Origin of the sequence: Brevibacterium moorei, assembly GCF_024580735.1 — a bacterium.
In the GTDB taxonomy this organism is placed as follows: Bacteria; Actinomycetota; Actinomycetes; order Actinomycetales; family Brevibacteriaceae; genus Brevibacterium; species Brevibacterium moorei.
The window spans coordinates 1-56062 of record NZ_JANIJX010000007.1; the positions used below are offsets into that span (position 1 = coordinate 1).

The following is a 56062-nucleotide window of genomic DNA, read 5'->3' on the forward strand; positions in this document are numbered from 1 at the left end:
ACCGCACCCGCCGCCTCGCGGCCGCCCCATCAATCCTCAACAGGCGAGTCACCAGGGCCGGAAGAGTCTTCGCACCATAATCAACAGTGGGCACCTCGTATTCGGCCCGCGCCAGAACAACAGCCTCCGTTGAGGCGGTCACGCGGGACAGGTGTTCGATTCCCTTGAGCACCAGGAGCAGGTCGGAAGCGTCGAGACTGGGATCCGTGCCCACACCGGCACCCAGACCAGCGAGTGACTCAGCCGCAACAGCGAGTTCCGGAGCGATCTCCTGTAGACGCTCCCAATCTTCAGAAGTCAAAAAGGGGTCCGCCGGGCGGGCGAAGACCCTGGCACCATCAGCCGAGTCCGGAAGATGGCCAGGACTGCCGCCTACAGAATCCTGACGGTTTCCGGACGAGCCTACGGGTTCATCCGGATCGGGGGAACCAGCACGTGGGAGGGTGGAATCGATGGTCATGACTTCTTCCCTCCTTCCGTATCCCAACCGAAACGCCGGCCGAACTGGCTACACGCGTGTTGTGACTGTGTCGGGGAAGACGAGCCGTAAAACCGAAGGGGACTTCACTGTCCGATTCGGGTTTCCTGACCTACTTCAAGTGTAGCGTGTGTCACTCATAATGGGAAGGGTTTATTCGAAACTGGTTTCCGATGTTTGCCGAGTAGCGCTCGTCTGTTTCGGTGGTAGCAGATGCGCTGGGTGGCAGGGTATGCGCGCGCATCTGACACGACAGACAAGGCGCGGGAACTCAACCCGACTAGCATCCAACTCGCGAGTACCACCGAAAGGCGCCGGCACCCCACCCGAGGAACACCCAACCCGCGAGTACCACCGAAAAGACGCGGGGACTCAACCTGAGCGGCCTAAGCGGTGCCCACCTCAAAGGACACCTGTTCGGGTGATGCCCGATAGACGATGCCCGATGGACGATCACCGATAGCCGGCGAACGAATCGGGGTATCCTGTCGGTCGGGTCCGGTGGACGCGTTAGTGTGAGGATATGACCGAAAACACCGTTCCCCGCCTCGGAGTCTCCGAACGCAGCGCAGTCAGCCCGTTCTTCGTCATGGACATCGTCGCCCGTGCTGCCAAGATGGCTGCCGAGGGCCGACATGTCATCTCCCTATGCGTGGGGGAGCCCAGTCAGGGCGCGCCCACCGATGTGCGCGAACGCGCCGCCAAGGTCTTCACCGATGGGACGAACCTGGGCTATTCCCCCGTCAACGGCATTCCCGCGCTGCGCCAGGCCATCGCCGGGCACTACAAGCGCTGGTACGGCCTCGAGCTGGACCCTGATCGGGTCTTCGTGACCACCGGATCGTCCGGTGCCTTCACCCTGGGGTTCCTGGCCGTGTTCGATGTGGGCCAGCGCGTTGCCCTGGCCCGGCCCGGTTATGCGGCGTACAAGAACATTCTGGCCGGCCTCGGCTTGGAGGTCGTGGAACTCGACTGCGGCCCGGCCGAACGCTACCAGCCCACGGTCGCCCAACTGGCGGCCGAACACGCGAAGTCGCCGCTGTCCGGCCTGGTCATCGCCAGCCCCGCGAATCCGACGGGCACGATGCTCGACCGAGCCCAGCTGACCGAGATCTCCGACTGGTGCACGGCCAACGGCGTCCGCCTGGTCTCCGATGAGATCTACCAGGGCCTGACCTTCGCCACCGACTTGTCCGCCCCCGATGCGCTGGGCGTGACGGCCGCCGAAATCAACCCCGACGCCATCGTCATCTCCAGTTTCTCCAAGTTCTGGGGTATGACCGGCTGGCGTCTGGGCTGGGCGATCGTGCCGGAGAACGTCGCCTCGGCCATGTCCGGCCTGGCAGGCAACTTCACGCTGTGCCCGCCCGTGCCCAGCCAGGTCGCAGCGGTCGAGGCCTTCACCGAGCGGTCCTACCAGGAGGGTTTCGAGGCCCTCAACGGTTTCGCCAAGGCCCGGCAGATGGTGCTCGACGCGATTCCGGAACTGGGCTGGTATGACGTGGCCCCGGCCGATGGCGCCTTCTACATGTACGCGAAGGTCGACAACATCCTGGGCCCCTATGCCAACGCCACCGAGTACTGCTCTGCGTTGATGGACCAGCAGGCTGTCGCGCTGTCACCGGGCACCGACTTCGACACGATCGAGGGCAATTCCGCCGTGCGCCTGTCCTTGGCGGCCGGACCCGAGGCCGTGGCCGAGGCCCTGGAGCGGATCAAGGCGTTCCAGCGGGGCTATCAGGGGGCCTGAGCGGCTGGGTCAGAGGATTTCGAACAGATCGCCCACCTGGCAGTCCAGCACTGTGCAGATCGCGGTGAGGGTGGTGAAGCGCACTGCCCTGGCCCGGTCGTTCTTCAATACTGACAGGTTCACCGGGCTCACCCCGACAAGGTGACTGAGTTCGGTAACCGTCATTCCCCGCTCGGCCAAGAGCGCATCGAGCCGGCAGTGCACCCGGTGTTCACCAGTGGGTTCGGCCGGGCTCAAATGAGCCCCTCGGTCTCGTGTTCGAGCCGTGTGCCATAGCGGAACGCGACCGACAGGGCTGCAAGTCCCAGCCCAGCGCCAATTGGCCAGAGGGGGATGCCGATTCCGCCACCGGCTTGGGGCCACATGTCCCCGAGCCAGTCGATCTTCCCACCGGTTTCGGGAACCTCGGCTCCGGTGTACTCCAACAGTTGCTGTGCGGCCAGGGAGCTGGCGGTATCCGCCAGGATCGCCATAGCGATGCCGCCGATGGCGATGACGAACGCTGCGATCAGAGTCAGACGGGATACGACGGGGGAGAAGGCCTGGCCGGCTAAGAGCTTGCGGCACATGACAGACACTAGGAAGGCCAGCGTGGCCGGCAGGAGCCAGGCGAGTCCCTGGCCGATCGCCCAGCAGATCTTGGTTGAGGCGGACAGGCCGGACAGCAGAACCTCTCCTGAGGTCAACCCTCCGTCCTCCAAATGAGCCGTTGGGCCCTCTATGTGCGCGCCTGCGGGAAGGGTGGGCCAGAAGGGCTCGACGGTGAGTGTGATCGCCGTCTGATCGTTCAGCAGTGCCACCGCGGTATTGGTGATCGCTCCGAGCAGCGTGAAGACTGTGACGATGGTGGCGCACCACAGAGTCAGGCGCACGATCACGGGTCCGCGGTCCGTCCGACCCGCTCCGGCGACCACTGCGAGGCTCGCGATGATCATGCCGATGACGGCCAGTACCGCGATGATCAACCACACTGGCCAAAGGCTCATATCCGGTGTCCTTATCGATTGTCGTTAACAACGTTTATCGATAAATATCAGGCAGGCGCAGAAGGTGTCAATGCGCGATGCGCAGGGTGGCCCCGCCCTACTCCTCCACGTGCGCCAGTGCGTCGATGATGACGTGGCTGACGTGGTCGTCGGCGAGGGAGTAGATGGCCTCGCGCCCCACGCGCTCCACCGTCACCAGGTGTAGGCCGCGCAGCAGCTTGAGGTGCTGGGATACCAACGGCTGGGACAAGCCGGTCTCGTCGACGATCTCGGACACCGAGGCGCTGCGGGCGGTCAGGGTCAGCAGGATGCGCAGTCGCGAGGTGGTGGACAGGGCCTTGAAGACCTCGGCCGCATGCTCCAGGGCGCCCGGGGCCACCTTTTCCGGCAGCTGGGCGTCGACTTGGTGCGTATGCGCTGAAGAGTTGTCCACGTCACCGGATTCTAGTCGAGGCCGCCGCGAATACAGCAGCCGCCCCCGAACCCGTCCCTGAGCAGCCCGAACCTGTCACCGGGGTCGTTGCCGCTGGGACTGTGAGAACTTGGGGCTGAACAGTGCGTTCAGATCGCAGGGGAGTCGCCGTACTTCGATAGGATGTCATAGGCGGTCTGCTCCCATTTGGCGTAGGCCTCGGGGTAGCCGGAGGCCTGCACGGTCTGGGCCGCGTCGTTCTTCTCCATGGTCTTCCAGCCCTTGACCTGTTTGAGTCCCACATTGGGGCACTGCGGGTTGATCCCGTAGAAGGCACGGGCGGAGTAGACCGGATCCTGCACCTGCTCGTCGGTGCCCCATTGCTGGCTGGGGCGCTGCTGGAACAGGCCCCTGGAATCTCTGTCGCCGTGGTCCAGGTTGTACAGAGTGCTCTCCTGGAGCGCAGTCATCAGCGCTACGACGATCCCGTCCTCGCCCACCTTGGCGGTCTTGCCCACGCCGATGATCGTCTGCGCGTTCGTCGACTGCGCAGACGTCAGATTATCGGCCGTCAGATGCAGGCTGCGCACCGTCTGCGGGGCATGCGGGGAGCTGAGGACATTGCCGGCCCAGACGATGCCGCCGACTGCGACCATGAGCACGACCATGACCGATGCCGCGATTGCGGTGGCCCTGTGCCCGGCCCTTCCCGATCGCTTCTGTCGGGCCGCTGCGCGCGAGGTTGCACGAGCGCCCGTCGCACCGGCGCCTCGGCGGCGCGCGGGACGCCTTCTAGTCGAGTTCGTCGAGAGCATGTCTCCCAGTGTAGGAGCCGAACCCGAACGGACGCTGTGACCAAATCGTAATGTTCGGCGTGAGCTTGGTCGCCCTGCACTGCCTGCGCGGCACTCACTGCTTGTGTAGCACGCACTGCCTGCGCGGCACGCACTGCTTGTGTAGCACCCACTGCCTGTGCGGCTTGCACCGCCAGTGCCGGGCGACCGGACTGCCTTGCTCAGCCCTCGAGTTCGGCGACCCGCTCGGCATTGGGGCCGTGGCCGCGGCGGTAGACCATGACGGTGCGCTCGAAGGCGCACACCACGTCCCCGTGCTGGTTGTAGCCCTCAGAGTGCACAGTCACGATCCCGATGTTCGGCCGGGACTTGGACTCCCTGGTGGCCGTCACCGTGGAACGCGAGCGCAGGGTGTCGCCCTCGAACAGGGGGTGGGGCAGGACGATCTTGTCCCAGGCCAGGTTTGCGAATACGTTCTGCGAGACATCGGTGACGCTCTGCCCGGTGATCAGGGCCACCGTCAGGGTCGAGTTCACCAGGGGCTTGCCGAATTCGGTGCGCTTGGCGTATTCGTGGTCGAAGTGCACGGGCGCGGTGTTCTGGGTCAGCAGCGTGAACCAGGTGTTGTCGGTGCTCGTGATGGTCCGGCCCAGGGGGTGTTCGAAGACGTCGCCGATGGTGAAGTCCTCGAAGTAGCGGCCCTGCCAGCCGAAGTGCGTGGTCATATTGGTCTCCTTCGGGTTGTCGTGCATCCGGATCGTGGTGCGTTCGGACGTGGTGCGTTCAGATCGTGTTGCGCTTGATGAGCTGGCCGGCGATGACGTTCTTCTGGATCTCGTTGGTGCCCTCGCCCACGATCATCAGCGGCGCGTCGCGGTAGTAGCGCTCCGGGCTGTACTCCGTGGAGTAACCGTACCCGCCGTGCACCCGGATCGCGTCGAGCGCCACCTCGGCGGCCACCTCGGAGGCGTAGAGCTTGGCCATCCCGGCCTCCATGTCCACCCGGCCGCCGGCGTCGTAGGTGCGCGCGGCGTGCAGCAGTAGCTGGCGGGCTGCCTCGGTCTTGGTGGCCATCGTCGCCAGCAGATTGCCCACCGCCTGGTGCTTCCAGATCGGTTTGCCCATGGACTCGCGTTCCTGGGCGTAGCGCACCGCGTCGTCCAGTGCGGCCTGGGCCACCCCGACCGAGCGCGCGGCGACGTTGAGCCGGCCGGTCTCCAGGCCCTTCATCATCTGCGCGAAGCCCTTGCCCTCGACCCCGCCCAGCAGGGCGTCGGCCGGCACGCGGGCGTCGGCGAAGGACAGTTCGCAGCTCTCGATGCCCTTGTAGCCCAGTTTGGGCAGATCGCGGGAGACCTCGAAGCCGGGGACCTTCTCCACCAGCAGGATCGAGATCCCCGAGTGGCGCGGCTGCGCGTTCGGGTCGGTCTTGAGCAGCAGGGCGGTGACGTCTGCCTTCCTGGCATTGGTGATCCAGGTCTTGGCGCCGTTGATGACGTATTCTCCGGCGGCCTCGTCGAAGTCGGCGTGGGTCGTCATGGCCTGCAGGTCGGATCCGCCGCCGGGTTCGGTCAGCGCCATGGTCGCGCGGATCTCACCGGTGGCCATCCCCGGCAGGTACTTGTCCTGCTGTTCGCGCGTGCCGTAGAGCTGGAGCAGCTTGGCCACGACGGTGTGCCCGCCCATGGCGCCGGCCAGGGTCATCCAGCCGCGGGCCAGCTCGGCGGCGATCATGGCGTAGGCCTCGCCGGAGACTCCGCCGTAGCCCCAGGGCTCGGCGATCGCCAGGCCGAAGATCCCCATCTCCTTCATCTGGTCGATCCAGTCGGTGGGGTACTGTCCCGACTTCTCGAATTCGCCCACGGTCGGTTTGACCTCGGCGTCGATCCAGGCCGCGACGGTGTCGACCATGGCCTGTTCTTCTTCGCTGATCACGGAACTCCTCCCAGGCGCACGACGGCGCGTATCTTCGTTGATATATTTTCTTAAGGATAATGCATGATATGCCGCGACGAACAAGGAGTCCCCGATGCAGACGAAACGCGACATCATCGCAGAGGCACTGCGCCGGCGAATCCTCTCCGGCGAGCTGGAACGCGGGGTGCGATTGCGCCAGGACCAGGTGGCACACTGGTTCGACGCCTCGATCACCCCCGTGCGCGAGGCCCTGCAACGCCTGGAGTCCGACGGCCTGGTGATTTCCGAGGCGCACCGTGGAGTACGGGTGGCCGGGGTGGACTTCGGCTGGGTGACCGGCCTCTACCAGATCCGGATGCTGCTCGAACCCTATGCGATGCGCAGGGCGGTGTTGCGGATCTCCCGGTTCGAACTCCAGGGCGCCCAGCGCATCCTGGCAGATCTGCGCGCGGCGGTGGCCGCCGGTGACGGACCCGGCCGTAACAAACTCACCCGGGACTTCCACTTCTTCTTCTACGAGCGCGCCGGTTCACCGGGCCTCGCCGCGGAGATCGCGAACAAATGGGACGCCTTCCCATGGGACCTGACCCTCGACGACGATGTGCGCACGGGCGAATCCACCGATGAACACGCCGAACTGCTGGACGCGGCCCATGCCGTCGACGCCGAGGGTGCCGGCGCACTGATGGCCGATCACATCCGCACCGGTTTCCTGGCAGCCGCCCGTGCCCTGGGCCGGTCGGATGTCACCGACCCCTTCGACATCGCCAACGACTGACGGGCACGCTCCACACCACAGACGACCACGGATGCCCCGGAAGCGGGGTGATGACCCGGTATACCTGGTCATCACCCCGCTTCCGGGGCATCCGTGTGGAACGGTGCAGGACTGCGCGTCAGTTGCCCGACAGGGCCCCGCGCAGGTTGTCCAATACGCCCGCGTCCTCGATCGTCGAGGGCACCACGACATTCGCCTTGCCGTCGGCGATCTCGCGCATCGTCTTGCGCAGAATCTTGCCCGAGCGGGTCTTGGGCAGGGCATCGACGATGTCGACCTGTTTCAGCGCCGCAACCGGGCCCACCTCGGTGCGCACCTGCTTGACCAGCGAATCCCGGATGTCCTGGGGCACACCGTCTGGCAGATTCTTCAACACCACGAATGCGCGCGGAACCTGGCCCTTGGTCTCGTCGTACACGCCGATCACGGCGCACTCGGCCACGGCCGGATGCGCGGCGATCGCGGCCTCGAGCACACCGGTGGACAGGCGGTGGCCGGCCACATTGATGACATCGTCGGTGCGGCCCATGACGTAGACGTAGCCGTCCTCGTCCAGATAGCCGCCGTCACCGGTCAGGTAGTAGCCGTCGAAGGCAGACAGATAGGAGGAGATGAACCGCTCGTCATCGCCCCACACCGTGGCCATGGTGCCCGGCGGCAGCGGCAGCTTGACGACCACCAGGCCGTCCTGGCCCGCCGGCACCCGGTTGCCCGCGGCGTCGAGGATCTCCACCTGGTAGCCGGGGGTCGGCAGGGTGGGGGAGCCGGCCTTGAGCGGGTACTTGTGTAGGCCGATCGGATTCGTCGCGATGGGCCAGCCGGTCTCCGTCTGCCACCAGTTGTCGATGACCGGGATATCGCGGCCCGTGGCCTCCTTGAGCTTCTCCGTGGTCCACTCGTAGGTGTCCGGGTCCAGGCGCTCGCCGGCCATGTACCAGGCGTGCAGCTGGTCCATGTCGTACTTCTTCATGAGTTCGCCCTCCGGGTCCTCCTTGCGGATGACGCGCATGGCGGTGGGCGCGGCGAAGAAGACATTGGCCTTGTGTTCGCTGACCACGCGGAAGAAGGTGCCGGCATCGGGCGTGCCGATCGGCTTGCCCTCGAACAGCACCGTGGTGACTCCGGCCAGCAGGGGAGCATAGACGATGTAGCTGTGGCCCACGACCCAGCCAACATCGGAGGCGGTGAACATCGTGTCGCCCGGGTGCAGGTCGAACAGGTTGGGCATCGACCAGGCCAGCGCGGTGGCATAGCCGCCGGAGTCGCGCACGATCCCCTTGGGCTTGCCCGTGGTGCCCGAGGTGTAGAGCACGTAGAGCTCGTCGGTGGCCTTCACCGGGGTGCACGGCGCCTGCTTCTGCGTGGCCTCCAGCAGCTCGTCGAAGTCCAGATCGCGGCCGGCGACGAGGTCGCCCGGCTGCTGCTCGCGCTGCTTGACGACGACGAACTCCGGCTTCGCGGCCGCCAGCTCGATCGCCTGGTCCAGCAGCGGTTTGTAGTCGACGATGCGCTTGGGCTCCACGCCGCAGCTGGCCGCCACGATCGCCTTGGGGGCGGTGTCGTCGATGCGCACGGCCAGTTCCGCCGCGGAGAAGCCCCCGAATACCACCGAGTGGATCGCTCCCAGCCGGGCGCAGGCCAGCATGGCGATGACCGCTTCGGGGATCATCGGCATGTAGATGACGACCCGGTCACCCTTGACCACGCCGTGATCGGCCAGGCCCTGGGCGAAGCGGGCGACCAAGTCCGTCAGTTCCGCATAGCTGTAGGTGCGCTTGGTGCCGGTGACCGGCGAGTCGTAGATCAGGGCCGCGTCGGCGCCGCGGCCGGCCTCGACGTGGCGGTCCAGTGCGTTGTAGGCGACATTGAGTTCGCCGTCGGGGAACCAGCGGTAGATGGGCGCACGGCTGTCGTCGACCGCTTTGGTGGGCTTCTTGGTCCACGAGATCAGGTCTGCGGCTTCGAGCCAGAAGGACTCCGGGTCGGTTGCGGCGCGCGCTGCGGCCACTTCATAGGGATTCGGTGTCGTTGACATGGGGTGCCGATCCTCCTCGATGGGCTGGGGATTGTCTGTAGCGCCCACAGTAGCCGACGTGCGTTGCATCACGGAAACTGGCGGTACCGCGTCCGAGCTGGTACGCCTGCGCGCACCGCCGGTCGGTTCAACGTGCCGGCCCGTGCGGGGAACGCAGACCCCCGCAAGACCCAGCCAGGTTTCAATTTCCGGCACTAGGGTTGCTCACGTGAGTGAGATGACCCCCGACATAACCCCGCGCGAACGCAAGGTCCTGAGCGAACTCGGCCGAATGCTGGGCCGCGCCCTGGACGGCGGTAGCGCGCCGGCCCTGACCGAAGACGGGCGGGAGGAACTGCGCGGTCGGTTCCAGGATCTCAAATCCGAGGTCACCCGGTTCCTGCTTCCCTATAAGTTCGGCATCGACACGGTCACGACCAAGTTGAACAATCTGGTCGAGGAATTCGAAGAACTGGGCGAGTACAACCCGATCGAGCACATCAGCTCCCGGTTGAAGTCCCCGGAATCCATCATGGACAAGATCAGGCGCCGTGGCCTGTCGGGGGACCTGGATGAACTGCGGGAGAATCTGACCGATATCGCCGGAGTGCGCGTGGTCTGCAGCTTCGTGACAGATGTCTACCATGTGTTCGAACTGCTCAGCGGGCAGGACGACATCCAGATTCTGCAGGTCAAGGACTACATCGCCCGGCCCAAGCCCAACGGCTACCGCAGCCTGCACCTTATCGTCAAGGTACCGGTCTTTCTGTCCACCGGCCAGGTCGACACCGTGGTCGAGATCCAGCTGCGCACCATCGCAATGGACTTCTGGGCGAGCCTGGAGCACAAGATCTACTACAAGTACGACCGCGAGGTTCCGGAAAACCTACTGGAGGGCCTGCGCGATGCTGCGGAGTCCGCCGGCCGGCTCGACGGGCAGATGGAGTGGCTGCACATTGCGATCCGCGGCGGGGACCGCGACACCAGGGTGCGCCGCAGCGCGGACTCGATGCGCGACTCGGTGCGCACCCAGCAGGCACAGCTGCTGCGCCGCGCCACCCGGGAATAGGGGCCCGGACGTCGGAACACGTCGTTTGCCCATGAACACGCCACTGTAGGGCCGTGTCGGCGGGGAAACGACGTGTTCCGGTTTCAGGCGTATGCCCGGGCCACCAGCTCCAGCCCCTGCTCGATCGACACCGCCGGCGTCCAGTCCAGGACCTCACGGGTGCGGCGCTGGTCGAACCAGTGCGCTGTCGACAGCTGTTCTGCCAGGAAGTGCGTCAGCGGCGGTTCGTCGTCGTGTTCGCTTAGGTTCCAGACCCGTTCCACCGCCGTTCCCGCGGCCCGTCCCACCGCGGCGGGCACCCGCAGGTGCGGTTCGGCCGCACCTCCGGCGATCGCGATGCGCCGCAGCAGTTCGCCGATCGGCCGGGGCTGCCCATTGGTCACCACCAGGGATTGACCGTGCGCCCGGTCCACCGCGGTCAGTCCGGCAACGATCGCGTCCACGGCGTTCGTGACGAACAGGGTGTCGACCAGCATCGCCCCGCTGCCCAGGATCGGCAGACTGCCCGCCTTGGCGCGGTCGATGATCCGCTCCGTCAACTGGGCATCGCCGGGACCCCACATCAGATGGGGCCGCAGCACCAGCACCCGGAAGTCATCTGCGTCGGCGCCCAGGGCGATGAGTTCGCCGGCGGCCTTGGTCCTGGCGTAGTCGCCGCGGGCCCGCTGCGGATCCGCCGGTCCCGCGCCCTCGCCCACGATCGAGGTCCCGGCATGGGCCACCGAGGGCGAGGAGATGTGCACGAAGCGCGGCACTCCGACTTCCCGCGCGGCTGTGACGACATTGCGGGTGCCGTCGATGTTGACCCGATCGAAATCGGCCGGGTCACCGGCCATGGACACCTTGGCCGCCAGGTGCACCACGGCGTCCTGGCCGGCACCCGGCACGTCGGCGGCGCTCTGCGCAGCACCGTCCTGGCCGGCCCTCGGGCCCGGAGCGGCGGCGCCGGCCATGGCTCTGGCCACCGCCTCGGAATCGGTGGTGGAGCCCAGCACATCGTGTGCGCCGTCCACCCCGGAAGGGCGCCGCTGCAGGGTGGTCACCGTGTGCCCGTCCGCGACCAGGGCGCGTGCCACCGAAGAGCCCAGCAGGCCCGAGGCCCCCGTCACCAGGACGCGCATCAGAACTTCCTCACCGGACCGCCGGCCAGCACTGTGGCGGCCCAGTCGGCCAGTGCCGAGCGGTCGATCTTGGAGTTGTGGCGGATGTCCGTGGGGAATTTCGGCGGGATCAGCACGGCTGCCACGTCCAGGCCCAGGACCCGCTGCACCGTGTAGCGGACCTGCTCGGTGATCTCCAGGGGAGCCTGACCCGGCTCCGGCATCTCGGCGGTGGGTTCGAGCACCACTACGATCGCCTGGGTGCCCACCGGCCCGACGCCCACCGCGGCACAACGGGTGACCCCGTGCAGTTCGTCGACCACTGCCTCGATCCCGCCGGGGCCCACGGGGCCCGCCGGCGCGGTGATGACGTGCTGGACGCGTCCTTCCAGCCAGACCCGCCCGGAGGTGTCGATATGGCCGATGTCATTGGTGCGGTGCCAGGTCAGCCCCAGGGCGGTATCGCGCTTGGACTGCTCATCGGTCTTCCACAGATTGTCGTAGCCGGCCTTGATGTGCGGGGCGCTGACGACGAATTCGCCCAGCTTGCCGTGGGCTTCCCGATCCAGGAGCAGCTCCTCGGCGGGCACGCCCTGAGAGTCCAGCGGTGCCAGGGCCAGGTGCACACCGGGGATCGGAGTGCCGACGCAGACCCCGTGATCGTCCTGGTCGGCGGCTGCGGCGGCCACTCCGTCGCGATCGATGTCGGTCAGCAGCAGGCCCTCGGTCATTCCGTAGGGCGAATGGATTTGCGCGCGTGGGAACCAGTGGGTCAGCTCGTCCATCAGCGATAGCGGTACGGGGGCGCCGGCGGAGAGCACCAGATCGATGCGCCCGAAGGCCTCGAGCTGTTCGGCGTCGAGTTCATCGGCGGTGGCCACGACGTTCGTCCAGGCGGCGGGGGACGCGAAGGCCATGGTGCAGTCGGCCGCGGAGATCGCATCGGCCAGGGCCGCGGCCCTCAGGGTGCGCGGCTTGGTCACCGACATGTCCGGGGTGACGCTGGTGGCGCCCAGACCGGGTCCGAACAGTGCGAAGGGCGCGAAGCCCGCCACCAGGCCGGATCCGCGTTCCACGTGGAACCGCGAGCCCAGCAGACGGATCAGTTCGCCGAGCCTGCGGTGCGTATAGCGCACGCCCTTGGCCGGGCCCGTGGAGCCGGAGGTGAAGAGGATCGCGGCGTCGTCGTCGAGTCCCGGAGCCTGCTCGCCCACCAGCGCGGCGGCACTGCGGCCCGGTGCCTTCATATCCTGGCGGGGTACCGGGGTACGGGACAGTTCGGTCAGGCTGGTCTCCACGCGCAGGCCCTTGCGGGCCAGCAGGCCCATGGGGCTCACGGAGATCCGGCGGCCCGGCCAATTGCCGCCGCGTGCCAGGGCCAGGCCGGGGGCCTCGCCGATGATCCACTGTGGGTCGGCGGACTTGATCGCCCTGGTCATCCCCGCCGGGCCCAGGCCGGCGTCGGCGACGACGGCCACGCCGCCGGCCTTGAGCACGGCATAGGCCGCGGCCGTCAGATTGTTGCCGGGGGTCACCAGCAGGCTGACCCGGTCGCCCTTCTGCAGGCCCAGCTGCCCCAGGCCCTTGGCGATGGCATCGACCACGCCGGCCAGGTGGGCCCAGCTGATCGCCTGGGCCGGCCGCTTGGTCATATCGACGCTGGCCACGGCGCGTTCGGCGCCGCGGGCGGCCAGCGCGTCGAAGATGAAGGGCGGATCGTCGGCCTCGGGGTCGGTATCGGCCGCAGCGGCCCCCGCCGGGGCCGAGGCCGCATCGGACCGGGCGCCTGTACCGTCCTGGTCCGGCGCCTCGGCTCCGGCTCCGGCCGCGGCGCCGGTACCGGATGCAGTGCCGGCAGGGGTGTCCGCGTGGGGGACGTGCTGTTCCAACCAGTCGAAGACGAGCCCGGCATAGGGGACGTCCTCGGTGAACAGGTGGTTGAACTTCTCGAAGCGGTGCAGGTCAGCCTGCGGCAGGCGCTGGCGCAAATCCCGCAGATAGCGTTCCAAGAAAACCGGGTCCTTCGGCCCCCACAGCAGCAGCGCGGGACCCTCATAGGCGGCGATGTCCGCACCGATCCGCTGGAGTTCGGCATCGGAGGGGTGCGAGGCGTCCACCGGGATGTCGGCGACGAAGGCGCCGATCCCACCGCGATCGCGCGGATGTCGATACGGCGAGCGGAAGGCCCTGCGAGTGGTCCGGTCCATGGATTCCGACAGCGACAGGCTCACCCGCAGGAAAGCGTCGGTCAGCACGGTCGAGGTGGGTAGCAGGCCGCCGGCCAGGGCCGCCTGCAGGGGAGCGGGCACCGGGGCCGACTCCGGCTGGTGCACTGCGGTATTGCAGCTGATGACCGCGTCGATCAGGTCCGTATTGCGGGTTGCCCAGCCCAGGCTGATGACCCCGCCCCAGTCGTGGCCGATCGTCACGAGCCGCTGGGTGGAGGGCGCTTCGGGCAGGATCGCGTGGACCACGGCGTCCAAGTCGCCCACCCGCTCGGCCAGCCGGCGGTAGCCCTCGCCCCGGGGAGAGGGCAGGGCGTCGTGTTCGAGGCGCTCGGAGTACCCCATCTCCAGCTGGTCCACCGCGACCACGCGCCAGGCGCCGGCGTTCGCCTCGGCACCGGTGCTGCCCGATGTCCCTGTGCCCGCACGGCGCAGGGACTCGGCGGCCAGCCGGCGCCACATATAGGACCAGGTCGGATTCCCGTGCACCGCCACGATGGTGCCGGTCGGTTCGATCCCGGCCTCGCGCAGCGCCGGCAGGGTGTCGAGCAGGTGGAAGGTGTGGGGGCCATCGGCCGTGCGCACCGTCAGGATCCGCGACCAGCGCGCGTCCCATTCGGGCAGGCCGTCGACTGTGGTGGCGGGCCGTGCGGGAAGCCTCACCAGATGATCTCCGTCATCGCGGTGTTCAGACCGGAGCCCACGCCCATGGCCAGCACCCGGTCGCCGGCGGACAGGGAGTCGACCTGTCGGGCCAGGGTGATGGGCAGGGAGGCCGGGCCCACATTGCCCAGCACGGGATAGGTCTTGGGCATCTTCGCCGGATCCAGGTCGACCGCGCGGGAAATGGCGTTGGAGTGGACGTTGGACACCTGGTGGGTGACGTAGCGGTCCATATCGGACCAGTCCCAGCCGTTGGCCTGGGCCTCGTGCCAGGCCGCGGTGACCAGTTCCATGCCATTGGACAGCAGGCCCTGGGTATCGGTGAACATGCCGTTGTGGTCGCCTACGCACAGTCCGTGGTTCCACGTGGCCGCCCGTGTCACCCCGCCTAGGATCCGGTGGCCCTCCGGGTGCCGGTCTGCCCGGCCCAGCACAGCGCCCGCGGCGCCCGAGCCCAGGGTCAGGGAGGCGAACTCGTTGAGGTACTCCTCGCGCGTGATGCCGTCGCGGGAGAGCCGGTTGATCGTGGCGCGCTGCACCCGGGAGGCGTCCTCGCCGGCCACGATGAGCGCATAGTCGATCTGTCCCGAATCGATCATCGTCGCGGCCAGCGTCATGCCGTTGACGAAGCCCAGGCAGGCATTGGCGATATCGAAGTTCATCGCCGAGGTGGGCAGCCCGATCCCGTGGTGGACCGATACCGCGACGGAGGGCTCCAGGGACTCGCGGGTCACCGAGGTGTTGATCATCAGGCCGATCGACTCGGCCGGGACCCCCGACCGGGCCAGCGCATCGCGGCCGGCCTGGGCGGCACCGGCGATGAAATCATGCGGATCGTCCCAGTTGCGGCGCGCGTTCACCCCGGCCACCCGCTGCAGCAGGCGCTTGGGCAGGTGCAGGTGTTCGAGCGTGGAGGCCAGCTCCTCGTCGAACGAATCGGATGTCACTTCATTGGGGGCCGTGACCTCCACGACCGAGAGAAGAGCCACGTTTGAGTGCCGGAATGTCGTGTTGCCGTTCAAAAGCATCCGTTCGTAATTTGTGAGCGCTGTGACCGGACAGCCTGAAAAAGTCTGTAAACAATCCTAGCGCGACACCCCTGAACGTCTGCTGATCCACCCCGTGAGGGCCGCTACATCCGAGGCGGTGACGTCCGCGGCCGTGCCGGTGGTTCTCCCCGTGGTGTCACCGGCGGGTCACACCTCGGCGTCGAGGAAGCGCAGCACCCTGCCCCACATGAGTTCGGCCAGGGCCGCATCGTAGTCGGGCGTCGTGGGGTCGGCGAACAGGTGCCCCGACCCTGGATAGACGAAGTGGGAGGCCTGCGCGCCCGCCCCCGCGACCGAGTCCACCAGGGTCGCCACCTGGCTCGATTCGACCCACGGATCGTCGACGCTGTGATGGATCTGGAGGGGGACCTCGGCCGGCCAAGAGGTGGCCTTGGGCGCCCCGCCGGCATGGAACAGCAGTGCGCCCGCGGCCTTCGGATTGCGCTTGCCCATCGACTGGGCCATCGCCGCCCCCAGGGAGAAGCCGCCGAACACCACGGAGCGTTCGGGGACATCGGCGAGCAGGGCTTCGACCTCGGCCGCGGCCCGGCGCGCTAATTCGGGGAAGGTCGCCTCGTCACGGTAGGCGATCCCGGCGGCGGTGTCGGTGAAGACATGGCCGGAGTAGTAATCGGGGGTGTGGACGGTGTGGCCGGCTGTGCGCAGGCGCTCGGCCATCTCGCGCAGACCCGGGTTCAGTCCCAGGGCGGAGTGGAACAGTACGACGGTGGACATGTGGCCCAGCCTACAGGTGCGGTCCCGGCCGGGGGAAGGACCCGGTGGGCTGATGTGAGCGCGCCGGGCTGATGTAAGAATGAGAAGGTCCAGGGTGGGACTGTTCCGCGGTCGGATGGACGATGCGGAGTCGGGGAGAAGGGGGAAGGCACGTGTCCTTTGTGCCGTTGCTGCCATTCATCATTGTGGCGGTGCTCATCGGGGTGATCCTGCAGCGGCTCTCGGGCACCGGAGTGGGACTGGTCGTCGCACCCGTGCTGACCCTGCTGCTGGGGCCCGCACTGGGCGTGTTCGTGACGAACACCGCGACCATCGTGTCAGGCTTCCTGATCATGTTGGCGGTCTTCCACGAGGTCGACTGGAAGCGCTACCTCATCATCGCGCCCGCCGCCCTGGTGGGCGCCTTTCCCGCCGCGGCGCTGGTGGGGCACACGGACCCCGCCTGGCTCGACATCATCATCGGCGTCATCGTGGTCATCGGCCTGCTGCTGACCTTCGGGGTACCCCGCCTGCCGCATCTGTCGTCCTCCGCACTCACCGGCGCGGCCGGGATCATCGGTGGCTTCCTCAACACCACGGCGGGAGTCGCGGCCCCTGCGATGGTGATCTACTCGAAGTTCGCCCGCTGGAACCAGCGGTCCTTCGCCGCGACCATGCAGCCGACCTTCATGACAATGGGCATCTTCTCCGTGACGGTCAAACTGCTCACCGGCACGGTGACCACCGCACAGCTGCCGCCCTGGTGGATCCTGCCGATCATCGTGGCCACCGTGCTGGTGGGGATGTGGATCGGCGGGGCCGTGGCGAAGGTCGTCACCATGGGTACTGCCCGCGGCACCGCCGTGGTCCTGGCCGGCCTGGGCGGGGTCGTGACGATCGTACGCGGCGTCTTCTTGCTGGCCTGAACCGCTTGAGCCGAATCCCTGGTGAGTCGACCCCCTGGCTGAACGCTTGTTAAGCTGTGGATGGTTCGGCCGCGCGGCTGCGCACGGCTGCGGACCCTGCAGCCGATTCAGTCCATGCAAAGGAGCATCATGAGCGAACAGTCCACCACGGCCACCCACGGCACCGTCGTGACCACCCTGCGCGAGGACGGGGTGGCCCATGTGCGGTTGAACAGGCCCGAGCGCCTCAATTCGCTGACCGCCGAGGTCTTCGCCGACCTGGTCGAGGCCGGCACCGCCCTGCGGGGCCGGGCCGAGGTGCGCGCCGTGGCGCTGACCGGCACCGGCCGCGGCTTCTGCTCCGGGCTGGACATGGGGGAGTTCTCCAAGATGGTCGACGGGACCGCTCACCTGGTGCAGGACCTCGCGCCCCTGGGACCGGTCAAGGCCCTGGCCCAGCAGGCCGTCTACGTCTGGCAGTTGTTGGAGGTCCCCGTGGTAGCTGGCATCGACACCGTGGCGATGGGTGGGGGCCTGCAGCTGGCACTGGCCGCGGACATCCGCGTGGCCCAGCCGAACGCCAAGCTGTCGATGATGGAGATCAACTGGGGTCTGGTCCCCGATATGTGCGGCACCCAGCTGCTCCCGCCGTTGGTGGGCCTGGGCCGGGCCAAGCACCTCATCATGACGGGGCGGACCGTGCTGGGCAGCGAGGCCCTGAGCCTGGGCCTGGTCGAAGAACTGGCCGAGCAGGCGGCCCAGCGGGCACTGGAGTTGGCGGGGGAACTGGCCGCCGGCTCACGTCCGGCGCTGGTCTACGCCAAGGAGCTGACGAATCTGGCGGTCGACCCCTCCGCGACCCTGGAGACCGGTTTCGCCAGGGAACAGGATGCCATCGGCGAGCTCATCGGCGGCGCCGAACAGGAACGGGTGGTGGCCCGCCGGATGGCCCAGCTGAAAGCCCGCAAGGGCTGAGAGCCCGCCGGTTAGACCTGGGGCCGGTCATTGCGCACCGGGACGATGGACCGGTGCGCGCTCGCAGCCCGCACCGCATCCCAGCCGCCCAGGTCCACCAGTTCTTCGAGCAGCGTGCGGGTCGGGCGCATGAGCAGCAGTTCGCCGGCACCCCCGCGCTCCAGCAGGACCGCCGCGGGCAGCCACTCCGAGCGCTTGGCCTCGGTCGTGGTGTTGCGCAGCAGCCCGGCGGCCGAGGCCGGGGCGACGTAGAAGTACGTGTCGAAGCGCCGCGGTGGTCCGGGCGGGGTGACCCAGTTGGCCCAGGGGAGCAGGCAGTCGCTCGGCAACAGGGAACCGGTCTCCTCCTCCACCTCGCGCCTGCCGCAGGCCAGCAGCACGGCAGGGTGCAGCGGCACAGCCGCCATATCGGTGGCGGCCCAGGCCCGCTCGTGCGCTGCGAACCGTGCGGAGTCGAACCCCTGCTCGGCGGCCCTGGCCTGGGCCCTGGCGTAGTCGACCGGATCAACGCGGCCGCCGGGGAAGACCACCGCGCCGGCGGCGAAGTCCATCGTCTGCACGCGGTGCTGGACGAAGACCTCGGGGCCGGAGGAACCGTCGCGCACGACCAGGACGCTGACGGCCGGACGGATCGGGACGGGTGTACCGGTCGGGACGTTCATGCTGCACTCCTCTTGGATGAGGCCTCGGCCGCGGCGGCCGTGAACTCCGCGTGGATCTCGGGATCGTGGCGATGGGTGCACATGCTGACGACCATACCCACTGCCGTGGCCAGGATGAAGGCCGGCAGCAGCTCGTAGAGCTCGAAGAGGGTCCCGGGCAGATAGTGCCAGACGAAGACAACCACGGTGCCGGTGAGCATCGCGGCCAGGGCGCCCCAGTTCGTCAGCTTCGGCCAGAACAGGCTGAGCAGGACGACCGGGCCGAAGGCCGCGCCGAAGCCCGCCCAGGCGAAGCTGACCAGGCCCAGGATCGTGTCATTGGGGCTGATCGACATGAGCATGGCGATCAGCGCGATCACCAGCACCCCGACACGACCCAGCACCACCAGTGTCCGGCCCGATGGCGGGGTCCGCCGGAAGGCCCGATAGATGTCCTCGACCAGGGCCGAGGAGCACACGATGAGCTGGCTGGACAGGGTCGACATGATGGCCGCGAGCACGGCCGCCAGCACCAGGCCCGCCACGAAGGGGTGCAGCAGCACCTGGCTGAGCAATAGGACGACGGTCTCCGGGTCGGCCGGGGCCGACCCGAACTTCTGGAAGTAGGCGATGCCGACGAAGCCCGCAACCACGGCGCCGGCCAGGGACAGGAATTGCCAGCCGGTGGCGATGCGGCGGGCCGAGGCGGCCTCGGCGGACGAGCGCAGCGCCATGAAGCGCACGACGATGTGCGGCTGGCCGAAGTAGCCCAGGCCCCAGGCCAGGCCCGATGCGATGGTGATGACGACGGTGGTGGCATCGAAGTGGCCGGCGCCCAACCAGGACAGGTTCGCCGGGCTGACCGTCTCCACGATCGTCGCGGTCTGGGAGAACCCGCCGATTGTCACAATGGCGACGATGGGCACCGCGACCAGGGCGACGACCATCATCAGCCCCTGGGCCACGTCCGTCATGGAGGCCCCCAGGAAGCCGCCGAAGAGCGTATAGGCCAGGGTGATGACGGTGACCAGCAGCATGCCGAACATGTAGTCCCCGCCGAAGGAGCTCTCGAAGAACTTGCCGCCGGCAACCATTCCGGAAGAGGCGTAGAGCGTGAAGAAGACCAGGATGATGATGCTGGAGACGGTGCGCAGCAGCCGGGACCTATCGCGCAGTCGGTTCTCGAAGAAGCTGGGCAGGGTGATCGAATTGTTCGCGATGTAGGTGTAGGAGCGCAGCCGGGGCGCGACGATCCGCCAGTTCAGGTACGAGCCGATGAGCAGACCGACGGCGATCCAGGCCTCGATCAGGCCGGTCGCGTAGATGGCGCCGGGCAGTCCCATGATGAGCCAGCCGGACATATCGGAGGCCCCGGCGGAGATCGCTGCGACCCACGGCGGCAGATTCCGCCCGCCCAGCATGTAGTCCTCGTGGTCGCTGGTCCTGCGCCAGCCGAGGTACCCGATGAACAGCATGGCGGCGAAGTACAGGCCCAGTGCCGTGTACAGGAAGATCTGGGAGGACAAGGGGACTCCTTCAAAGGGGATGGTCATTCCCCAGAGTGCCAGAAGTCGCCACCGGCCACATCTTGGAATCGTCTGGTGGGACTGGTTAGGATGATGTCGAGCGCTGAACGAACGCTCACTAGCGGGTCTTGGAACCCGCGGCAGGATCGACGCAATGGATCGATACGACGATCCGCACGATGATTCGACAATGATTCGCACGAGGACGAAGGAGACCATTATGGTGCGCGAGATCAAGGGCTATGACGGCCTGATGGAACTGGTCGGCCAGGAGCTGGGCAAGAGCGACTGGTTCGAGGTCACGCAGGAGCGTGTCAACATGTTCGCCGATGCCACCGGCGACCACCAGTGGATCCACATCGACCAGGAGAAGGCGAAGAACGGCCCCTTCGGCACGACGATCGCCCACGGTTTCCTGACCCTGTCCCTGCTGCCCGTCCTGGGTGCCCAGGTGCAGAAGGTCACCGGTATGAAGATGGCCATCAACTACGGCTGCAACAAGGTCCGCTTCCCCAGCCCCGTGCCGGTGGGCTCGCAGGTCCAGGACACGATCGTGCTCAAGGAGGTCAACCGGAAGCCCTCCGGCATCCAGGTGGTGATGGAACACACGATCGCCATCGAGGGCGCCGAACGTCCCGCCTGCGTGGCGGAATCGGTCACCGTCATGGTCGAGGAGTAACCGACTCCGCAGCACGGCCGGCGGCGCGGATGATGCCGCGCGCCAGCCGGTCGGCCGGCGTCCCGGCCGCCTCCCGGCGCACGGACACCCAGGCCTGTGGGGCCTCGGCGCCCCGGTCGATCCGGTGCAGGCGCAGCCGGGCGTCGGTGCGGTAACTGCCGGCGACCGGCCCCGGTACCAGGGATACGCCCAGCCCGTGTGCCACCATCTCGACGGCGGCGGCCCAGCTGGTCGTCTCGTGTTCGATCCGCGGCTCGAAGCCCGCGGCCCGGCAGATCCCCACCACGTGCTCGTAGTACAGGGGAGAGGCGCTGCGCCGGAAGATGACATAGGGCAGGCTAGCGGTCTGCGCGACGGTCGTGACCGTCTCGGTCGCCCCCGTGCACAGCCAGAATCCCTCCTGCGAGGCCTCACGGCAGTCGACCAGGGGCGAATCCAGCGGCATGTGCCCGCAGGCCACATCGATCTCGTGGCCCAGCAGCATATCGCTCTGCGCGGCCGAGGACGCCTCAACCGTCTTGACGACGATTCCCGGATTGTGCCGGGTGAAGTTCCTGATCGCCTCGGGCAGCCCGCGGTGGACGAAGGTCATCACGGTTCCGACGGTCAGGGTCGAAGCCGCCCCCGTGCGCAGCTGCAGTGCGCGCGCGTTGAAATCCTGGGCGGCGCCCACCGCCGCCTTAGCGTACGGCAGGAGTGCCGCACCTGCTGCGGTCAGTGCGGTCGCGGGCGCCCGATGGAACAGCGGCGTGCCGACGAAGTCCTCGAGCCGTTTGAGTTCGGCGCTGAGCGCCGGCTGCGAAATCCCCACCTCGTCGGCGGCCGCCTGGAACTTGCCGTATTCGGCCAGCGCCACGAAGTATCGGAGGCGTTTCAGGCTGGGCTCGACGATAGCCATTGCTTATATCCCATAGTCACAACCTCTTTGTTTCCGCGGTCTCCCGCGCGATAGCTTGATTTCAACCTATCAAAGGAGATTATGGTGGATACGACCGTGGCCGACGATACGTCGGTGGTGCCGGACAGCTTCGGGATCGACCGGTTCGCCGACGACACCTCGTTGCGCAGCCTGCTGCCCCTCTACATCGACGACCGGCTGCTGGAGCATCTGCGCCCGACCCTGACAGCGCTGGGCCCGCGGCTGGGCGGCGAGCTCGATGAGCTGGCCGGGATCGCCGACCGCAATCCGCCGGTGCTGCGCCCGCGCACCAGAACCGGCCAGGACCTCGAATCCGTCGAGGCCCACCCCGCCTACCGCGCCCTGCAGCAGGTGGCATACGGAGATCTGGGGATGGCGGCGATGAGCCACCGGCCCGGCGTTCTGGGCTGGCCCGAGGTGATGCCCCCGGTGGTCAAATACCTGTTCTTCTACCTCTTCGCACAGGCGGAGTTCGGACTGGAATGCCCTGTGTCCATGACCGATTCGCTGACCCGGGTGCTGCGGAAGTTCGGCTCGCAGCAGCTGCAGGAGCGCTATCTGCCAGGGCTGACCAGCACCGATCTGGACACCCTGCTCCAGGGCGCGATGTTCATGACCGAACAGGGTGCGGGCTCCGACACCGGCCGGATCGAGACGAGTGCCGTGGACAACGGTGACGGCACCTGGTCGCTGCACGGGCAGAAGTGGTTCTGCTCGAACGTCGACGCCGAACTCTCCATGGTCCTGGCCCGCCCGGCAGGGGCCGGCGAGGGCACCAAGGGCATCGGCTTGTTCCTGCTGCCGCGCCACCTGCCCGACGGCACGCAGAACGCCCAGCGGATCGTCAGGCTCAAGGACAAACTGGGGACCCGTTCGATGCCGTCGGGCGAGGTCAGCCTGGACGGTGCCACGGCCTATCTGGTGGGGGAGCTGGGCCAGGGCTTCAAACAGATGACCGATATGATCAACCCCTCGCGCCTGTCCAACGGGGTCCGCTCGGCCGGGCTGATGCGCCGCGCCTTCGCCGAGGCCCGTTATGTGTGCGCCAACCGCGAGGCCTTCGGTAGCACCCTGAACAAGCTGCCGCTGCAGCGCCGACAGCTGGCGAAGCTGCTGCTGCCGACCGAGCAGGGCCTGTCCATGGTCTTGCATACCGCCGACGTCTATGCGAAATCCGAGGCCGGGGACTCCCGTGCCACCGCGGTGCTGCGGATCCTCACACCCCTGCTGAAGTTCCGCACGACCCGCGACGCGCGCAAGGTCACCGCGGATGCGATGGAGGTGCGTGGGGGAGTGGGCTACATCGAGGAGTTCGGCGACGCCCGTGTCTTCCGCGATGCCCAGCTCGGCTCGATCTGGGAGGGCACTTCGAACATCGTGGCCCTGGACGTGATCAGGGCGGCCCACCGCTCGGAATCGCTCAAACCGCTGATCGGCCATCTGCAGGACCTGCTGGCCGAGGCCGCAGGCACCGGAGCAGCCGGTGACGGCGCGGCCACCGGCTGCGTGCCGGCGGTGCTGCACGGGCATCTGGAGGAGTTGACCGGGCGCATCATGCACCTGCTCGAACTGCTGCCCATGGGAACGGATCAGGAGCGGGTCCGGCAGGCGGCCTCGGCGACCTACCACCTGGTCAGCGCCATCGTCCTGACCTGGGAGGGCGCCCACGTCGGGCAGCGGTTCGGGGACTGGACGCGCCTGGTCCTGGCGGCCCTGGTGGTGCGCCACAAACTGCTGCCGCAGGATCCGCTGGAACCCGCCGCCGACGACGCCGAGGTGATCGACGACCTGGTCGCGGGCGTTCCGTTCGACCGGGAACGGGCCCGGGCGGCCGTCGAATCGATCCTGGCGGGGACCCGATGAGCGGGGCGCTTGAGGGCATTGTCGTCGTCGACCTCTCGCGGATCCTGGGTGGGCCCTACTGCACACAGATCCTGGCCGATCACGGCGCCACCGTGGTCAAGGTCGAGCCGCCGTCAGGCGATGACACCCGTAGCTGGGGCCCGCCGTTCATCAGAGAAGGGGTGTCGGCCTACTTCGCCGGGATCAACCGGAACAAGGACTGCATCACCCTCGATCTGCGCACGCCCGGCGGGATCGCACAGCTGGAGGAGCTGCTGGCCGGCGCGGATGTGTTGGTGGAGAACTTCAAGACCGGCACCCTGGCGAAGTGGGGGCTGGACCCGGTCACGGTGCTTCCCGAGCGGTTCCCGCGGCTGGTCCACTGCAGCATCACCGGCTTCGGTGACGACGGTCCATTGGGCGGACTGCCCGGCTACGATGCGATCATCCAGGCGATGTCCGGACTCATGTCGGTCAACGGCACGCAGGATTCGGGGCCGACGCGCATCGGGATGCCGGCCGTGGACATGGTGACCGGTATGAATGCCGCGCTGGGGATCCTCATGGCCCTGCAGGAAAGGCAGCGCAGCGGGTTGGGCCAGCGGGTCGAGGCCACGCTGTTCGACTCCGGGCTTTCCGTGATGCACCCGCATCTGCCCAATTACTTCGCTTCGGGGGCCGAACCCCGGTTGACGGGCAACGACCATCCGAACATCGCGCCCTACTCCGCATACCTCACGGGTACGGGCCCGGTCTACATCACGGCGGGCAATGACGGACAGTTCGCCCGGCTGGTCGAGTTCCTGGGGGCCGCTGACCTTGCCGCCGATCCGCGGTTCTGCGATAACGCGGCCCGACTGGGCCACCGGGCGGAACTGCGCGAGGCCCTCGAGGGGCTGCTGGCCGACCACGATGCGCAGGAGGTCGCGGCGGAACTCATGGCCATCGGCGTGCCCGCCGGTCCGATCCTGAACGCGGCCCAGGTGGTGCAGCACCCGCACACCGCGCACCGGGAGATGATCGTCGAGTTCGACGACGGGTCCCGCCAGGTGGCCTCGCCGATCAAACTGACGCGCACCCCGGCCGCCTACCGGCACCCGGCGACCGAACAGGCCCGCTGAGCACGCCGACCCGTCACATATGTGGGTTCTCCGGGTGGAGAACCGCACATCTGTGACGGGTCGGCGCTGTGGTTGGGGCTCAGCGCCCCAACAGTTGATCGCTGATGATGCGCATCTGGATTTCCGAGGAGCCCTCGAAGATCTTCGTCAGGCGGGCATCGCGCCAGTAGCGCTCCACCGGGAAGTCCTTCGTATAGCCGGCGCCGCCGTGGATCTGGAGCGCCTGGCTGGTGACGTATTCGCTCATCTCACCGGCCAGGTACTTCACCATGGCCGCTTCTTTGTCGCAGCGGTTGCCCGTGTCGATATCGCTGGCCACGGAGTACATGAGTTGGCGGCAGGCCGCGATCCTGGCGGCCATATCGGCGATCTTGAAGCGCAGGTGCTGGAAGTCGGCCAGTTCGTGGCCGAACTGGCTGCGCACGTGCACATAGTCGATCGCGGCGTCCAGGGCGGCCTGGGCCAGGCCGATGGAGCGCGCAGCGGTGTGGGCGCGGCCGACTTCCAAGCCGGAGACGGCCAGGTAGAAGCCGCGGTCCTCTTCGCCCAGCAGCGCATCGGCGGGCAGCCGGAAGTCATCGAAGGACAGCTCCCAGGTGTGCCAGCCGAAGTAGCCGATCTTCTTCACGGGGTTACCGCTGATGCCCGTGGGGAACTTCCCGCGCTCCTTCTCGACGAGGAAGCAGGAGATGCCGTGGTGGCGTTTGCTCGGGTCGGGGTCGACCGAGGTGCGGGCGAAGAGGACGAGGTAGTCGGCCATGTCCGCGTAGGTGCACCACATCTTGGTGCCGTTGATGACCCATTCGTCGCCGTCGCGTTCTGCCTTGCACTGGATGTTGGCGACGTCGGAGCCCGCTTCCGCCTCGGACAGGGCGTAGGCGCCCAGGTATTCGCCGGTGGCCACCTTCGGCAGGAGGCGGGCCTCCTGTGCGGGGGTGAACCCCCCGCCCATGCCATTGCCGCGGGCCAGCAGGCCGGCCACCGACATCCAGTTCCGGGAGAGTTCCTCGGCCACGAGGCAGTATTCGAAGACGCCCAGGCCGAGGCCCCCGTATTCTTCCGGGATCATGATGCCGAAGAATCCGAGCTCGCCCATCTGGGCGACGAGTTCTTCCGGGAACTGGCCCTCAACGGGGTCAAGTTCGTTGGCGATGGGCCGGACGACTTCGTCGGAGAACTGCCTGGCCATGGCCTGGAGTTCGACGCGGTCCTCGGTCATATAGTGCGGTGTTCCCGGACGGGGGCGTGGCTTGTGCGTCATGGTTGATCCCTTCTTCAGATGATCCCGCGGTCGCGCAGACCGGCGATCTCCTTGTCGTTCATGCCCAAATCCTCGGCCAGTACGCGCTGGGTGTCGGCGCCGAAGACTACGGGCCGGTCCGCCCGCGGCGCGTATCCGTCGACCCGGATGGCCGAGGTCCCGACCACCAGATCGCCGAGTGGGCCCCCAGCGGTCCGGTACAGTCCGGCGGCGGGCGCGGTGCCGACAGCCGCCGCCACCTGGGTCGGGGTGCGGTAGGCCGCTGCCAGGCCGCCGGCGGCGCGCAGGGCCGCGAGCGCCTCGTCAGTGGTGTGGGCTGCGAACCAGCCGGCGACCACTGCGACGATGAGCTCGCGCTGGGTGTAGCGCACGCCCTCGTCGGCGAAGTCCACGTCCAGGCTCTGCGCCAGGGCGGCGAACACCTCTTCGGTGCCCGTCACCTTCTGCAGTGCGGCCCACTGGCGCTTGGTGATGCCCACGACGATGATCCTGCCGTCGCGGGTGGCGAAATCCTGACCGAAGGTGCCGTAGACGTGGTTGCCCACCTTGGGGCGGCCGCCGGCTGCCCGCAGCGTCTCGGAGTACCAGCCCAGGTCGGCCACCGAGGTGCGGGCCACGTCCTCCAGCGAGATCTCCTCGAACACGCCGCGGCCCGTGGTGGCCCGCTGCAGCAGTCCGGTGACCACGGCGGTCGCGGCCATCTGCCCGCACAGCAGGTCCCAGGCCGGCAGGGCGTGGCTGGTGGGGCGGGGGTCCGCGGCCGGTCCCGTGATGGTGGGGATACCGGATTCCGCGTTGACCGTGTAGTCCACCGCGGGTCCGCCGTCGGTGGAACCCAACACCTTGACGTGGATCAGATCGGGTCGGTTCGCGCGCAGCACCGCATCGTCGAGGAAGGCGCGGCCCACGCTGTTCTCCACGAACACGCCGCGACCGTCGCCGGGGGCGGTGATGAGTGCCTGCGCCAATTCCTTGCCACGGGGGTCGCGCATATTGAGCGCGACCGATTCCTTGGCCCGGTTGGCCGTGTGCCAGAACAGGGAGTCCCCGCTATCGGCCAGCGGCCAGCGGCCGAAGTCGGGCCCACCGCCGAGTGGATCGATCCGGATCACCCTGGCGCCCAGCTTGGCCAGGTGCAGGCAGGCGGTGGGGGCGGCCACGAAGGAGGCGTTCTCCACGATGGTGGTCCCGGCCAGGGGCAGGGTCCCCTCCGGCGGCGTCCCGGCCGCGGTCCGGCCTTTCGGTGTCTGCGCTTCGCCCATGGTTCAGGCCTCCAGCCGCTCGAAGACCGCGGCGATGCCCTGGCCGCCGCCGATGCACATGGTCTCCAGGCCGTAGCGGGACCCGCGTCGGTCCATCTCGTGGAGCAGGGTCGCCAGGATCCGGCCGCCCGTGGCGCCCACGGGGTGGCCCAGGGAGATGCCGGAACCGTTGACGTTGAGGCGCTCGGCCATATCGGCCTCGCTCAGTTCCCATTCCCTGGTGCAGGCCAGCACCTGTGCGGCGAAGGCCTCGTTGAGTTCGATCAGGTCGATATCGCCCAGGCTCAGACCCGCGCGCTCCAGGGCGGCAGCGGTCGCCGGGACCGGTCCGATTCCCATGGTGCGCGGTGGCACGCCGGCCACGCCGAAGCCCACGACCTTGGCATAGGCCTTCAACCCCAGGGCCTCGGCACGGTCCCTGGTCGTCACGATGCAGGCCGAGGCGCCGTCGTTCTGGCCCGAGGCGTTGCCGGCGGTCACGGTGGCCTCCGGGTCGACCCCGCGCCGCAGCGGCTTCAGACGGGCGAGCTTCTCCTCGGTGGAGTCGGGGCGGATGTGCTCGTCGAGGACGACCCGCTGTTCCGGCTGTTTGCGGGTGGCCGGCAGGATGATAGGCACCATCTCATCGGCGAACCGACCCGCTGCGGTGGCGGCTGCGGCCTTGCGGTGGGAGGCGGCAGCGTAGCGGTCCTGTTCCTCGCGGTCGATCGAGTATTCGACGCGCAGGTTCTCGGCGGTTTCGATCATCCCGCCGGGCACCGGGTAGTCGGCGCCGCCCGCGGTCAGGCGTCCGCGCACCAGGCTGTCCTTCATCGTGACATTGCCCTGGCGGATGCCCCAGCGCATCTCCTCGTTGAAGAAGGGCGCGCGGCTCATGGATTCGGCTCCGCCGGCGATGACGACCTCGGCGAAGCCCGCATTGATCATCGCGTAGGCGTCGGCGACCGCCTGCAGGCCGGAACCGCAGCGGCGGTCCACCTGCCGGCCGGGGACCGTCACCGGCATGCCCGCGTCAAGGGCGACCACGCGGCCCAGGGCCGGGGCCTCCATCTGCGGATAGCAGTGGCCGAAGATCACATCGTCGACGACGGCAGGCGGCAGGCCGGTGCGCTCCAGCAGACCGGTGAGGACCTGCCGGCCGAGTTCTTGGACGGGGACGTCCTTGAACTGTCCGCCGAAGGCTCCGACGGGGGAGCGCAGGGGTTCGCAGATGACGATTTCCATGGACGCTGTTCCTTTCAGCGCAGGTAGAGGCGCACGGTGTCGATTTCGTCGCGCAGCAGGTGGACCTCGTGCGCGGTGGGCTCCTGGGTCCGGCTCAGGTTCTCGGCGACCCGCAGGTCCCAGCCGGTCTGGGCCAGGACCTCGTCGACGCTCACGCCGGGGTGGACGTGGGTGAGTTCGAGTTCCGCCATCCGGTCCGGCCGTTGCAGGATCCCCAGCGGGGTGATGACGGTGCTGACCCCGTAGCCCACCGGCGGGATGCCGTCGGGGTCCGCGGCCGCCGCCACCGGTGAGGGCGAGGTGACGAAGTCCAGCTGCGCGGGCAGGGCGGCCGGGTCGTGGCGGCGCATGATGACGAAGACCTCGCCGGCGTTGGCCATGATGTCGGCCGCCCCGCCGGAGCCGGGCAGGCGGACCGTCGGTTTGTCCCAGGAGCCGATGAAGGAGGTGTTCAACGAGCCGTGCCGGTCGATCTGGGCCGCGCCCAGGAAGCCCACGTCCACATTGCCGCCCTGCAGCACATAGCCGAACAGGCCCTGCATGCTCAGCACGGCCTCGGCGCCGGAAACGACCACGGAGTCCGCGATGCCCTCGGCCATGGCCTCCGGATGGGCACCGGATACACCGGATTCGTAGATCAGCTCGACATCGGGGTTGACGGTCCGGGCGGCCAGATCGACGGCCAGGGTGGGCAGTCCCACCCCGGCGAAGACGGTGTTGCGTCCGCGCAGCATCTTCGCCGCGGCGCAGACGATGAGTTCGGTCTGCGAGTAGTCGGCGGCCGGGGTGGTTTCGGGGGCGGTCATCTCAGGCGTCCTTTCGCTTCGAGGGTGCGGCGGTCATCCGGCGGCCGTAGTCGACGCTGCCCGAGGGGCGCGGCGCCATTCGCAGCCCGGCCAGGCGCTCGGCGCCGATCGCCGCCAGGTACTCCGCGTGGTCGCCGGTGCCGCGGACGTACCGGTCCAACCAGGCGTGCAGGGCCTCCGGGTCCTTGGAGATCGGAGTCCATTCGCGGTAGAAGGCGTTGTCGCGGTCATAGGAGCCCTGCACATACGAGGGGTGGGCGCCGGTGGGCACTTCGCATACGGCATCGACGGCGTGCGCGGGGATCAGCGTGCGGTTGGGGTCGGCGCGGATCACCTCGTCGTCGACGACCTCTTCGACGGTGACGATCGTCTTCCGGCCGGCGTAGGCGGCCTCCTGTTGGGCGCCGGTGATGCCCCAGATCTGGGCATTGCCGCGGCGGTCGGCACGCTGGGCGTGGATGATGGTGACGTCCGGGTTCAGGGGCGGCACGACGTAGGCGCGGCCGCCGGAGTACGGATCGGGCACCGAGCGGATCTCCGGGTTGATCTTCGGGATGTCCGAGCCGGTGAAGGAGCGGATCGGCACGAAGGGCAGGCCCGCGGCCCCGGCGTGGTAGCGCAGCACCATCGCGTGGTGGGAGTATTCGGATACCGGCAGCGGGGCCGGGTCGTGGTGTTCGATCCGGCGGCGCAGTTCGTACAGGCTGCCGGCCGAACCGGAGGCGAAGAACGAGCAGACCATCGAGGAGACCGCGCCCGCTGCGACCAGCATGTCGCTGAGCAGGTCGGGGGTCATCCGGCACAGTTCGAGGTCGGTGATGCCCTGGCGGATGATCTCGTGGCCGGCGGCGAAGGGGATCAGATGGCTGAACCCCTCGAGCGCGATGCTGGACCCCGGTTGGACATGGGTGCGGATGGCCGTAGTCAGATCGACTACTTTGTCGTCATGCATGGGTTTCCCTCGGATCGATTTTCAAGACCTCGTCGTCTTGGTACAGATTAAACCTATTTTTGGAAGTAAACAAAGGGGAATTCATTCCTAATATGCAATAATATGTGTCATGGAAGTTCAACAGGCCCGTGCCTTCCTGACTGTTGCCCAGGAACTGCACTTCGGCCGCGCCGCCGAACGACTGGGTATGGCGCAGCCCCTGCTATCGCGGACCATCCGGGCATTGGAGGAGGATCTGGGCTGCTCTCTGTTCGCCCGGACCACCCGCAGTGTCGCGCTGACCTCCACCGGATACGCTCTGCTGGACCCGGCCCGGCGCCTGCTGGACGATGAGCGGGAGGCCAGGGAGGTAGTGCGCAGGGCCACCAGCGGTCAGGCCGGGTTCGTCCGGTTCGGCTTCTCAAATGTCTCCTCGAAGTCCCTGGCCGCCCGCCTGGTGGCCCAGGTGCGGCTGCGGTATCCGGGGATCGAGTTCGAACTGCACTCCACGGTCTTCGCCGAGGAGGGGGTGGCCGAACTGATCTCCGGGGGGCTGGACCTGGCGCTGGTGCGCTGGGCCGCACAGCCGCCCGGCGTCTCCGGGCGCCCCGTGCTCGTCGAACACCCGGCGGTGGCCCTGCCCACCGGGCACAGGCTGGCGGGGCGGAAGAGTCTGCGCATCGCCGAGCTGGCCGATGAGGACTTCGTGATGCTCCCGGCCCATCCGAACTCGAGCCTGCGCGAAACCGCCCTGCGGCTGTGCCTGAAAGCCGGGTTCTCCCCGCACGTGGTGCAGGAGGCACCTGATTCCCAGACCGTCACCGCACTGGTCTCGGCGGGATTGGGGGTGACGATCACCTCGGATTCGGTGGTGACCGGCAGCCGTGAACCGGATATGGTCACGGTGCCCATCGACGATGAGTCCGAGGCGAATCTGCTCTACCTGGCGCATCCGCGCGAGCGGGTCGAGCCCGCCTTGGCCACGGTGCTCGACGTGGCCGCCGAGGTCCTGCCCACCCTGGCCCGGTAGACCGCTCCGCCCCGGCTCGATGGGGCCGGGGCGGGCAATTCGGGGAGGGGTCAGGAGGCCTGCAGCTCGGCCTCGTCGGCCAGCTCGGCCTTCGAGGACTCGGCTGCGTTCCAGCCGGTCAGGCGCAACAGGATGATCGTGCAGATCAGCGATACCAGCGCGTAGACGGCGGAGAGCACTGCCACCGGCACAATGCTGCCGGTGGAGGTGAAGAGCCACTGGGCGATCGCCGGGGTGCCGCCGCCGATCGTCATCGAGCACAGCTGGTAGGACAGCGAGATGGCCGAATAGCGCACCCGGGTGGGGAAGGCGCGGGCCACGATTCCGCCGATTGCCGCATAGAACAGCGAATGGGGGATCGTCGCCAGGCACATGCCCAGCAGGGCCAGTCCGAACTTGCCGGTCTCGATCGCGAAGAACATCAGCGGCATGAGGATGAATTCGGGGACGACCATCCAGAAGATCGCCTTGCGCATGTCCTTGACCCGGCTGACGATCACGGCGCCGAAGGGCTGGACCATGAACTGCACGATCAGGCCCAGGGTGACCACTCCGAGGAACGTCGACTTGTCGAAGGCCCAGCTGTGCGCGCTGCTCGTCGCCCAGGAGGTGGCGAAGGTGGTCTTGAGGTAGGTGACCTGGACCAGCGGCATGGCGCCGGCGCCCAGCAGAACCAGCACCCAGTGCTTGCGGATGACTTCGAACAGGGGGATCTTGACGGTATCGTCCTGTTCCTTGACCGCCTGCATGGTCTCCGACTCCTCCAGCTTGAGTCGGATCACCAGGCCCACGATGACCAGCACCACGGATGCCAGGAAGGCGTAGCGCCAGCCCATCATGACGAATTGCGGGGTGGGCAGGAAGGCCAGGAAGAAGAACACCGCCGAGGACAGCAGATTACCCGCCGGTGAGCCCTGCTGGGCGAATGCCGAGTACAGGATTCCCTTGCCCTTGGGCGCGTTCTCGCTGGCGATGAGGACGGCGCCGCCCCATTCGCCTCCCACTGCCACGCCCTGGATGACCCGCAGGCAGGTCAGCAGGATCGGGGCCAGGATGCCGATCTGCGCATAGCCGGGCAGTAGACCGACCACCGTCGAGGAGATGCCCATGATCATCAGGGTGACGATCAGTGTGGCCTTGCGGCCGTACTTGTCCCCGAAGTGCCCGAAGATGATCCCGCCCAGGGGGCGGGAGATGAAACCGGCCCACAGCGTGACGAAGGACAACAGGGTGCCGACGCCGTCGGGCAGGGAGTCGGGGAAGAAGAGCTTGCCGAACACCAGCGCGGAGGCGGTGCCGTAGATGTAGAAGTCGTACCATTCGATGGTAGTGCCGATGAAGGCCGCGATACCTGCGCGTCTGGCCTTCTTGGCCTGGTCGTTCTCCGGTATCGCCGGAGTTGATGGAGCCGTTGCCATGGAATCCTCTTTTCGGGCGGCAGTGCCCTTAATGCTTCATTGCGCGATTGCGTGGGGCGGTTCGTGACTGGCGCAACGTTAGGGGCGTCGTGTGGCGGGGGCAAATAACCACGATGACTGGTCGATAACCTGCTGTTATGACCTCGGAACGCACTGGTCGTACGATCGCAATCACGGTATGCTTACCGATAAAGCATAAATCACATCGCCACTTATGCGAACTGCACATGAAACGGTGGTGAGTCGAACCAGGGCCAACGACGGTCCAGGAGAGGGAGCCCAGATGGATGCAACAGAACTCGACGACGTCCTGGCCACGGTCCGCGCCTTCGTCCGTGAGAAGATCGTGCCACTGGAATTGCAGATCGAAGAAGACGATGCGTTCCCACAGGAGATCATCGACGAATCCGCCGAACTCGGCCTGTTCGGTTGGGCCCTGCCGGAGGAATACGGCGGCCTGGGGATGAACGCGGTCCAGGACGCGCAGCTGGCCTTCGAACTGGGCTACACGACGCCCTCCTTCCGCTCCCTGTTCGGCACCAACAACGGCATCGCAGGGCAGGTGCTGGTCAACTACGGCACCCCGGAACAGAAGGAGCAGTGGCTGCCCCGGCTGGCCTCGGGCGAGGTCGTGGCCAGCTTCGCGCTGACCGAACCGGAAGCCGGCTCCGACCCCTCGGGCCTGCGCACCGCCGCCGTTAAGCGCACCGCCACAGACGGCGGTTCCGAATACGTCATCAACGGTTCCAAGCGCTTCATCACGAACGCGGAATCCTCCGATGTGCTCATGGTCTTCGCCCGCACCGATCCGAACGCGGCCGGGTCCAAGGGCATTTCCGTGTTCCTCGTGCCCACCAAGACCCCCGGCGTGACTGTGGGCCCGCACGATCACAAGATGGGCCAGGCCGGAGCCTGGACCTCGGAGATCTTCTTCGACGACGTCGTCGTGCCGGAGGCCAATCTGATCGGCGGGGAAGAGGAGAAGGGCTTCTACGCGGCCATGGCCTCGCTGAACAAGGGCCGTTTGCACATCGGCGCGATCTGCGTGGGCCAGGCCCAGCGGATCCTCGACGAGACCGTCACCTACGCCCAGGACGCCAAGCAGGGCGGCAAGTCGATCGCCCGCTTCGAACTGGTCCAGGGGATGCTGGCCGATATGTACACCGACACCGCGGCCGCCCGTGCCCTGGTGCTCGCCGCAGCCCAACGCTGGGACGAGGAGACGGACCGCAAACTGGGCCCGTCCTCGGCCAAGCTGTTCGCCTCCGAGGCCCTGGGCCGAGTGGCGGATGCCGGCGTGCAGGTCCACGGCGGGATGGGCTATATGCGCGAGACCACGGTCGAGCGCTTCTACCGCCACGCCCGCCTGTTCCGCATCTACGAGGGCACCTCGGAGGTCCAGCGCACGGTGATCGCCCGGCAGCTGGGCAAGGGCGCGCACAAGCCCGTGCTCGGACTCTGACTCACCGAACCCCTGTGACACCCACCCCACGAACGAACCATTTGGAGGAGACAATATGAGCGCACCCATCGGAATCAAGGACCTGCTGGGCGGCAAGGTCGCCGTCATCACCGGCGGCGCACAGGGCCTGGGCCTGGCGATCGCCAAGACCCTGGTGAACTCCGGGGCCAAGGTGGTCCTCGGCGATATGAACGCCGAGGGCGTGGCGGCCGCCGCCACCGAACTGGGCGGGGACTCCGTCGCGGTCGGCGCGGTGTGCAATGTGGTCGACCTGGCCGCCGTGCAGGCCCTGGCCGACACCGCGCAGGAGGCCTTCGGCGGCATCGACATCTGGATCAACAACGCAGGCATCACCCGCGACGCCACGATCCGCAAGATGACCGAGGAGCAGTTCGACCAGGTCATCTCCGTGCACCTGCGCGGCACCTGGAACGGCCTCAAGGTCGCCACCGGCATCATGCGCGCCCAGGTCGACGCGGGCACCCACACCGGCGGAGCGATCGTCAACCTCAGCTCGATCTCCGGCAAGGTCGGTAATCTGGGCCAGTCGAACTACTCGGCCGCCAAGGCCGGCATCGTCGGCATGACCAAGGCCGTGGCCAAGGAAGTCGCGTTCAAGAACGTGCGCGTCAACGCGATCCAGCCCGGCTTCATCAACACCGCGATGACCGCCGCGATGCCAGAACATGTGATCGAGAAGAAGCTCGCGGAGATCCCGATGGGCCGCCCCGGCGAACCCGAAGAGGTCGCCTCGGTCGTGCTGTTCCTGGTCAGTGATCTGGCCAGCTACCTGACCGGTTCGGTCACGGAGATCACCGGCGGCCGCTACATGTGAGGCGTGTCCCGGCAGACGACCGCCCTGTGCGGCGGCCGTCTGCCGGGGCGACTGCATAGACTGGGTTCAGTATGGACATCTGGACCCTGTTGCCCTTCTCCCCGGAGTGGTCGCCGCTGGTGATCGCGACCCTGGTGCTGCCCGATCTGGTCATCCGCGTTGTGGCCCTGGCCTGGCTGCCCTACCGCCGTAAGCCCAGTGTGGCACTGGGATGGCTGATGGCGATCTTCCTCATCCCCTATATCGGCATTTTGACCTTCCTGTTCATGGGCTCGACCCATCTGCCGCACAAGCGGCGGGATCGGCAGCGCACCATCACCGAACTGACCCGTGCGCAGACCCAGGGCACCGCGATCATCGGCGAGCACGGGCTGCCCGAGCATCTGGCCACCGCCGCACAGCTGAATTACTCGCTGGGCGCCCTGCCGATGACCCACGGCAATGATTTCCGGCTGCTCACGGACAACAACGCGGCGATCGGCCGGATGGCCGAACTGGTCCGCGGGGCCACCGCCTATGTCCACTTCTGCTTCTACATCGTGGCCGAGGACTCGACCAGCGAGCCGTTGATCGACGAGCTGGTCGCCGCCCACCGCCGCGGCGTGCGGGTGCGGATGCTCATCGACCACATCGGCTCGCTGGGCTACCCGGGGTATCGGCGGCTGGTCCGCCGGCTCGACGCCGAGGGCATTCGCTGGCGCAGGGCACTGCCGGTGCGCCCCTGGCTGGGCGAATACCAACGCCCCGATCTGCGCAATCACCGCAAGATCCTGGTCGTCGACGACCGGGTGGCCGTCACCGGCAGTCAGAACATCATCGACCACACCTACAACCTGCGCAGGAACCTGCGGGCGGGCTTCGTGTGGAAGGACCTGATGATCGAGGCCACCGGTCCGGTGGTGGTGGAACTGGACACCGTGTTCGGCTCCGACTGGTATTCGGAGACCGGCGAGATCCTGACCGAGGACCTGCAACTGTCCGTGGTCGGTGGACAGCAGGGCCAGGGGGTGCTCGCCCAGGTGGTGCCCAGCGGGCCGGACTTCCCCCTGGAGAACAACCTGCGGCTGTTCAACCACTTGATCTACAACGCGAACCACCGGATCGTCATCTGCTCGCCCTATTTCGTGCCGGACGAATCGCTGCTGTCGGCACTCATCACCGAGGCCCATTCCGGCACGGACGTGCGCATCTACGTGGGGGAGTCGAGTAATCACGGGATCGTGCAGCGGGCCCAGGAATCCTATTACGAGGAACTGGCCGAGGCCGGCGTGCACATCATGCGCTACCCGGCGCCCACCGTGCTGCACGCGAAGTTCCTGCTGGTCGACGACGAGGTCACAGTGATCGGCTCGTCGAATATGGATCAGCGCTCCTTCGCCCTGTGCCTGGAGGTCTCCACCTTCGTCGTCAGCCACGATTTCACCGCCGAGCTCTACGCCTTCGAAGAGGCCGAGCTGCGCACGCGGTCCACGGAACTGGACCTGGCCCGATGGCGCAGGCGCTCGGTGTGGAAGAAGAGCCTGGAGAACGTGTCACGGTTGGCCAGTTCGCTGTTGTGAGGGGTGCGCCAGGGCCCTAGCGGTCGGGGCGCGGGCGCCGGTCGGCATCCCGGCCCCTGGCCCAGAAGTCGCGGATCCGGACCCGGCCGACCGAGGTGCCCGAACTGGCGCGCAGGGAGGCGCCCATGGTCGAGAACGTCGATTCGCGCTGATTGTGGTTCAGCTGCCGCTTCTGTGCCCGGGTTGAAACCCAGATCCGCGATTCGGCCGGGACCCCGCCCAGCAGCTGTTTGGCGCGCACCAGTTCCGCATCGTAAAGCGCCCCGAAGACCAGGCAGGAATTCGACAGCCAGACCCACATGAGCAGCACCATAATCGCAGCCAGGGACCCATAGGCGGTGGTGAACAGGTGGAATTCCACAATGGACACCAGCAGCCCGACGCTGATGATCAACCAGCCGACCATGGATATCAGGGTGCCGCCGGTGACCGGGATCAGCCGTGACTGGCGGACATTGGAACTGCCGGCGTAGAGCACCGCGATGATGATGAACATGCAGGCCGCGGCACCGGGGAAGCGCAGGATCTGCCAGGTCAGGACCAGTCCGGGCGTGACCCCGGCGCGTGCCAGGAAGTCGCCCTTGGCGATGATGAGGGTGATGACGGCGACCAACAGTGGCAGGATCACCAGGGTCAGGATGAAGCCCTGAGACCGCCGGGTCCAGAAGCCCCGGCCCTCGGTGATGCCGTAGGCCTGGTTGACGAAGGTGCCGAAGGCGGCGACGTATTTGCCCGCCGACCACAGGGACAGGACCAGGCCGACGATGAAGATTACCAGGTCGGCGTGGGAACGGGCCAGGGAGTTCACCGGCTCGGCCAGCCGCATCACCTCGGGGTTGCCGGTCACGCGCACCAGCCAGCTGAGCACATTGGCCACCGATGATTCGCCGCGGCCGAACAGGCTGAAGGTCGAGACGATGACGCCGCCGGTGGGGATGACGGCCAGGAGCAGGTAGAAGGACAGGGTGGCGGAGGAATCGACCCGGCGCTCGTCGATGAAGCGCTGACTGGTCCGGCCCAGGGCGTAGAACCTGGCCAGGGGAGTCAGCCGGGGCCCTGGCGTGGTGAAGTCGCTGATGCGCTGCCTGGTCCGGTCCCTGACCGAGGCGCCGACGGGTCCCGGCAGTGCGGCCTCGGCCCTTGCCTCCATCGCCTCGGCACTCAGCGGAGGGTGCTCGGCATGCGTCAGCAACCGGGCGCTACGTCTCTCCTTCACCACCACAGTCTATGTGCCCTCAACCCGGCGGTGGCTCCACAAATGCACGAGTGGCCCGAAAACTCACGAGTTTTCGAGCCACTCACGTAAGTGTGGAGCCACCGTCAGGCGCGGGCACCCAACTTGCGTGCCCACGCCCAACGTTACAGACTCACTTGCGGGCGTTGACCGCTTCCGTGGCCTGCGGCAGGACGGCGAACAGATCGCCGACCACGCCGAAGTCGGCCAGCTCGAACATCGGCGCGTCCTCGTCCTTGTTCACGGCGACGATGTTCTTCGAAGTCTGCATGCCCGCCCGGTGCTGGATGGCACCGGAGATACCGGCTGCCACGTACAGCTGCGGGGAGACGACCTTGCCGGTCTGCCCTACCTGGTTCGAGTGCGGGTACCAGCCGGCGTCCACCGCGGCGCGCGATGCGCCGACGGCAGCACCCAGTGAGTCCGCGAAGGCCTCGACGGGGGAGAAGTCGCCACCGGTGCCGCGGCCGCCGGAGACGATGATCTGCGCGTCGAGCAGGTTCGGACGGCCCGAGGCCGGCTTCTCCTCGACGTTGACGATCGTCACGGACTTGGCGGCATCGCTGACGGTGATGTCGACCTCTTCGAGCGCGGCGGCGCCGGCGGCCTCGACCGGGGCGACGGCGTTGCCCTTGATGGCCACGACGGGCGTGCCCTTGACGACCTTGCCCTTGACCGTGTAGGAACCGGCGAACACGGACTGGGTGGCGACCAGGTCGGCGCCCAGTTCGACGGCGTCGGTGATGATGCCGGAGCCGGTCTTGACGGCGGCCAGGGCACCCACTTCCTTACCCTCGGCGGTGGAGGGGACCAGGACGGCGGCGGGCTGCCGGGCCTCGATCAGCGCGGCCAGGGCCTCGCCCTTGGGGGAGACGAGGAATTCGTCGAAGGCGGGATCCTGGTTGACCAGGACCTTCGCCGCACCGTACTTGCCCAGTTCGGCGGCTGCGGCGGTGGCGTCGCCGGCGCCCAGGAAGACGGCAACGGGTTCGCCGATGCCTGCGGCGGCGGTGAGCAGCTCGAAAGCGGACTTGGCGACGGCGTCGCCGGAGTGTTCGACCAGAACGAGAACTTCAGACATTGTCATATACCTCTTTCGCTACTTCCTCAGACCAGCTTCTTCGCGGCCAGCCACTCGACCAGCTTGGTGCCGCCATCGCCCTCGTCGGTGATGATCTCACCGGCGGTGCGGGCCGGGCGCTCCGCGACCTCGACAACCTGCGTCGTGGCACCGGCACGGCCGACCTCGGAGGCGGCGACGCCCAGATCGGACAGATCGTATTCCGCGATCTTCTTGCGCTTGGCACCGAGGATGCCCTTGAAGGAGGGGTAGCGCGGTTCATTGGTCTGGTCGGTGACCGAGACCAGGGCCGGCAGCGCCGCCTCGAGGAACTGCGAGGAGGTGTCGCCGTCGCGACGGGCGTTCACGGTGGTCCCGGAGACGGTCACCTGGGAAACCTGGGTGAGTGCGGGCAGGCCGGAGAGTTCGGCGACCAGGGTCGGGACGACGGACATGCCGGCATCGGTCGAGGCGAAGCCGGTGAGGACCAGATCGATGGGGCCCTCGTCCTCGGCGACCTGCTTGAGAGCTGCGGCCAGGACCCGGGCGGTGCCGATCGCGTCCGAGGCGTCGAGCGCATCGTCGTTGACGTGCACGCCCTTGGTGGCGCCCATCTGCAGAGCCTTCTTGACCGCGTCCTTGGCGTCGTCGCCGCCGACGGTCAGTGCGATGACCTCGGCTGACTTGTCGCCGCCGGTGATCTTGAGGGCTTCTTCGACCGCGTACTCGTCCAGCTCGGACAGCAGCCCGTCGACGCTGCGGTCGACGGTGTTATCGGATTCGAAGGTACGGTCGCCGGCTGCGTCCGGGACGTACTTGACAAAAGTGACAATCCTCATGTGGGGTTTTCATCCTTCCTGAGAAACCGTGGCCTGATGGACCGCTCCTGCAAGTGGCGGACGCATCGTGCCCTATCAGCTTATCAATCGTTCAGTGGTTTGTCAGGGCGGCCTTAGCGGCGCGCCCGGCGGGAGGGACCCGCGCGACCCTACAAAGCCACGCGCTCCCAGACGGCGGCCAATCCCTGGCCGCCGCCGATGCACATCGTCTCCAGGCCGAAGCGGGACTCGCGGCGGCGCATCTCATGGGCCAGGGTCGCCAGGATCCTGGCGCCCGTGGCGCCCACGGGATGGCCCAGCGAGATGCCGGAGCCGTTGACGTTGAGACGTGCGAAGTCGTCCTTGCCCAGGTCCCAGGCCCGGGTGACGGCCAGCGCCTGGGCGGCGAAGGCCTCGTTGAGTTCGATCAGGTCCATATCGGCAAGGCTCAGACCCGCACGGGTCAGAGCCTTGTCGCTGGCCGGCACCGGCCCGATGCCCATGATCCGCGGCTCCACCCCTGCCACAGCCCAGCTGACCAGTTTGAGGACGGGGACCAGCCCGAGCTTCTGCGCGTGTGCGCGGGTCGTGACGATCGTGGCCGCGGCCCCGTCGTTCTGGCCCGAGGCATTGCCCGCGGTCACGGTGGCCGCCGGGTCGACGCCTGCGCGCATCGGTTTGAGCTTCGCGAGCTTCTCCAGGGTGGAATCCGCCCGGATGTGCTCATCGCGGGTGATCTGGGCCTCCGGGGTCTTGCGGGTGGCGGGAATGGTCACCGGGACGATCTCGTCGGCGAACTTGCCCTCCTGAGTCGCGGCGGCGGCCCGGCGATGCGATTCGACGGCGAAGGCATCCTGTTCCTCCCTGCCGATGTTGTAGTCCTCGCGCAGGTTCTCCGCCGTCTCGATCATGCCGCCGGCCACGGGGTAGAACTGGCCGCCGGCGGTCTGGCGTCCACGGGCCAGGGAGTCGTGCAGGGTCAGATCGCCGGCCTTGAAGCCCCACCGGGACGTCACATCGTAGATCGGCGCGGAGCTCATCGATTCGGCGCCGCCGGCGATGATGAGGTCAGCCCCACCGGTGGCGATCGCCCCTGCCGCGGTGATGATGGACTGCAGGCCGGAACCACAGCGGCGCTCCAGCTGCATCCCCGGCACCGTGATGGGCAGGCCGGCGTCCAGGGCGATGATGCGGCCCAGGTTGGGGGCCTCGGAGGAGGCGTAGGCCTGGCCGAAGACCACATCGTCGATGGCGTCGGGGGACAGGCCGGAACGTTCGATGACCGCGCGCACCACGGTGGCGCCCAGGGTCTGCGGGGCGATCCCCCTGAACTGTCCGCCAAAGGCGCCGACTCCGGTGCGCAGGGGCTGGCAGACCACGATGTCCTGATCGTGGGCGGGAGTACTGGCTTTCGTCATGGGGCCTCCTGGAACGCGCGTGGACCGGCCGGGGACGGCCGGGGAAAGTGTCGTGTGTCCCATCTTATGCACGGGGCGGCAGTACCCGTGCAGGCGTCCCGGGATCCGGGCCGCGGCCTCGGGCGGATGGCGGGCATGACAAGCTTGGTGACGGGGCCCACTGGGGGCCCGGAGAGCGAAAGAGGACGTAGCGAAGTGAACGAAGCCGTGACCCCGGAACCGGACCGCCTGGCAGGACTGCGGGAACGCGGAGGCACCGGCCCTCTGGCCGGGGTGTTGGTCGCAGATTTCTCCCGGGTGCTGGCCGGGCCCTATGCCACGATGCTGCTGGCCGATATGGGTGCCACCGTGATCAAGGTGGAGGGCCCAGTAGGAGACGAGACCCGTTCCTGGCGCCCTCCGGAACACGAGGGCGTGTCGACCTACTACATGTCGATCAACCGCAACAAACTCGATGTGGTCCTGGACTTCGCCGATCCGGAGGATCTGGCCATGGCCCGGGAGCTGGCCCGGCGGGCCGATGTGGTGGTGGAGAACTTCAAGGTCGGGGGACTGGCCAAGTTCGGCCTGGATTACGATTCGGTGGTCCAGGACAATCCGAACGTCGTTTACGCCTCGCTGACCGGGTTCGGGCCGTCCTTCAAGCGTCCCGGCTACGATCTGCTGATTCAGGGGCTGTCCGGCTATATGAGCCTGAACGGGGAACCGGACGGGGAACCGACCAAGTCCGGCTTCGCGGTGTTCGACGTCATCACCGGACTGCACACGGCCCTGGGCATCGTGACGGCGCTGCGCCACCGCGATCTGACCGGACAGGGCCAGCACGTCGAAACGAATCTGCTGTCCTCGGCGCTGTCGGGCATGGCCAATCAGACGGGGGCCTATGCGGCGGCCGGAGTGGTGCCCACGCGGATGGGCAATGAGCACCCCAGCCTGTACCCCTACGCGCCGTTCCCCACCGGAGCCGGGGAACTCATCCTGGCGGTGGGCAATGATCGGCAGTTCGCCGCACTGTGCTCGGTGCTGGGTTGTGAAGAGCTGCTCGACGATGAGCGTTTCGTCCACAATCCCGGGCGCACCGCCAACCGCGCGAAGCTGCGGCCGGTGTTGGTGGCGGCGCTGGCAGCCCGCAGTGCCGGCGACTGGTACGAGCCGCTGAGCGCGGCTGGTGTGCCGTGCGCGCCGATCAACGATGTGGCCGGCGGGGTCGACTATGCAGCCTCGATCGGCCTGGAACCGCTGGTGGACATCGACGGAATGCGTTCGATCGCCAATCCCATCCGCCTGTCGGAGACTCCGGCGTCATACGACAGCGCCCCGCCGGCGCTCGACGCCGACGGGGACGCTATCCGCTCCTGGTTGCGCGGCTGAACTCGGCTCAGACGCCGCCGGTCAGGGTGACGCCGCCATCCAGGGCCAGGCACTGCCCGGTGATCCAGGACGCCTCGTCGGACAGTAGGAAGGTGACCGCGTTCGCGATGTCCTCCGGCTCGCCCAGGCGCTTGAGCGGGTACTGGGCGGCGACGGTGTCCTCGCCGGACTCCACCAGCTTCTCCGCGAAGCGCGTCTTGACCACGGCCGGGGCCACTGCGTTGACGCGGACCTTGGGGCCCAGCTCGACGGCCAGCTGCTCGGTGATCTGGATCAGCATGGCCTTGGACGAACCGTAGAAGCCGATGCCCGCCGGCGGCTTCAGCCCGGCGACCGATGCGATGTTGACCACGGAGCCACCGCGTTCGGCGAAGGACGCGCGGTAGAGCTTCTGGATCCAGCGCAGGCTGGCGAGGTCGTTGACCTCGAAGATCTTGCGGGCGGCGCGGTCCTCCAACTCGATCATCGGGCCGTAGGCGGGGTTGATTCCGGTGTTGTTGACCAGCAAGTCGACCGGGCCGAAGGCCTCGGTGACCCGGGCGATGACCTCGTCCTGGTGCTCCGGGTCGTCGCCCTTGCCTGCGACCGCCACGACCTTGGAGGGGCCGCCGAGTTCCGCCGCCGCCGCGTCGAGGGCCTCCTGGCCGCGGGCGGTGATGGCCACCCTGGCCCCCTCGTCGACCAGACGGCGGGCGATGGCCAGGCCGATGCCACGGGAGGCGCCCGTGACGATTGCGACCTTGCCGGCGAAGCGTTGCGACATGGTTATCTCCTTTGAAACCTGATTGAACGATTGTTCGGTCAGCTTACAGGGGAGAGTCCGGACGCGTCATCCTCAGACCAGGCTCTGATGCGCCCAGCGGGATTCCGCACCGAAGTCCGGCAACAGCCCCTGCGCCAGCTCGGCGATCGGCTCGGGCACCTGGGCCTCGGCGCCCTCGACCATATAGCCCGCCCGGTGGAAGAACGAGGCGCGAACCGTGGGGATCCGGGTGATGACCTGCGATTTGGTGGGCAGGCCCGCGCTGCTGAGCACCTGCGGGATCAGTCCCAGGGCCACGGTTGCGATGCCCCTGCCGCGGTAGGGCATATGCGTGCCCAGCCCGCGCAGGAACACCGCGGTGCGGGTCTCGTCCCCGTCGAACTGCAGGGCGGAGACCACTGCGGCCGCCAACACCGTGCCCGCTCGGTGGACCACGATCCCCGAATCCTGGGGCAGCAGGGTCAGCCCGTCGGGCCGGTCGGCCGGCTGTGCGGCCTCGGGCAGGGCCTGCCCAGCCGCGTCCTCGGCGTCGCCTGCCCCGGAAGCGCCGTGGGCAGTGTCGATGGGCACATCGCCCCCGGTCGAATCAGCGGCAGGGGAGAAGGCGCCCAGCGCTGGGACGAAGGAGTCGACGCCGGCGGCCTGCGCGGCCTCGGCCAGGGAGGCGTTGAGCAGGGCCTCGACCGCCGGCCGGTGCGGGCCGGCCAACAGCTCGAATTCGACGCCGTCGTCGGCCAGCGCCTGGGCGTAGCGGAGGTGGCGCTTGCGGACGGCTTCCGGGCTGAGCCCTGGGAACATAACAGACATACCCCCAGCCTATAGACTTGAGCGCATGGGTAAGAAGTCCAAGAAATCAACAGCAGACATCATCGCCAAGCGCCTGGCCAAGGCGCAGGCCTCCGCCTTCGTCGCCCGCCCGTTCCAGGGCCTGCCGGGCGAACTCGACATCATCAGCCTGCGCGAACTCGTGCCGGCGGCCACCGCCACGGCCAAGCTGACGGAGGAATACGGCGGTGACGAGGTGACCTTCGCCTCGCTGCTGCCAGGGGCCTGGCAGGCCCTGCACCGTGCCGACGGCGTACTGTTGGCCGGCCTGCAGGTCCCCGTGACCAGCCCCGACCCCTCGCGTGACGTGGCCGCCGGCATCCTGGCGGCCAAGGACGCCGAGCCCGGCACCTTCATCGAGGCCGACGGGCAGCCCGGTGCCGGCCCCCGCCTGCAGGACATCCTGGACACCAGCGTGCCCTTCACCGTGTCCGTGCAGTCGACCTTCGACTACTGGCTGCCGGCCGACGAATCCCAGCAGGACGAGGACGTCAAGGCCGCGCTCGAACAGGCCAATGAGGGCATCGCGCCGACCGAGAAGCTGGCGGGCGCGTCCGGGGCCTACTGGACGGAGATGGCCGGGCGCCGCTACGTCCGCTGGGCCCGGCTGGAAGACGAGGACAGGGTCATGGACGGGCTGGCCCGCCTGCACGCCGCCGGCACCGACACCCTCGGCGGCCTGGGCAAGTACCTGGGCTGCTTCCGCGCCCACGGCATCGCGATCCCCGTCTGGGAGCTCGAGGGAGACGCCCAGCAGCCCGACGACGTCGATGCGGTGCTGCCGGCCTTCGCCGAGTCCCTGTCCGCTGCGATCGCCTCGGACGAACCGCTGAGCGCAGATGAGCGTCGCGCCCGCGCCGGAGTCGTTTCCCGGCAGCTGACGATCCGCTGATGGAGGCCGCAGCGCACCGGCCGCGGCTGGGCTACCTGGGGCCGGAGGCGACCTTCACCGAGGCCGCCCTGCTGCAGGTCCTGGCCGCGGCCGGCATCGAGGATGCGGTGCGGGTCCCGATGCGCTCCCAGCAGGACGCTCTCGAGGCAGTGGCCGCGGGCACTCTGGACGGTGCTGTGGTGCCCATCGAGAACTCCCTGGAGGGCGGGGTGCCCGCCACCCTCGATTCACTGGCCCGGTTCGAGCAGCTGCGCATCACCGCAGAGACCCTGGTCGCCGTGCAATTCGTCATTGCGGCACGGCCCGGGGTGGCACTGGCGGACGTGACGTCGTTCTCGACTCATCCGCACGCCGAGGCCCAGACCCGCTCCTGGATCGCCGCGCACCTGCCGGCCGCGCAGTACCTGCCCGCGACCTCGACCGCGGCGGCGGCCATGGACCTGGGCGCAGACGCCGCAGGCGAACTCGAATATCAGGCCGCCATCTGCCCGGCGCTGGCCGCGCAGTCCTACGGTCTGGAAGTCCTGGGCGAGAACATCGGGGACCGCACCGACACCGTCACCCGATTCGTCTTGGTCCGTCCGGCGGGCCATCTGCCGGCGCCCACTGGCTCGGACAAGACGACGGCGGTCGTGGCCCTAGCCAGCGACCGGGCGGGCGCCCTGTTGGAGATGCTCGAACAGTTCTCGGCCCGCGGGGTGAACCTCTCGCGGATCGAGTCGCGTCCCACCGGCGACGGCCTGGGACTCTACCAGTTCTCGATCGACGCGGCCGGCCACGTGGCCGAACCCCGGATGGCCGAGGCCCTGGGCGGGGTCTACCGGTTCGCCCGGAACGTGCAGTTCCTGGGTTCGTATCCGGCCGCCGACGGGGCCAAGGTCACAGTCGACGCGCGCACCACGGCGCAGGCCTTCGGCGATGCCGCCGCCTGGCTCGGACGGATCCGGGAAGCAGGGTAACCGGCGCTGCGCGCTCAGTCCAGTGCCGCGCTCAGGCCGTCGACGGGATCGACGAAGAGCAGGAGGCCCAGCCGGGTCAGGTCGTAGGTGCGCGAGGCGGTGATCCAGACGACCGCCGGCAGTGGCCAGCGGTGCGCCCGCTTGCCCCAGGCCAGCCCGCGCTGGGCCGCCCTTGCCTTGACCCTGGCCAGATCCGCCGGTTGGGCGTCCACCTTCACCGGCTCCAGACCGGCCCTGGCCATCAGGGGGTTGACCACGTGCTCGGGTAGGTAGGCGCTGGGGTCGGCGACGTTGACCGGGCCGGTGACCTCTGGATGTTCCAGGCCCGCCAGGACGGCGGACACCAGGTTCTCCGGAGCGCACAGGCTCACCGGTTCCCGCCCGCCACCGGGCAGTGCCAGCACGTCCTTGTGCGTATGGGCACCGATGAATGGCACCAGATAGGGATCGCTGTGATCCCAGGGCGCGTAGACCGGCGCCGGGCGCAGGATGAGGGAATCGCGGTGAACCCGGGAGATGACCGCCTCGGCCTGCGCCTTCGAGGCCTGATAGGGGCTCAGATACCGCACCTGTTCGACCGGGCCGGCCTCTTCGAACAGTTCCTCGTGTGGGACCTGCGGATCGTAGACGGCGGTCGTCGACAAGTGGATCAGGCGACTGGCTGCGAAGGCGTCGACCACCGCGCGGGTGCCGGTGACGTTGACGGCGTGGAAGGACTCGGGCGCGGGTTCGGGCGTACCGGGCACCCGCGGGGTCAGGGCGGCAGCGTGCACCACGGCCGGCCGGCGCTCTGCCAGGGACCGGATCGCCGCGGGGGCGGGGCCGGTCAGATCCCAGTCCACATGGGTGATTCCCGCGATGCCGGGGTCGGTCCGGCCCACACTGGTGACCAGGCGGCCCCGGGAGACCAGTGCGCGGGCGATCAGGCCCCCCAGAAATCCGGAGGCGCCGGTGACGACGACGTTCATGCCCCGCGGTGTTCCCAGACCGGCTCGCGCTTGCTCAGGAAGGCGTCGATGCCCTCCTGGGCGTCGTGCTCGATGGCGTTGTCGGCCATCACCTGGACGGTCTGGGCGTAGGCCTCCGTGGTCGACAGGGAGATCTGATCGTAGAAGGCCCGCTTGCCGATGCTCACGGTCGCGCTCGAGGCCTCGGAGATGGTCCTGGCCAGCTCCAGGGTGACCTCGTCGAGTTCGGTTGCGGCGGCCAAGTGCGAGACCAGACCGAACTGGTAGGCCTGCTCGGCGGAGATCATCTCACCGGTCAGCAGCATCCGCATGGCCTGCTTGCGCGGCACCGCACGGGACAGGGCGACCATCGGGGTCGAACAGAACAGGCCGATGTTGACGCCGGGGGTGGCGAACCTGGCCGCCTCCGAGGCGACTGCCAGGTCTGCGGTCGCCGCCAGCTGGCACCCGGCGGCGGTGGCCACGCCCTGGACCTTGGCGATTACGGGCTGGGGGATGTGCTGGATGAGCTGCATCAGGGCGGAGCAGGTGTAGAACAGCTCCTGCTGCTGCGGGTGGGCGGCACCACGGATCTGCTTGAGGTCGTGGCCGGAGGAGAAAACGTGTCCGGTCGACTGCAGGATGATGACGCGCACATCGGTGCGCTTGCCCAGCGCCCGGAAGGTGGAGCTGAGGCTGTTCATCATCTGTAGGCTCAGCGCATTGCGCGTGGCCGGGTCGTTGAGGGTGACGGTCGCAATCGGTCCCGTGACGTCGAGGAGGACGAGCGCGGATGCGTCCGTGGGCTGGGGTGTCTGCTCATCGGTCATGGTCATAGTCTGTCACGAACCCGGCGGAGTGTCCGCAGGGCTCACCCCTTGGGGCGGACCCGGACCTGCTTGGTTCCCCGGTGGACGTGCTCGGCCGGGCGCTGGAGGTCGTCGTGGGTCAGGGCGTCGACCAGTTTCTGCGATGCGCGGGTGATCGCCTCCAGTTCCGCAGAATCCAGCCCCAGGCGCGCGCGCATCTGGGTGGGGACGTCCTTGGCGGTTGCGCGCAGTTCGATGCCGGCGCGGGTCAGGTGGATGTAGCGGCGGCGCTCGTCGTTGGGGTCGGGCACGCGGGTGACCAGATCGCGCTTCTCCAGCCGGCGCAGCAGCAGGGTCAGGGTGGCCATCTCGAAGTTGAGCAGCTTGGCCAGGTCGGAGGCCGAAATGCCGGAGTCCCCGGTGCCGGCGGCCGAGGGATTGTCCTGCCAGTGGTCCCACAGGGCCAGCATTACGAGGTACTGCGGATGCGTCAGGCCCAGCGGCTCCAGCGGCCCCTTGTACGCCTGCACCAGGAGGCGCGATGCCACCGTGATGGGGAAGCAAAGCTGCTGGTCAAGGTGTAAATCGTCGGTCTGATCGGATGTCTCTGTGCCCATGGGTATCATCTTAGTTCGCCTCCCAGACGACGGTCCCCCTGGTGCGCGCACCAGGGGGACCGTCGTCTGGGGATTCACGGCTCACTTGCCGAAGTGGCGCTCCATCCACGGGATGAACTCCACGCCGGTGAACAGCGCCAGGCAGAAGCTGAGCAGACCGCCGGTGAGGTACCAGGCCTCCAGGGGGTCGTCGCCCTGTCCCGCGATCCCGCCGAAGAGGTAGAAGGAGAGGAGGAGGAAGACCGCCATCAGCACGACGCCGATGATGGTGATCCAGGTGTTGTGGTTGCCCTTGTAAGCGCCGACTTGCGCCATGGTGACTCCTTGTCGATTCGGATGAGTCGGCACACGGGTACCGACTGTGGACATTCGATATCCCAGTATAGGCGGTGGGAAAAACAACGGAAATGTTCGTCTGATGGAATGAATCAGGAGCCGAGTGACTTGTACTTATAGGATTTTTTGTGCCCCGTGACGTCCGTTCTGCCGGTTCGTCGCGTGCGGGTGCCGGAGGACACGGGTAGTCGGGGGAAGGGGAGAGCTGTATGTCGATGATCGTCCTGCTGATTCTGCTGGGGATGGGCACGGTGATAGTCGTCGGGGTCGGCGAACGCCTGTCGCTGCCGTGGCCGGCCCTTATGGTCTTTCTGGGGACGGCCATCGCACTGATCCCGGGGATGGAGAAGGTTCACATCGAATCGGAGCTCATCCTCCCGATCTTCCTGCCGCCCCTGTTGTACGCCACCGCGCAGCGGACCTCGTGGATGCTCTTCCGCTCCACCTGGCGTTTCATCCTGTTCCTGGCCGTCGGCCTGGTGGCGGCGACGGTGGCGATCGTGGGCGCCTCGGCGGTCTGGCTGATACCGGGCATCGGCGTGACGGCCGCGATCGCGCTGGGCGCCATGGTCTCCCCACCCGACCCGGTGGCGGTCGAGGCGGTTTCGGCCTCGGCTCCGCTGCCGCGCAAGATCCAGCAGGTGTTCCAGAGCGAGGGGCTGTTCAACGATGCGGCCGCCCTGGTGATCTTCCAGCTGGCGGTGTCGGCGACCGTCGCCGGCGAGAAGCTGAACTTCGGCTGGCTGACCGCGCGGTTCGTGATCTCCGCTGTGCTGGCCGTGGTGGTGGGCTTCGTCATGGCCTTCCTGGTCAAGTGGCTCATGAAGTTCTCGCACAATACGGTCGCCCGGTCCACTGCGCAGTTGGTCATGCCCTTCGCCGTGTACCTGGTGGCCGAACACGTGGGTGCTTCCGGGGTCATCGCCGTCGTCGTCGCCGCACTGGAGACGCGACGCCAGGATGTGGCAGAACGCGCGGAGGAGCGCGTGATGCAGGAGGCGACGTGGAGCGTCCTGGAGATGCTCATCACGGGTGTGGCCTTCGGGCTGATCGGCATCGAGCTGCGTGCGACCATCATGGATACGAACGTCAATCTGTGGGAGGCCGCACGCGCGGGCCTGGTCATCTCACTGTTCATGATCATCCTGCGCTTCCTGTGGATCGGCGTGGTCATGCTCCTGGTCGACCGCAAGGCGCAGAAGCAGTTCGGCCTGAAGAACTACCTCAAGGGCGTGACGATCATGACCTGGGGCGGGATGAGGGGACTGGCGACCCTGGCGCTGGCGCTGTCGCTGCCGATGACCACGGCGGACGGATCACCCTTCCCCGGCCGCGATGCGATGCTGATGGTCGTGGTCATGGTCCTGGGCGTGACCCTGCTGGGTGCGGGGCTGAGTTTCCCCGCTGCCGTCCGCAAGCTCAGCGTGGTCGCGAAGAACGAACACAAACAGGAGCAGATGATCGCGGCCAGGGCCAGGCGCGCCTCGCTCAACGCGCTCAAACACGCAGATGACGTGCCGGAGGAGATCCGCGAGGAGCTGCGCGCCCGTTTGCGCACCCTGCAGATCCAACTGGCCGGCGGCGATGAGGGGGTCGAACGCGAGGCCACCCTGAAGAAGATCCAGAAGCACAATGCGGTCTTCGCCAAGTACCAGACGCTGTCGCTCAATGCGGCCCGCGCCGAGGTGCTGCGGTGCCGTGGGGAGCGCGGAGTCGACCCCGAGGCGGCCGACCAGGTGATGCGCCGACTGGACCTGCAAACGGTGCTGTTGGGCGACTCCACTCCCACCATGACGCTGCCGCTGGTCCGCCCGCGTCCCGCAGCGCGCAAGGCGGCTGCCAAGGCCGCGCCCCCGGCGGATGCGACGAAGGACCCCAAGACCGCGCCGAGGGGACCGGCGGGCGAGAAATAGTGGGTTGAGCGGAATAGACTCAACTTTTCTGGCGTTGGACTGAGCAGACTGAGACAATCAGAGACGATAGAACTCACGAGGTTCAGAACCTGGAAGGGGGAGTCCAGATGGACGCCAAACTCACGACGAAGTCGCAGGAGGCACTGCAGACCGCCGTACAGGACGCCACAACGCGTGGCAATGCCCAGCTGCAGCCGGAACACCTGCTGCGCGCACTACTGGAACAGGAGGGCTCGATCGCGGCGTCGCTGATCGAGCACCTGGGGGCCGATCCCCGTGCCCTGGCGGCGCGGTCGGGTGAACTGGTCGCGGAACTGCCCGCGGCCTCGGGCGCCACGGTGAACAATCCGCAGATGGGGCGCAACACCCTGCTGCTGATCCAGAACGCGGAGAAGGAGATGCAGGGGCTGGGCGACCAGTTCGTCTCCACCGAACACCTGCTCATCGCGGCGACCGCGGACCAGGGCGGGGTGGGCGAGCTGCTGCGTGCGGCCGGCGTCACCCGCGATGGCCTGCTCGAGGCCCTGCCCGGCATCCGCGGGGGCCGCAAGGTCACCAGCGAGAACCCGGAGGAGACCTTCCAGGCCCTGGAGAAGTACGGCACGGATCTGACGGCCGCCGCCCGCGAGGGCAAGCTGGACCCCGTGATCGGCCGCGACTCGGAGATCCGCCGGGTGGTCCAGGTGCTCAGCCGCCGGACCAAGAACAACCCGGTGCTGATCGGCGAGCCCGGTGTGGGCAAGACCGCGGTGGTCGAAGGACTGGCCCAGCGGATCGTCGCCGGCGACGTCCCCGAGTCCCTGCGCGATAAGACGCTCATCAGCCTCGACCTGGGTTCGATGGTCGCCGGTGCGAAGTACCGCGGCGAATTCGAGGAGCGCCTCAAGGCAGTGCTCGAGGAGATCAAGAACTCCGACGGCCAGGTCGTGACCTTCATCGACGAGATCCACACGGTGGTCGGCGCCGGTGCCACGGGCGATGGCTCCATGGACGCCGGCAATATGCTCAAGCCCATGCTGGCCAGGGGCGAGCTGCGCCTGGTGGGTGCGACGACCCTGGACGAATACCGCGAGAACATCGAAAAGGACCCCGCCCTGGAGCGCCGGTTCCAGCAGGTCTTCGTGGGCGAGCCCAGTGTCGAGGACACCGTGGCCATCCTGCGCGGGCTCAAGGAGCGCTACGAGGCCCACCACAAGGTGACGATCTCAGACTCCGCATTGGTCGCCGCCGCCAGCCTGTCCAATCGCTATATCACCGATCGGCAGCTGCCGGATAAGGCTATCGACCTGGTCGACGAGGCCGCCAGCCGTCTGCGCATGGAGATCGACTCCGCCCCGGTGGAGATCGATCAGCTGCGCCGTTCCGTGGATCGGTTGAAGATGGAGGAGATGGCGCTGTCGAAGGAGACCGACGAGGCCTCCAGGGAACGCCTGGCCGCACTGCGGACCGATCTGGCGGACAAGCAGGAGGAGCTCGCCGGGCTCAACGCCACCTGGGAGACCCAGCGGGCCGGGCTGAATCGGGTCGGTGATCTGAAGAAGAAGCTCGACGATCTCCGCGGACAGGCCGAAATCGCGCGCCGCGACACCGACCTGGAGACCGCCAGCCGTCTGCTCTACGGCGAGATCCCCGCTGTGGAGAAGGAGATCGCCGCGGCCGAGGCCGAGGACGCACAGGGCGAGGGGACCGGGTCCCGGATGGTCAATGAACAGGTCGGGCCCGACGACATCGCCGAAGTCGTCTCCGCCTGGACCGGCATTCCCGCCGGGCGCCTGTTGCAGGGCGAGCGCGAGAAGCTGCTGCACGCCGAGGAGATCATCGGGCGTCGGCTGATCGGCCAGTCCGCTGCGGTGGCGGCCGTCTCCGATGCGATCCGCCGGTCGCGTGCCGGGGTGTCCGATCCCGATCGTCCCACGGGTTCGTTCCTGTTCCTGGGTCCCACGGGCGTGGGCAAGACCGAGCTGGCGAAGTCCCTGGCGGACTTCCTGTTCGAAGACGAGCGCTCGCTGGTGCGCATCGATATGAGCGAGTACGGGGAGAAGCACTCCGTGTCCCGCCTGGTCGGTGCGCCCCCGGGATACGTCGGCTACGAAGAGGGCGGCCAGCTGACCGAGGCCGTGCGGCGCAGGCCGTATTCGGTGGTGCTGCTCGATGAGGTCGAGAAGGCCCACCCGGACGTCTTCGACATCCTGCTGCAGGTCCTCGACGACGGTCGACTGACCGATGGGCAGGGGCGCACGGTTGACTTCAGGAACACGATTCTGATCCTGACGTCGAACCTGGGCTCGCAGTTCCTGGTCGATCAGTCCCTGAGCGCCGAAGAACAGCACAAGGCGGTCATGGAGGTCGTCAACCGCTCGTTCAAGCCGGAGTTCCTCAACCGGCTCGACGATGTGGTGATGTTCGACGCGCTGTCCACGGACGAACTGGCCCGCATCGTCGATCTGCAGATCGCCTCGATGCAGGCACGGCTGTCCGAGCGCAGGCTGACTCTGCAGGTCAGCCCCGCTGCCAGCGAATGGCTGGCACTGGAGGGCTATGACCCTGCGTACGGCGCGCGTCCGCTGCGGCGCCTGGTCCAGCGCGAGATCGGCGACAAGCTGGCCCGCGAGATCCTCTCGGGGACCGTGCGCGACGGCGATACCGTGGTGGTGGACCGGCCCAATGAGTTCGACGGCCTGACGATCACGGCCGAGCACGTGGAGGGCTGATCGGGCGGACCGAGTCGGTCGTCCGGACACACGGCGGCCCCGGGAACCGGAAGGATCCCGGGGCCGCCGTGTGTCCGGACGTGTGTGTCCCGTGCATTCTGGGCGGACGGGCCCGCCGGATCAGTCCGCGTAGTCGACGATGACGGGCGCATGGTCCGAGGCGCCCTTGCCCTTGCGCTCGTCGCGGTCGATCAGCGCGGCGGTGGCACGTTCGGCCAGGGCGGGGCTGGCCAGCTCGAAGTCGATGCGCATCCCCTTCTTCTTGGGGAAACTCAAGCCCTTGTAGTCCCAGAAGGTATAGACGCCGGGACCGGGCGTGAAGGGACGGGTGACCTCGCGCAGGCCGGTGTCAAGCAGTTCTTGGAAGGCCCGGCGTTCGGGTTCGGAGACGTGGGTGGCGCCGTCGAATTCGGCCATGTCCCAGACATCCATGTCCAAGGGCGCGACATTGAAATCGCCGACCAGGCAGAACTGTGCGGTGGGATCGGTCCGCAGGGTGGTGGCACAGACATCGCGGAGTCGGGCCAGCCAGTCGAGTTTGTAGGCGTAGTGCGGGTGGGTCAGTTCCCGGCCGTTGGGTACGTAGAGGGAATACACGCGTACCCCGTCGCAGACGGCGGAGATCGCCCGCGCCTCCGCAGGGGCATCGGGTCCCCAGCCCTCCGGGCCGAAGCCCGGCATATCGGCGAACCCGATCTGCGGGTCCTCCAAACCCACCCGGGAGGCCACGGCCACGCCGTTCCACTGGTTGAGCCCGTGGAAGGCCACTTGGTAGCCGCGGGAGGTGAAGACCTCTTCGGGGAACTGCTCGTCCTTGCACTTGAGTTCCTGGATCGCCAGAACGTCGACCTCGGAACGGTCGAGGAAGGCCCCGATCCGTTCGGCTCTGGCCCTGACGGAGTTCACATTCCACGTCGCTATTCGCATCCATCCAGTCTACTGGCGGTCGGACCGTCCGGGATGGGGCGCGGGGCCGGCCGGGCAGTGGCCCTCGGATGCGGTCGCGGATGACGGGAATGTATGGCGGCGATGACATTCAGGTGAATCGCCTATGGGATTCGACTCGGAACAGAATGTGAGTTTCTTGAGTATTCTGGTTCGACTCGGGTGCTGAGCGCTCACATACGATGTTTTTCCAGGTCAAAAGGTTATTGAACGAATTAAATTACCTTTTGGCCACTTGTCATCGGACGACTGTTCGGGTTATGGTTATACCGGTTCATTTGGTGGGGATCGAATGGACCATGGACGTGTGGGGATGCGTCCAAGGTACTCGAGGGGAGTGCCGATTGCGACCCCGGGTTGAGCATTGCGCTCCCCGGGGTCGCTTTTCATTCATCGGCCTTTTCGCCGCTCGGGGCGTCGACGCCGAGAACGGGACGGCGCCTCAGGAATTGGGTGGCGCCTCGGTCCCGGCGCCACGGGTGCGGATCGCAGGGATCAGTACGCGTCCGTCCCCGGTTGCACGGGTCGCCCCTGGGCCGTTGGGCACCGGCCTGCCGCACGGCATCGGGGAGTGCGTGTTTCCGGTTTCGTCCGCGGGCCGGGCCGGTCCCTGTGCGGCCTCACCGGGTTCGGTCGCGGCCGCGTGGGCTGCCCGGTGCGCCGCCAGTTCGGCGCGCAGGCCCGCGGTATCGGTCTGGGCCACGACCTCGAATCCACCGTCGACGATCATGTCGAGGTCGGCCTGCGCGTCCTGGCCCTCGCTGGTCAGGTAATCGCCCAGGAACAGGGAGTTCGCCACGTGCAGGCTCAGCGGCTGCAGGCTGCGCAGGTGGAGCTCACGGCCGCCGGCGATCCGCAGTTCCCGATCAGGGCACATGAGGCGCACAACCGCCAGGATCAACAGGCTGCGGCGGGGATCGAGCTCGTTCGTTCCGGCCAGGGGTGTGCCGTCGAAGGGGATGAGGAAGTTCACCGGGATCGAATCGGATTCGATCGCGCGCAGTGCCGTGATCGCCTCGACGAGCTGTTCATCGGTTTCGCCCATGCCCACGATCAGGCCCGAACACGGAGAGAGCCCGGCGTCCCTGGCGCGGGCCACGGTGTCCACCCTGTCATCGTATGAATGTGTGGAGCAGATGTCGGGGTAGTGCGAGCGCGCTGTATTGAGGTTGTGGTTGTAGGCGTCGACCCCCGCTGCGGCAAGGCGTTCGGCCTGTCCGTCCTTGAGTAGTCCCAGGCAGGCGCAGACCTCGACCGAGGGATTCTCCTCCTTGATCGCACCGACCATATCGGCGACCCGGTTGACGTCGCGATCCGTCGGCCCGCGCCCCGAGGCGACCAGGCAGACCCGGCTGGCCCCACCGGCCAGCCCGAAGCCCGCCTGCCTGGCGGCCTCCGTGGGCTTCAGCCATGAGTACTTGAGAACCCCGGCACCGGAGTTCAGGCGCTGGGAGCAGTAGCCGCAGTCCTCCGGGCACAGGCCGGACTTGAGGTTGACCAGATAGTTGACCTTGACCAGGTTGGCGAAGAAGGCTTGGCGGACGCGCCCGGCCGCGTGGACTGCGTCGAGTAGGGCGGAATCGGGTAGTCCCAGAATGGCCAGGGCCTCGTCGGCAGTGGCGGGGGAGCCCTGAATGGCGCGGGTGGCGATGGCCTCGAGGTCCGGGGAATCGCCCGGGGCCGATGGTGTGTGCGCTTGTCGTGTGAGTGTCATGCCCACACTATTGAACACCGTTCAGGACTGCGTCAACTTAGGTCATGAACACTGTTCAGGGGACTCTTCCGGACTCGGTCCGGGCGGCGAGTCTGAGTCCCGCCTGCGCACACGGGGATCCCCATCCAAATAGAATGGGCACCATGGCACAGAACCACGCGGCGGATACGCGCTCTCAACTCCTCGCCCTCATTGACGAACTCGCGGTTGTCCGCGGGAAGGTCACCCTGTCCTCGGGACGGGAGGCCGATTACTATCTGGACCTGCGGCGGGTCACGCTGGACCACCGTTCGGCCCCGCTGGTCGGCGACATCGTGCTCGACGTGCTGGCGGAGAACGACCTACTCGATCGGGTCGACGCCGTGGGCGGTCTGACCATGGGCGC

General features: G+C 67.7%; 51 protein-coding genes (1 of these 51 cut by a window edge). 18 read left to right on the top strand and 33 right to left on the bottom strand.

Translation table 11 applies throughout. From position 1 onward, the window contains the following. Positions 1-301, bottom strand: a 301-nt coding sequence (locus tag NQ034_RS06530) for a hypothetical protein (RefSeq protein WP_257047780.1), incomplete at its 3' end; no start/stop codon positions are given. Between the two features lie 700 nt (positions 302-1001). Between NQ034_RS06530 and NQ034_RS06535 the strand changes: the two genes are divergently transcribed. Next, the gene (locus tag NQ034_RS06535; RefSeq protein WP_257047781.1) at positions 1002-2228 is read left to right on the top strand and encodes a pyridoxal phosphate-dependent aminotransferase; all 1227 of its coding nucleotides are present in this window, start codon (positions 1002-1004) and stop codon (positions 2226-2228) included. Between the two features lie 9 nt (positions 2229-2237). On the opposite strand, the gene NQ034_RS06540 is transcribed toward NQ034_RS06535, so the two are convergent. The 6 genes from NQ034_RS06540 to NQ034_RS06565 form a co-directional block, all read right to left on the bottom strand. Beyond that, the gene (locus tag NQ034_RS06540; protein ID WP_257047782.1) at positions 2238-2465 is read right to left on the bottom strand and encodes a helix-turn-helix domain-containing protein; all 228 of its coding nucleotides are present in this window, start codon (positions 2463-2465) and stop codon (positions 2238-2240) included. Then, complete coding sequence (locus NQ034_RS06545; RefSeq protein ID WP_257047783.1) at positions 2462-3214, bottom strand: hypothetical protein; 753 nt, start codon at positions 3212-3214, stop codon at positions 2462-2464. Before NQ034_RS06545 ends, NQ034_RS06540 begins: the two co-directional genes overlap by 4 nt. A 97-nt stretch (positions 3215-3311) precedes the next feature. Beyond that, positions 3312-3593, bottom strand: coding sequence for an ArsR/SmtB family transcription factor (locus NQ034_RS06550; RefSeq protein ID WP_257047909.1), 282 nt, complete (start codon positions 3591-3593; stop codon positions 3312-3314). 182 nt (positions 3594-3775) lie between these two features. Beyond that, positions 3776-4441: a peptidoglycan-binding protein gene (locus NQ034_RS06555; protein WP_257047784.1), complete on the bottom strand. Its 666-nt coding sequence runs from the start codon at positions 4439-4441 to the stop codon at positions 3776-3778. Positions 4442-4641: 200 nt separating this feature from the next. After that, on the bottom strand, positions 4642-5145 hold the full coding sequence (locus NQ034_RS06560; RefSeq protein WP_257047785.1) for a MaoC family dehydratase: 504 nt from the start codon (positions 5143-5145) through the stop codon (positions 4642-4644). 58 nt (positions 5146-5203) lie between these two features. Beyond that, the gene (locus NQ034_RS06565) at positions 5204-6355 is read right to left on the bottom strand and encodes an acyl-CoA dehydrogenase family protein (RefSeq protein ID WP_257047786.1); all 1152 of its coding nucleotides are present in this window, start codon (positions 6353-6355) and stop codon (positions 5204-5206) included. A gap of 94 nt (positions 6356-6449) precedes the next feature. On the opposite strand from NQ034_RS06565, the gene NQ034_RS06570 reads away from it, so the two are divergent. Further along, complete coding sequence (locus NQ034_RS06570; protein ID WP_257047787.1) at positions 6450-7115, top strand: GntR family transcriptional regulator; 666 nt, start codon at positions 6450-6452, stop codon at positions 7113-7115. A gap of 118 nt (positions 7116-7233) precedes the next feature. Here NQ034_RS06570 and NQ034_RS06575 read toward each other — a convergent pair whose 3' ends face one another. Beyond that, a complete protein-coding gene (locus NQ034_RS06575) occupies positions 7234-9150 on the bottom strand; it encodes an acetate--CoA ligase (RefSeq protein WP_257047788.1) in 1917 nt (638 codons plus the stop codon). Between the two features lie 217 nt (positions 9151-9367). Between NQ034_RS06575 and NQ034_RS06580 the strand changes: the two genes are divergently transcribed. Then, positions 9368-10198: a GTP pyrophosphokinase gene (locus NQ034_RS06580; RefSeq protein ID WP_306427876.1), complete on the top strand. Its 831-nt coding sequence runs from the start codon at positions 9368-9370 to the stop codon at positions 10196-10198. 83 nt (positions 10199-10281) lie between these two features. Here the strand turns inward: NQ034_RS06580 and NQ034_RS06585 are convergent, their stop codons facing one another. From NQ034_RS06585 to NQ034_RS06600, 4 genes are all read right to left on the bottom strand, one after another. Then, a complete protein-coding gene (locus NQ034_RS06585; RefSeq protein WP_257047790.1) occupies positions 10282-11319 on the bottom strand; it encodes an NAD-dependent epimerase/dehydratase family protein in 1038 nt (345 codons plus the stop codon). Then, complete coding sequence (locus tag NQ034_RS06590; protein WP_257047791.1) at positions 11319-14186, bottom strand: alpha/beta fold hydrolase; 2868 nt, start codon at positions 14184-14186, stop codon at positions 11319-11321. Before NQ034_RS06590 ends, NQ034_RS06585 begins: the two co-directional genes overlap by 1 nt. After that, positions 14183-15214, bottom strand: coding sequence for a 3-oxoacyl-ACP synthase III (locus tag NQ034_RS06595; RefSeq protein ID WP_257047792.1), 1032 nt, complete (start codon positions 15212-15214; stop codon positions 14183-14185). The genes NQ034_RS06590 and NQ034_RS06595 overlap by 4 nt, the downstream gene beginning before the upstream one ends. 168 nt (positions 15215-15382) lie before the next feature. Further along, the gene (locus NQ034_RS06600; protein ID WP_257047795.1) at positions 15383-15970 is read right to left on the bottom strand and encodes a dienelactone hydrolase family protein; all 588 of its coding nucleotides are present in this window, start codon (positions 15968-15970) and stop codon (positions 15383-15385) included. 152 nt (positions 15971-16122) lie between these two features. Here NQ034_RS06600 and NQ034_RS06605 point away from each other — a divergent pair, with 152 nt between their 5' ends. Together NQ034_RS06605 and NQ034_RS06610 are read left to right on the top strand one after the other, a co-directional pair. After that, positions 16123-16875: a TSUP family transporter gene (locus tag NQ034_RS06605; protein ID WP_257047796.1), complete on the top strand. Its 753-nt coding sequence runs from the start codon at positions 16123-16125 to the stop codon at positions 16873-16875. Positions 16876-17004: 129 nt separating this feature from the next. After that, entirely contained in the window at positions 17005-17829 is an 825-nt protein-coding gene (locus NQ034_RS06610; protein ID WP_257047797.1) for an enoyl-CoA hydratase-related protein, read from the top strand. A gap of 11 nt (positions 17830-17840) precedes the next feature. On the opposite strand, the gene NQ034_RS06615 is transcribed toward NQ034_RS06610, so the two are convergent. Beyond that, on the bottom strand, positions 17841-18491 hold the full coding sequence (locus NQ034_RS06615; protein ID WP_257047798.1) for an NUDIX hydrolase: 651 nt from the start codon (positions 18489-18491) through the stop codon (positions 17841-17843). Then, the gene (gene putP / locus NQ034_RS06620; RefSeq protein WP_257047799.1) at positions 18488-19996 is read right to left on the bottom strand and encodes a sodium/proline symporter PutP; all 1509 of its coding nucleotides are present in this window, start codon (positions 19994-19996) and stop codon (positions 18488-18490) included. Before putP ends, NQ034_RS06615 begins: the two co-directional genes overlap by 4 nt. A gap of 190 nt (positions 19997-20186) precedes the next feature. On the opposite strand from putP, the gene NQ034_RS06625 reads away from it, so the two are divergent. Then, positions 20187-20675, top strand: coding sequence for a MaoC family dehydratase (locus NQ034_RS06625; RefSeq protein WP_306428155.1), 489 nt, complete (start codon positions 20187-20189; stop codon positions 20673-20675). Here NQ034_RS06625 and NQ034_RS06630 read toward each other — a convergent pair. After that, positions 20659-21573, bottom strand: a complete 915-nt coding sequence (locus NQ034_RS06630) for a LysR family transcriptional regulator (protein ID WP_257047800.1) — start codon at positions 21571-21573, stop codon at positions 20659-20661. The two genes, NQ034_RS06625 and NQ034_RS06630, sit on opposite strands and share 17 nt — an antisense overlap. An 81-nt stretch (positions 21574-21654) precedes the next feature. Here NQ034_RS06630 and NQ034_RS06635 point away from each other — a divergent pair, with 81 nt between their 5' ends. Both NQ034_RS06635 and NQ034_RS06640 read left to right on the top strand, forming a co-directional pair. Continuing rightward, complete coding sequence (locus tag NQ034_RS06635; protein ID WP_257047802.1) at positions 21655-23457, top strand: acyl-CoA dehydrogenase family protein; 1803 nt, start codon at positions 21655-21657, stop codon at positions 23455-23457. Then, the gene (locus NQ034_RS06640; RefSeq protein ID WP_257047803.1) at positions 23454-24557 is read left to right on the top strand and encodes a CaiB/BaiF CoA transferase family protein; all 1104 of its coding nucleotides are present in this window, start codon (positions 23454-23456) and stop codon (positions 24555-24557) included. The genes NQ034_RS06635 and NQ034_RS06640 overlap by 4 nt, the downstream gene beginning before the upstream one ends. 79 nt (positions 24558-24636) lie before the next feature. On the opposite strand, the gene NQ034_RS06645 is transcribed toward NQ034_RS06640, so the two are convergent. Genes NQ034_RS06645 through NQ034_RS06665 form a run of 5 tightly spaced genes read right to left on the bottom strand, consistent with a single transcriptional unit; the run spans position 24637 to position 30062 of the window. Next, positions 24637-25818, bottom strand: coding sequence for an acyl-CoA dehydrogenase family protein (locus NQ034_RS06645; protein WP_257047804.1), 1182 nt, complete (start codon positions 25816-25818; stop codon positions 24637-24639). A gap of 14 nt (positions 25819-25832) precedes the next feature. Continuing rightward, positions 25833-27080, bottom strand: a complete 1248-nt coding sequence (locus tag NQ034_RS06650; RefSeq protein ID WP_257047806.1) for a CoA transferase — start codon at positions 27078-27080, stop codon at positions 25833-25835. 3 nt (positions 27081-27083) lie between these two features. Next, a complete protein-coding gene (locus NQ034_RS06655) occupies positions 27084-28304 on the bottom strand; it encodes an acetyl-CoA C-acetyltransferase (RefSeq protein ID WP_257047807.1) in 1221 nt (406 codons plus the stop codon). A 14-nt stretch (positions 28305-28318) separates the two neighbouring features. Then, a complete protein-coding gene (locus tag NQ034_RS06660) occupies positions 28319-29110 on the bottom strand; it encodes a CoA-transferase subunit beta (protein WP_257047808.1) in 792 nt (263 codons plus the stop codon). A 1-nt stretch (position 29111) separates the two neighbouring features. Next, the gene (locus NQ034_RS06665; RefSeq protein ID WP_257047809.1) at positions 29112-30062 is read right to left on the bottom strand and encodes a CoA transferase subunit A; all 951 of its coding nucleotides are present in this window, start codon (positions 30060-30062) and stop codon (positions 29112-29114) included. A gap of 109 nt (positions 30063-30171) precedes the next feature. Here NQ034_RS06665 and NQ034_RS06670 point away from each other — a divergent pair, with 109 nt between their 5' ends. After that, a complete protein-coding gene (locus NQ034_RS06670) occupies positions 30172-31071 on the top strand; it encodes a LysR substrate-binding domain-containing protein (RefSeq protein ID WP_257047810.1) in 900 nt (299 codons plus the stop codon). Between the two features lie 50 nt (positions 31072-31121). Here the strand turns inward: NQ034_RS06670 and NQ034_RS06675 are convergent, their stop codons facing one another. Then, complete coding sequence (locus NQ034_RS06675; RefSeq protein WP_257047811.1) at positions 31122-32489, bottom strand: MFS transporter; 1368 nt, start codon at positions 32487-32489, stop codon at positions 31122-31124. 283 nt (positions 32490-32772) lie between these two features. Between NQ034_RS06675 and NQ034_RS06680 the strand changes: the two genes are divergently transcribed. The 3 genes from NQ034_RS06680 (at position 32773) to cls (ending at position 36345) form a co-directional block, all read left to right on the top strand. Continuing rightward, positions 32773-33951, top strand: coding sequence for an acyl-CoA dehydrogenase family protein (locus tag NQ034_RS06680; RefSeq protein ID WP_257047812.1), 1179 nt, complete (start codon positions 32773-32775; stop codon positions 33949-33951). A 55-nt stretch (positions 33952-34006) separates the two neighbouring features. Next, the gene (gene fabG, locus NQ034_RS06685; protein ID WP_257047813.1) at positions 34007-34786 is read left to right on the top strand and encodes a 3-oxoacyl-ACP reductase FabG; all 780 of its coding nucleotides are present in this window, start codon (positions 34007-34009) and stop codon (positions 34784-34786) included. A gap of 71 nt (positions 34787-34857) precedes the next feature. Then, a complete protein-coding gene (gene cls, locus NQ034_RS06690) occupies positions 34858-36345 on the top strand; it encodes a cardiolipin synthase (RefSeq protein WP_257047814.1) in 1488 nt (495 codons plus the stop codon). Positions 36346-36361: 16 nt separating this feature from the next. Here cls and NQ034_RS06695 read toward each other — a convergent pair whose 3' ends face one another. From NQ034_RS06695 to NQ034_RS06710, 4 genes are all read right to left on the bottom strand, one after another. Beyond that, entirely contained in the window at positions 36362-37561 is a 1200-nt protein-coding gene (locus NQ034_RS06695; RefSeq protein ID WP_257047815.1) for a YihY/virulence factor BrkB family protein, read from the bottom strand. Positions 37562-37712: 151 nt separating this feature from the next. Beyond that, a complete protein-coding gene (locus NQ034_RS06700; RefSeq protein ID WP_257047816.1) occupies positions 37713-38660 on the bottom strand; it encodes an electron transfer flavoprotein subunit alpha/FixB family protein in 948 nt (315 codons plus the stop codon). A gap of 26 nt (positions 38661-38686) precedes the next feature. Next, complete coding sequence (locus tag NQ034_RS06705; RefSeq protein WP_257047817.1) at positions 38687-39478, bottom strand: electron transfer flavoprotein subunit beta/FixA family protein; 792 nt, start codon at positions 39476-39478, stop codon at positions 38687-38689. 149 nt (positions 39479-39627) lie between these two features. Beyond that, on the bottom strand, positions 39628-40875 hold the full coding sequence (locus NQ034_RS06710) for an acetyl-CoA C-acetyltransferase (RefSeq protein WP_257047818.1): 1248 nt from the start codon (positions 40873-40875) through the stop codon (positions 39628-39630). A gap of 195 nt (positions 40876-41070) precedes the next feature. Here NQ034_RS06710 and NQ034_RS06715 point away from each other — a divergent pair, with 195 nt between their 5' ends. After that, complete coding sequence (locus NQ034_RS06715) at positions 41071-42246, top strand: CaiB/BaiF CoA transferase family protein (RefSeq protein ID WP_257047820.1); 1176 nt, start codon at positions 41071-41073, stop codon at positions 42244-42246. Between the two features lie 7 nt (positions 42247-42253). Here the strand turns inward: NQ034_RS06715 and NQ034_RS06720 are convergent, their stop codons facing one another. Then, complete coding sequence (locus NQ034_RS06720) at positions 42254-43009, bottom strand: SDR family oxidoreductase (protein WP_257047822.1); 756 nt, start codon at positions 43007-43009, stop codon at positions 42254-42256. A 72-nt stretch (positions 43010-43081) separates the two neighbouring features. Beyond that, positions 43082-43816 (bottom strand): hypothetical protein, encoded by a 735-nt coding sequence (locus NQ034_RS06725; protein ID WP_257047823.1) that lies wholly within the window; start codon positions 43814-43816, stop codon positions 43082-43084. A gap of 25 nt (positions 43817-43841) precedes the next feature. Here NQ034_RS06725 and NQ034_RS06730 point away from each other — a divergent pair, with 25 nt between their 5' ends. Then, a complete protein-coding gene (locus NQ034_RS06730; RefSeq protein WP_257047824.1) occupies positions 43842-44726 on the top strand; it encodes a DUF5926 family protein in 885 nt (294 codons plus the stop codon). Beyond that, positions 44726-45685, top strand: coding sequence for a prephenate dehydratase (pheA, locus tag NQ034_RS06735; protein WP_257047825.1), 960 nt, complete (start codon positions 44726-44728; stop codon positions 45683-45685). The genes NQ034_RS06730 and pheA overlap by 1 nt, the downstream gene beginning before the upstream one ends. A gap of 14 nt (positions 45686-45699) precedes the next feature. On the opposite strand, the gene NQ034_RS06740 is transcribed toward pheA, so the two are convergent. From NQ034_RS06740 to NQ034_RS06755, 4 genes are all read right to left on the bottom strand, one after another. Further along, positions 45700-46653, bottom strand: a complete 954-nt coding sequence (locus NQ034_RS06740; protein WP_257047826.1) for an NAD-dependent epimerase/dehydratase family protein — start codon at positions 46651-46653, stop codon at positions 45700-45702. Next, positions 46650-47462 (bottom strand): enoyl-CoA hydratase, encoded by an 813-nt coding sequence (locus NQ034_RS06745; protein ID WP_257047827.1) that lies wholly within the window; start codon positions 47460-47462, stop codon positions 46650-46652. The genes NQ034_RS06740 and NQ034_RS06745 overlap by 4 nt, the downstream gene beginning before the upstream one ends. Positions 47463-47503: 41 nt before the next feature. Further along, positions 47504-48058 carry a MarR family winged helix-turn-helix transcriptional regulator gene (locus tag NQ034_RS06750; RefSeq protein WP_257047828.1) on the bottom strand — a complete coding sequence of 185 codons (555 nt, stop codon included), beginning with the start codon at positions 48056-48058 and terminating at the stop codon, positions 47504-47506. 81 nt (positions 48059-48139) lie between these two features. After that, a complete protein-coding gene (locus NQ034_RS06755) occupies positions 48140-48373 on the bottom strand; it encodes a hypothetical protein (protein ID WP_257047829.1) in 234 nt (77 codons plus the stop codon). A 230-nt stretch (positions 48374-48603) separates the two neighbouring features. Here NQ034_RS06755 and NQ034_RS06760 point away from each other — a divergent pair, with 230 nt between their 5' ends. Together NQ034_RS06760 and clpB are read left to right on the top strand one after the other, a co-directional pair. Then, a complete protein-coding gene (locus NQ034_RS06760; RefSeq protein WP_257047830.1) occupies positions 48604-50307 on the top strand; it encodes a Na+/H+ antiporter in 1704 nt (567 codons plus the stop codon). A 107-nt stretch (positions 50308-50414) separates the two neighbouring features. Then, the gene (gene clpB, locus NQ034_RS06765; protein WP_257047832.1) at positions 50415-53018 is read left to right on the top strand and encodes an ATP-dependent chaperone ClpB; all 2604 of its coding nucleotides are present in this window, start codon (positions 50415-50417) and stop codon (positions 53016-53018) included. Positions 53019-53138: 120 nt separating this feature from the next. Here the strand turns inward: clpB and NQ034_RS06770 are convergent, their stop codons facing one another. Together NQ034_RS06770 and bioB are read right to left on the bottom strand one after the other, a co-directional pair. Next, a complete protein-coding gene (locus NQ034_RS06770; protein ID WP_257047833.1) occupies positions 53139-53945 on the bottom strand; it encodes an exodeoxyribonuclease III in 807 nt (268 codons plus the stop codon). Positions 53946-54405: 460 nt separating this feature from the next. Next, the gene (gene bioB / locus NQ034_RS06775; protein ID WP_257047834.1) at positions 54406-55677 is read right to left on the bottom strand and encodes a biotin synthase BioB; all 1272 of its coding nucleotides are present in this window, start codon (positions 55675-55677) and stop codon (positions 54406-54408) included. A gap of 143 nt (positions 55678-55820) precedes the next feature. Here bioB and pyrE point away from each other — a divergent pair, with 143 nt between their 5' ends. Beyond that, positions 55821-56062, top strand: the 5' portion of a protein-coding gene (pyrE, locus tag NQ034_RS06780) for an orotate phosphoribosyltransferase (RefSeq protein WP_257047835.1). 331 nt of this gene lie beyond the right edge of the window; only the first 242 of its 573 coding nucleotides appear in the window; the start codon lies at positions 55821-55823; the stop codon falls past the right edge of the window.

Excerpts from the sequence above, each read along its gene's own strand:
- NQ034_RS06535 (WP_257047781.1), top strand. The coding sequence starts at position 1,002 with ATGACCGAAAACACCGTTCCCCGCCTCGGAGTCTCCGAACGCAGCGCA.
- NQ034_RS06545 (WP_257047783.1), bottom strand. The coding sequence starts at position 3,214 with ATGAGCCTTTGGCCAGTGTGGTTGATCATCGCGGTACTGGCCGTCATC.
- NQ034_RS06555 (WP_257047784.1), bottom strand. The coding sequence starts at position 4,441 with ATGCTCTCGACGAACTCGACTAGAAGGCGTCCCGCGCGCCGCCGAGGC.
- NQ034_RS06560 (WP_257047785.1), bottom strand. The coding sequence starts at position 5,145 with ATGACCACGCACTTCGGCTGGCAGGGCCGCTACTTCGAGGACTTCACC.
- NQ034_RS06570 (WP_257047787.1), top strand. The coding sequence starts at position 6,450 with ATGCAGACGAAACGCGACATCATCGCAGAGGCACTGCGCCGGCGAATC.
- NQ034_RS06575 (WP_257047788.1), bottom strand. The coding sequence starts at position 9,150 with ATGTCAACGACACCGAATCCCTATGAAGTGGCCGCAGCGCGCGCCGCA.
- NQ034_RS06580 (WP_306427876.1), top strand. The coding sequence starts at position 9,368 with ATGACCCCCGACATAACCCCGCGCGAACGCAAGGTCCTGAGCGAACTC.
- NQ034_RS06585 (WP_257047790.1), bottom strand. The coding sequence starts at position 11,319 with ATGCGCGTCCTGGTGACGGGGGCCTCGGGCCTGCTGGGCTCTTCGGTG.
- NQ034_RS06595 (WP_257047792.1), bottom strand. The coding sequence starts at position 15,214 with ATGCTTTTGAACGGCAACACGACATTCCGGCACTCAAACGTGGCTCTT.
- NQ034_RS06600 (WP_257047795.1), bottom strand. The coding sequence starts at position 15,970 with ATGTCCACCGTCGTACTGTTCCACTCCGCCCTGGGACTGAACCCGGGT.
- NQ034_RS06610 (WP_257047797.1), top strand. The coding sequence starts at position 17,005 with ATGAGCGAACAGTCCACCACGGCCACCCACGGCACCGTCGTGACCACC.
- NQ034_RS06615 (WP_257047798.1), bottom strand. The coding sequence starts at position 18,491 with ATGAACGTCCCGACCGGTACACCCGTCCCGATCCGTCCGGCCGTCAGC.
- NQ034_RS06625 (WP_306428155.1), top strand. The coding sequence starts at position 20,187 with ATGATTCGCACGAGGACGAAGGAGACCATTATGGTGCGCGAGATCAAG.
- NQ034_RS06630 (WP_257047800.1), bottom strand. The coding sequence starts at position 21,573 with ATGGCTATCGTCGAGCCCAGCCTGAAACGCCTCCGATACTTCGTGGCG.
- NQ034_RS06635 (WP_257047802.1), top strand. The coding sequence starts at position 21,655 with ATGGTGGATACGACCGTGGCCGACGATACGTCGGTGGTGCCGGACAGC.
- NQ034_RS06640 (WP_257047803.1), top strand. The coding sequence starts at position 23,454 with ATGAGCGGGGCGCTTGAGGGCATTGTCGTCGTCGACCTCTCGCGGATC.
- NQ034_RS06645 (WP_257047804.1), bottom strand. The coding sequence starts at position 25,818 with ATGACGCACAAGCCACGCCCCCGTCCGGGAACACCGCACTATATGACC.
- NQ034_RS06650 (WP_257047806.1), bottom strand. The coding sequence starts at position 27,080 with ATGGGCGAAGCGCAGACACCGAAAGGCCGGACCGCGGCCGGGACGCCG.
- NQ034_RS06655 (WP_257047807.1), bottom strand. The coding sequence starts at position 28,304 with ATGGAAATCGTCATCTGCGAACCCCTGCGCTCCCCCGTCGGAGCCTTC.
- NQ034_RS06660 (WP_257047808.1), bottom strand. The coding sequence starts at position 29,110 with ATGACCGCCCCCGAAACCACCCCGGCCGCCGACTACTCGCAGACCGAA.
- NQ034_RS06665 (WP_257047809.1), bottom strand. The coding sequence starts at position 30,062 with ATGCATGACGACAAAGTAGTCGATCTGACTACGGCCATCCGCACCCAT.
- NQ034_RS06670 (WP_257047810.1), top strand. The coding sequence starts at position 30,172 with ATGGAAGTTCAACAGGCCCGTGCCTTCCTGACTGTTGCCCAGGAACTG.
- NQ034_RS06675 (WP_257047811.1), bottom strand. The coding sequence starts at position 32,489 with ATGGCAACGGCTCCATCAACTCCGGCGATACCGGAGAACGACCAGGCC.
- NQ034_RS06680 (WP_257047812.1), top strand. The coding sequence starts at position 32,773 with ATGGATGCAACAGAACTCGACGACGTCCTGGCCACGGTCCGCGCCTTC.
- fabG (WP_257047813.1), top strand. The coding sequence starts at position 34,007 with ATGAGCGCACCCATCGGAATCAAGGACCTGCTGGGCGGCAAGGTCGCC.
- cls (WP_257047814.1), top strand. The coding sequence starts at position 34,858 with ATGGACATCTGGACCCTGTTGCCCTTCTCCCCGGAGTGGTCGCCGCTG.
- NQ034_RS06700 (WP_257047816.1), bottom strand. The coding sequence starts at position 38,660 with ATGTCTGAAGTTCTCGTTCTGGTCGAACACTCCGGCGACGCCGTCGCC.
- NQ034_RS06705 (WP_257047817.1), bottom strand. The coding sequence starts at position 39,478 with ATGAGGATTGTCACTTTTGTCAAGTACGTCCCGGACGCAGCCGGCGAC.
- NQ034_RS06710 (WP_257047818.1), bottom strand. The coding sequence starts at position 40,875 with ATGACGAAAGCCAGTACTCCCGCCCACGATCAGGACATCGTGGTCTGC.
- NQ034_RS06720 (WP_257047822.1), bottom strand. The coding sequence starts at position 43,009 with ATGTCGCAACGCTTCGCCGGCAAGGTCGCAATCGTCACGGGCGCCTCC.
- NQ034_RS06725 (WP_257047823.1), bottom strand. The coding sequence starts at position 43,816 with ATGTCTGTTATGTTCCCAGGGCTCAGCCCGGAAGCCGTCCGCAAGCGC.
- NQ034_RS06730 (WP_257047824.1), top strand. The coding sequence starts at position 43,842 with ATGGGTAAGAAGTCCAAGAAATCAACAGCAGACATCATCGCCAAGCGC.
- pheA (WP_257047825.1), top strand. The coding sequence starts at position 44,726 with ATGGAGGCCGCAGCGCACCGGCCGCGGCTGGGCTACCTGGGGCCGGAG.
- NQ034_RS06740 (WP_257047826.1), bottom strand. The coding sequence starts at position 46,653 with ATGAACGTCGTCGTCACCGGCGCCTCCGGATTTCTGGGGGGCCTGATC.
- NQ034_RS06745 (WP_257047827.1), bottom strand. The coding sequence starts at position 47,462 with ATGACCGATGAGCAGACACCCCAGCCCACGGACGCATCCGCGCTCGTC.
- NQ034_RS06750 (WP_257047828.1), bottom strand. The coding sequence starts at position 48,058 with ATGGGCACAGAGACATCCGATCAGACCGACGATTTACACCTTGACCAG.
- NQ034_RS06755 (WP_257047829.1), bottom strand. The coding sequence starts at position 48,373 with ATGGCGCAAGTCGGCGCTTACAAGGGCAACCACAACACCTGGATCACC.
- NQ034_RS06760 (WP_257047830.1), top strand. The coding sequence starts at position 48,604 with ATGTCGATGATCGTCCTGCTGATTCTGCTGGGGATGGGCACGGTGATA.
- clpB (WP_257047832.1), top strand. The coding sequence starts at position 50,415 with ATGGACGCCAAACTCACGACGAAGTCGCAGGAGGCACTGCAGACCGCC.
- NQ034_RS06770 (WP_257047833.1), bottom strand. The coding sequence starts at position 53,945 with ATGCGAATAGCGACGTGGAATGTGAACTCCGTCAGGGCCAGAGCCGAA.
- bioB (WP_257047834.1), bottom strand. The coding sequence starts at position 55,677 with ATGACACTCACACGACAAGCGCACACACCATCGGCCCCGGGCGATTCC.